Source organism: Mesorhizobium sp. CA14 (genome assembly GCF_020165195.1).
GTDB lineage: Bacteria > Pseudomonadota > Alphaproteobacteria > Rhizobiales > Rhizobiaceae > Mesorhizobium.
Genome location: NZ_JAIUHR010000025.1, coordinates 1 through 57,671, shown reverse-complemented (window position 1 = coordinate 57,671; position 57,671 = coordinate 1). Strand labels below are relative to the sequence as shown.

The following is a 57,671-nucleotide window of genomic DNA, read 5'->3' as shown; positions in this document are numbered from 1 at the left end:
GACGGCCGAGCTCAACCTCGGCTATGCCGAGATCAAGGCGCCCTTCTCCGGCCGCATCGGCCGCAACCAGGCTTCGGTCGGCACGCTGGTCAGCGTCGCCGGCACGGTGCTCAACACGCTGGTGCAGCTCGATCCGATCTATGTGACCTTCAATCCGAGCGAGACCGACCTCGTGCAGATCGAGCAGGCGAAGGCCAACGGCCCGATCGCCGTCGACGTGCTGTTGCCCGGCGAGACCCAGCCCAGCCAGAAGGGCGAGCTGACTTTCATCGACAACACGATCGACCATTCGACCGGCACGATCACCGCGCGCGCCACGATCGGCAATGCCAAGTTCACGCTGCTGCCCGGACAGTATGTGCGGGTGCGGCTGCATGTGAAGGAACAGCCCAACACGCTGATGGTGCCGCAGGTGGCGCTGGGCTCCAGCCAGCTCGGCAAATATCTCTATGTCATCGGCAAGGGCAACACCGTCGACCAGAAGCTGGTGTCGCTTGGGCCTACCGACGGCGACCTGATTTCCGTGACCTCCGGCATCTCCGAGACCGACCAGGTGATCACGGGCAATTTGCAGAAGATCGGACCCGGAATGCCGGTTTCTCCCTTGCCGCAACCGAAACCGGCCAGCTGATAACCCCCATCAGTTTCCGGTCCGACGGCGCCCTCGATACCCACGTCGAGGGCGCCGTTTCGTTATGCGGCGCTGTCCAAAAAAATCGGGCCCGCCGCCCTCTTGCTGGATTGTCGACAATCTGCTTGTCTTGCAGCTGTTCATCCGGAGTGGAACGCATGGCAAAGCTGGATTTCGGTCCGATCGCGGATACGACACGCAGGGCGGAGATCGTCGCCCTGCTGAGGCGCGCCATCCTGACCGGACAGCTGGAGCCGGGGCAGAAGCTCAACGAGCTCAGGATTTCCGAGCAGATGCGGGTGAGCCGCGCGCCGCTGCGCGAGGCGATGCGCGAGCTGGTGCAGGAAGGCATCCTGACCAGCATTCCTTATGCCGGGACCTTCGTCATCGACGTCACCGCCAAGGACATCATCGACGCCTATTCGCTCAACAAGGTGCTCGATGAATTCGCCATCGAACTCGCCTGGCCGCAGCGCGACCAGCGCTTCTTCGACGAGCTCGATCGCCGCCACGAGGCGGTGAAGCAGGCGACGCGCGCCGTCGATACCACGCGCCAGATCGAGACTGCGCTGCAACTGCATGGGCTGATCTACGAGTGGGCCGACAATTCGGTGCTGCTCGAAACCTGGCAGCGGCTGACCAGCCGGCTGCAGATGTATTTCGCCCTGCATCAGCGGGCGCTCAACGAGCCGGTTCCGGCCGAAGGCGTGCACGAGACCTATGTGGCGCTGCTCAAAGGCGCGGACATGCGAGCTGCCCAGCACCATGCGCGCGAGCATATCGACGTCGATTTCGAAGAGCTTCTTGCCTATGCACGCGGACTCGAAAAGCGCACGTCGAAGAACTGACACGCAAGGGACAACACCAAGTGAAGATCAAGAACATCAAGGCCTATCATGTCGTGCAACCCTTCGTGGACGGGCCCTACCGCATGTCGAAGGGACGCGTCGCCGACTGTTTCGACGCGGTGATCGTCGCCATCACGTCCGATAGCGGCGTGACCGGCTGGGGCGAGATGGCGCCGCTCGGCAATTTCTATTCGGCCGCCTTCCCGGCGGGAACGCGGGCGGGCGTGCCGGAAATCGCGCCGCATCTCATCGGCCAGGATCCGCGCGGGTTTGCCGGCATCGGCCGGCTGATGGACACGGTGTTCAAGGGCCATCCTTACATCAAATCGGCGCTCGACATGGCATGCTGGGATCTCGCCGCACGCGCGGCCAACGCGCCGCTGGTCACCATGCTCGGCGGCCGCGAGAGCGATATGGCCGAGACCTACCGGGTCGTCACCCATGGCACGCTCGATCAGATGGCGGCGCTGGCCAAGCGGATCATTTCCGAGGGTTGCCGCCGCCTGCAGGTCAAGGTCGGCGGCAATGTGCGCGACGACATCGAGCGCGTCACGACGGTCGCCGCCGCCGTGCCGAAGGGCACGGTGATCTTCTGCGATGCCAATGCCGGCTGGACACCCTACCAGGCGCGCCAGTTCGCCGACGCCACGCGCGGCATCGACTACACGTTCGAGCAGCCCTGCACGACGCTCGAGGAGAACATGTCGGTGCGCCGCATGCTCGACAAGCCGATGGTGCTGGACGAAGCGGTCACCTCGCTGGGCGAGATGCTGGAGATCCACCGCCTCGGCGCTGCCGACGGTTTGACACTGAAGATTTCGCGCTTGGGTGGCGTGACGCAGACACGGCTGATCCGCGACGTCGCCGTCGATCTCGGCTTCATGATCACGGTGGAAGACACCGGCGGCGCAGAGATCGATACCGCCGCGATGGCGCACCTGTCGCTGTCGACGCCGGCGGAGCGCCGGTTGCACGCGATCGCCTTCCACGCGTGGGTGACGGTGCGCACGGCCAGGAATGCACCGCCGGTGACCGGCAGCCATATGGGCATTCCCGACGGCCCCGGCCTCGGCATCGATGTGGATCCCGCCCTGCTCGGCGAACCCTTCTTCGAGATCGGCTGAGATGAAGATCAGGCGCGTCAAGGCGACACCGATCAACTACCGGCTGAAGACGCCTTATATCTGGGTCTTCGGCGAGCTCGACGGCTTCTCGCCGACTGCGTCAGCTGGCCGATGGACATCATCGAGGAAGGCCCGTTCGCGCCGAAGAACAACACCGTGCCGGTACCCGAAGGCTATGGTCTCGGGATCACGCTGTCGCAGGAGAGGCTTGCCGCCTGCCATCGCGACTTCGTCGAAAACGGCCTCTGCAACAAGTATCACGATCCGGAAAAACCCGGGACCTACCGCAGACTGCCGCTGAATTAGGAGGATGTCGAAAATCTAGCAGGACTTATCTGGAAAAAGGCGGCCACAAGTCGCCCGGCCGACAGACAATTCATCAAGAAAATCTGACTTTTCCGTCCCGACGAGCGGATGGACCGGTCGGAACCGCATGCTACAGTCCGTCGACGGATATTTATGGGTGCCGGGAACAGGAGAACTTCACGGAACCCGCAAATTGAATGCACTCGCCAACCACAACAAATGGGGAAAGGGCTTAGACCCATGAGCAAGAACCATCGCATTCTCGATCTCCTCCGGCGTAGCCGCACGCCGCTCGAAAACCACCTGATCGACGGCCTGATCGACGGCCGCATCAGCCGCCGCGAATTCGTGCGCCACGGCAGCCTGCTCGGCCTGTCGCTGCCGCTGCTCGGCCGCATCGGCATGGCGGCCGGCTTCGGCGCGGCGCCCTCGCTCGCTCGTGCCGCCGGCGCGCCCGGCGCCACCATCCGCGTCGGCAGCAGCGTGCCGGCCGCGGCGATCGACCCGGTCACCATCGCCGACGCCGGCGGCCTTTTGATCATGCAGCAGGTGGCCGAGTTCCTTTGCGTCGACGGTCCGGACCTCGTTTTGAAGCCGGCGCTGGCCGAGAGCTGGAAGCCGAATGCCGACGGCACTGTGTGGACCTTCAAGTTGCGCAAGGGCGTGAAATTCCATTCTGGCGGCGAGATGAAGGCCGAAGACGTGGTCGCCAGCATCGACCGGCTCGCAGACCCCGCCAATTCGTCCAACGCGCTATCGGTGTTCACCGGCATCCTGCAGAAGGGCGCGACCAAGAAGGTCGACGACTATACGGTCGAATTCCATCTCGATGCGCCGAACGGCAACTTCCCCTACATGGTCTCGTCGGACAACTACAACGCCGTCATCATCCCGGCGAGCTACAAGGGCGGCTACGAACAGAGCTTCGACGGCACCGGACCGTTCAAGCTCGAGAAATACACGCCCAAGGTCGGCGCCTCTTTCGTGCGCAACGACGACTACTGGGGCGACAAGGCCTTGCCGGACCGCACCGAATTCACCTTCTTCACCGACATCCAGCCGCAGATCCTGGCGCTGCAGGGCGGCCAGATCGACATCATCAACCAGATGCCGGTGCTGGCGGGCGTCGCCGTGCTCAATGATCCGAACGTCGACGTCATCAGCCTGAAGTCGTCCGCGCATCAGCAGCTGCATATGCATTGCGACGAAGGCCCGACCAAGGACGCCCGCGTGCGCCGCGCCATCGCGCTCTGCCTCGACCGCGAGAAACTCGCCGCCGGGCTGATGAAGGGGCGTTCGGCACTCGGCAACGACAGCCCGTTCGCCCCAGTCTACCCTTCGACGGACACCAGCGTGCCGCAGCGCAAGCAAGACATCGCCCAGGCCAAGCAACTGATGGAAGCGGCGGGCGCCGGCAAGGGCTTCAAGATGACGCTCACCACCGAGCGCTATCTGGAAATCCCGGAATACGCGCAGCTCATCCAGAACTGGGTCAAGGAAATCGGCATCGAGCTCGAGCTCAACATCCTCGACCAGAGCGCCTATTACGGCGATGCGGTGTTCGGCAAGTCGAATTGGCTGGATTCGGCGATGGGCATCACCGACTACGGCCACCGCGGCGTGCCCAATGTCTATCTCGCGGCGCCTTTGAAGAGCGACGGCACCTGGAATGCCGCCCACTTCAAGAACAAGGACTACGACCAGATGGCGGCGAGCTATATCGCGGCCCTCGACCTCGAGGCGCAGAAGGCCACCGCCGGCAAGATCCAGAAGCTGCTGCTCGAGGAAACGCCGGTGATCTTCGGCTATTTCTACGATTACCTGACGGCGACGGCGAAGGGCGTGACGGGCGTGCAGCCCACCGCCATGTCGCAGCTGTTCCTCGAGAAAGCGTCGAAGGCCTAGGCGGAGAAGAACAATCCTCCAAACAGCCGGCTCTTTTCCGAGGGCCGGCTCCAACAGGAGTATTCGCCATCCTTTCCTTCCTCGCCCGGCGCCTGGCTCTGTCGCTCGTCACGCTGTTTTTGCTCAGCGTCATGGTGTTCCTCGGCGGCCAGGTGCTGCCGGGCAATGTCGGACGGGCCATTCTGGGTCCATTCGCCGACCAGCGCGCGGTCGACGCGCTCAACCATTCGCTGGGAGTCGACCGGCCGCTGCTCGTTCAATACGGAAGCTGGATCTGGAATTTTCTCCACGGTGACATGGGCACGTCCTATGTGTTCCGCGCGCCGGTGGCCCCCTTCGTCATCGATGCCTTGGGCAATTCGATGAAGCTGGCGCTGGTCGCCTTCGTGCTGGTGGTGCCGATCGGCATCGTCGGCGGCGTGATGGCCGCGCTCAATTTCAACCGGCCGCTCGACCGCATCATCAGTCTCGGCGGCCTGTCGGTCACGGTGCTGCCGGAATTCGTCACCGGCATCATCCTGATCCTCATTTTCGGGGTGTGGCTGCGCTGGCTGCCGATCGCCGCCGCCTGGCCGAAGGGCGCCGGCGTCTTCACCCAGCTCTATTACCTAATCCTGCCCTCGCTGCCGCTGTTCCTGGTGCTGTTCGGCTATATCGCGCGCATGGCGCGTTCCGGCATGATCGAGGCGCTCGATTCCGACTATACGCGCACTGCCGTTTTGAAGGGCCTGCCCTGGCGCACGGTGATCTGGCGCCATGTGCTGCGCAACGCACTGTTGCCGACCATCACCGTGATCGCCACCCAGACCGGCTATCTCATCGGCGGGCTGGTCGTGATCGAGACGCTGTTCCGCTACCAGGGCATCGGCTCGCTGATCTTCACCGCCGCGCGCGGCAAGGATTTTCCGATGCTCGAAGCCGGCATTCTCACCATCGGCATCGTCTATGCGGTGGCCACGCTTATCGCCGATTTCCTCTATTCCGTGCTCAATCCGCGCATCCGGCTGGGAGCAGAGCAATGAGCGCGACAGACGCCCCCGTCAGGCTGCCGACGCCCGACACCGCACAGCGCAGCCCCTGGGGCGAGGTGCTGCATTCGCTCTCCAGGTCCGGCACTTTCCTCACCGGGCTTGCGATCGTCGTCTTCTGGATCGTTTGTGCCCTGTTCGGCCAGCACTTCGTTCCCTACGATCCGCTGGCAAGCGACATCATCAACGCGCTGACGCCGCCTGCGGCCGATCACTGGTTCGGCACCGACCAGCTCGGCCGCGACGTCTTCTCGCGCGTCATCGTCGGCTCGCGCGACATCCTCACCGTGGCGCCACTGGCAACCATTCTTGCCACCATTGCAGGTACGGCGCTTGGCCTCGTCATCGGCTATTTCCGCGGGATCGTCGACGACATCATCAGCCGTGTGCTCGAAGCCTTCATGGCGATCCCGGTGGTGATCATCGCGCTGCTCGCCATTGTCGCGCTCGGCACCTCGAAGATCACCGTCATCGTCGTCATCGGCCTGAGCTTCGCGCCGATCATCGCCAGGACAGTACGCTCGGCGGTGCTGGCTGAACGCGAGCTCGACTATGTCTCGGCGGCCAAGCTTCGCCACGAAGGCGCGCTGCACACGATGTTCGTCGAGATACTGCCCAACGTCATCCCGCCTATCCTGGTCGAGACGACGGTACGCCTCGGCTATGCCATCTTCGCCGTCGCCACGCTGTCCTTCATGGGCTTCGGCATCCAGCCGCCCTCGCCCGACTGGGGCCTGTCGATCTCCTCCAATTACGGCATGATCGGCGGCGGCTTCTGGTGGACGGTGCTGTTCGATGCCCTGGCCATCGCCTCGCTGGTGATCGGCGTCAACCTGGTGGCCGACGGCGTGCATGGAGCGTTCAATGACTGACAAGAACGCACTTGAGCTGAAAGACCTTTCGGTCGCCTATCGCGTCGGCCGCCGCAACCGCGCGGTGCTGCGCAATGTCAACCTCACCATCAAGGCCGGCGAGGCCTATGGACTGGTCGGCGAATCCGGCTGCGGCAAGTCGACGGTCGCGCTCTCGGTGGTGCGCTATCTGCCGCGCAACGGCTCGATCACCGGCGGCTCGATCGCGCTCGACGGCAAGGATGTGATGAAGCTAGACGCCGAAGCGCTCAGGCGGGCGCGGGCCGACAGCGTGTCCATGGTCTATCAGGACCCCGGCAAGGCGCTGAACCCGTCGCTGCGCATCGGCCGTCAGCTGACCGAGATTTTCGAGCTTGCCGGCATCACCGGACAGGCAGCGGAAGACAAGGCGCTCGCCATGCTGAACCGGGTGCGTATCTCCGACCCGGCGAGCGTCATGCAGCGCTATCCGCACCAGCTCTCCGGCGGGATGCAGCAGCGCGTGGCGATCGCCATGGCCTTGGCCAACGACCCCTCGATGCTGATCCTCGACGAGCCGACCACCGGCCTCGACGCCACCGTCGAAGCCGAGGTGCTCGACCTGATCGGGCAGTTGAGAAGAGAGCTGTCGGCCTCGATCTTGTTCATCAGCCACAACCTCGCCGTCGTCGCCAATATGTGCGACCGCGTCGGCGTGCTCTATGCCGGCATGCTGGTCGAGGAAGGCTCGACCAGGGACGTGTTCAACGATCCGCGCCATCCTTACACGGTCGCGTTGCTGCGCTGCCTGCCGCGCGGCGGCCAGCGCAAGGACCAGGGCCGGCTCGACACCATCCCCGGCTTCCTGCCCGGCATCGGCGCCAATATCGTCGGCTGCGCCTTCGCGGACCGCTGCGCGCTCGCCACCGAACGCTGCCGCGCCGAGCCGCCGCCGCTCTACGAGCTGGGCGACGGCCGTCTGTCGCGCTGCCACTATCACGACAACGCGCAGTCGCTGCCGCGCGCCACGCCAGCAGAAATCGCTGCCGCCCAGCCAAAGCAGACGCCGCCGGTGCTGCAGGTCGAAGGGCTGAACAAAACTTATGCCAGCCACGGTCGTCCGCTGCGGGCGGTGAAGGACGTCTCCGTGAGCCTCAAGCCCGGCGAGACGCTCGGGCTGGTCGGCGAATCCGGCAGCGGCAAGACGACCTTCGCCAGGCTGCTGCTTGGCCTCGTTGCGCCCGACGACGGCGGCTCGATCGAGCTCGAAGGCAAGAAGCTCGCGCCACGGCTCGCCAGCCGCTCGGAAGACCAGGTCAAGGCGGTGCAGATCGTCTTCCAGAACCCGGACTCGGCGCTCAACCGCTCGCATTCGATCCGGCATATCCTCAGCCGCGCCTTGAAGCGGCTGGGCGGGCTCACCGGCAAGACGCTGGACACACGGCTCGAAGAGCTCGTCCGCTCGGTGCGCCTCACCGACCGCCATCTCGCGGTCAAGCCGCGCCAGCTCTCGGGCGGACTGAAGCAGCGCGTGGCGATCGCGCGTGCCTTTGCCGGCGATCCGCGCATCGTCGTGTGCGACGAGCCGACCTCGGCGCTCGACGTCTCGGTGCAGGCGGCGATCCTCAACCTGCTCGCCGACCTGCAATCGAAGCAGGATGTCAGCTACATTTTCATCTCGCACGACCTCGGCGTGGTGCGTTACCTGTCCGACAAGATCGCTGTGCTTTATCTCGGCCGCATCATGGAGTTCGGGCCATCCGAGGCGGTCTTTTCCGGCCCGCATCATCCCTATACGGAAGCATTGTTGTCGGCGGTTCCAAAACTCGACCGGACGGAGAACTCGCGCATCCGCCTCGACGGCGAGATCCCAAGCGCGGCCAACCCGCCGACGGGCTGCGTCTTCCACACGCGCTGCCCACGCAAGATCGGCGCCATCTGCGAGACGCAGGAGCCTGACCTCACCGAAGCCCAGCCAGGTCACACGATCCGCTGCCATATTCCCTATGCGGAACTGGCAAGGCTGCAAAAACCAAAGGCGGTGGAGCCGGCGTGATCAGAACGCTGCCGCGCCCGCCATACTGAAGGCGCGGTCGCTTTCCGCGAAAGCCTGATCGCTGGATAGGTTTCGAGCGAGCATACGCAGCCCTCTCAAAGCAACGTCGAGCGCATCGGAAGATGCCGGGTTCTCCGGATAGGCAAGATAGATCGGGCGCTGGAACACCGGCGTGTCCTCCACGCGCCTCAGCTCGCCGCGCTCGATATGGGTGCTGACCGCGCTCAGCGGCAGATAGGCTGCCGCCTTCCGCGACAGGACGTGCTGCAAGCCGATGAACACGAGCCCGGCCGAGATCGCCGGCTTCACCATGCCGGCAAAGGCGCGGTCATGCTCGACGCGGAATTCCAGCCCCCAATCCATCAGGATGTAATTGTCGGTCCACGACCCGGGTTGCTTGGCGTGCTGAACGAGCACGACCTGGTCAACGGCTAGAGTCTCGTAGACGATGCCCGGATGCGGTTTGGGCAGATAGAGGATGCAGATGTCGAGCAGGCCTTCGGCGATCTGGTCAACCGCCAGATCCGGGAAACTGCCTTCCAGCCTGAGCGCCACATTCGGCCGCTTCGCGCGCATCCAGTCGATCCAGGGCGAGGTGATGCTGTCCCAGAGATAGGCGGGCGCGGTGAGCCTCAGCAAGGCGTCGTAGCCATCGGGAACGGCGATGTCCTGGCGCGACTGCTCCCAGGTGCGGGTGATGGTCGAGGCATGCGGCAGGAACTGCCGGCCGGCCGGCGTCAGCGTGACGCCGTCGCTGTCGCGGATGAACAGCTTGCGGCCCAGTTGCTCCTCAAGTCCGCGAATGCGGGCGCTGACGGTCGATTGGGCGAGGTTCAGCCGATGGGCCGCGACGGTGAAGCTGCCATGTGCCGCGACCTCCAGGAAACTGCGCAGATTCTCGGTGTCCATGGCTCCAGCCTTTCCGCGGTCCCATCGAAAATTCCGATGGCTGCAATCAAAAAATATCGCTTTGCGGTTGTGCCCAATGCGGACGGCAGCGTCTGGACCTTCAAGCTGCGCAAGGGCGTGAAATTCCACAATGGCGAGGATTTCAAGGCCGACGACGTGGTGGCGACCTTCGACCGGCTCGCCGATCCGAACGGCACGTCCAATGCGCTGTCGGTGTTCAAGGGCCTGCTGTCGAAGGGCGGGACGCGCAAGGTCGACGACCACACCGTCGAATTTCATCTCGACGCGCCGAACGGCAGCTTCCCGTATTCGGTGTCGATCGACAATTACAACGCCGTCATCCTGCCGGCGAGCTACAAGGACGACTACGAGAAGACGTTCGAAGGCACCGGGCCATTCCGGCTCGAAAGCTATACGCCGAAGGTCGGCGCGAGCTTTGTGCGCAATCCCGATTACTGGGGCGAGAGAGCCCTGCCCGACCGGCTCGAGTTCAAGTTCTATGCCGACGTGCAGCCGCGCATCCTGGCGCTGCAGGCGGGTGAGGTCGACGTGCTCGACGCCATTCCGCTCGACGTCAGCCAGGTGGTGCTCGGCAACCCCGACATCACGGTGCTGCGCGTCGCTTCGACGGCGCATCGGCAGCTCCACATGCGCTGCGACATGGCGCCCTTCACCGACAAGCGCGTGCGCCAGGCGCTGGCCTTGTGCATAGACCGTTCCCAACTGGTCGACGGGCTCTGCCGCGGCATGGCGGCGACCGGCAATGACAGCCCGTTCGCGCCTGCCTTCCCGGCCACGGACAAGTCGGTGCCGCAGCGCAGGCAGGACATCGCCAAGGCCAAGCAATTGATGGAGGCGGCGGGCCTCGCGAACGGCTTCGACATGACACTGACAACGCTGCGCTATTCCGACGTCCCGGGCTATGCGCAGTTGTTCCAGAACTTCGCCAAGGAGATCGGCGCCCGCATCTCGCTCAACATCGAGGACCAGGACAAGTATTACGGCAAGGCGGTGTTCGGCCAGTCGGACTGGCTGGACAGCCCGCTCGGCATCACCGATTACGCGCATCGCAGCGTGCCGAACGTATTCCTGAAAAGCCCGCTGGTGAGCGACGGTCCGTGGAACGCGGCGCATTTCAAGAACGCGACCTATGACGGGATGGTCAACAGCTATCTCAAGGCGCTCGACCTCGATGCCCAGCGCAAGGCCGCCTCCGATATCCAGAAGCTGCTGCTCGACGAGACGCCGGTGATCTTCAGCTATTTTCCGGACCTTCTGGTGCCGGTGCGCAAGAATGTCAGCGGCCTGCCGCTGATCGCCGCCGGGCTGCTGCTCGATCGTGTATCGGTGACGTCGTGACCATGACTGCGCGCAAGAATCCGGCGGCAAACGACGAGAAGAGGACGACGACCATTCGCAAGCCCCATCTTCGCGGCCGCGGGCCGCATTTCCCGGTGCTCGACAATATCGTGCAATACGAGTTCGAACCGGGCTATGTCGCCTTCACCATGCCCTCGCCCAAACGGATCAGGGTGCAGGTCGGGCCGATGATCGTCGCCGATACCACCAAGGCGCTGGTGTTCCAGGAAAGCGACCATCTGCCGGTCTATTACTTCCCGATGAGCGACGTGCGCGAAGAGTTCCTGCTGCCGAGCCGGACGACGACGGAAGACCCGTTCAAGGGGGTCGCCACGCATTACTCGCTCAACACCGGCATCACGCTGGTCGAGGATGGCGCCTGGCGCTACCTCGATCCGGTCAAGGGCTGCCCGCCGATCGCCGACTACATCTCCTTCTATTGGCCGAAGATGACCCATTGGTATGAAGAGGACGAAGAGATCTTCGTCCACGCCCGCGACCCGTTCCGCCGTGTCGACTGCCTGCCCTCCTCGCGGCGCGTGCAGGTGATCCTCGACGGAGAGCAGGTGGCCGATTCACGGCGCGGCGTGTTCCTGTTCGAGACCGGCCATCCGGTGCGCCACTACCTGCCGATCTCCGACACGCGGCTCGATATGTTCGCGCCCAGCCGCTACATCTCGCGCTGCCCCTATAAGGGCATCTCCAACTACTATCATGTGACGACGCCCAAGAAGCGACACGAGAACCTGGTCTGGTATTACCCCGAGCCGGTACACGAGGCCGAGCGGATCAAGGGGCTCGTGTGCTTCCATCACGAGCTGGTCGACAAGATCCTGGTCGACGGCGTCGAGATCCCCAAGGAAGCGACGGCGGCGTCGGACGGGTATTTCTGAGCTTCGAGGACCCCCGCCCAATGAGGGCCGCTTGATCGAGGCCCCATTCAGCGCATAGCTTCCTGCAGTCAGGGAGGGTGCGATGGATCTTTTCAAACTGGACGGCGGTGTGGCGTTGGTGACGGGCGCCGGCAGCGGCATTGGCCAGGCGATCGCCATCGGGCTTGCGGAAGCCGGCGCCGATGTCGCCTGCTTCGGTCATGCCTCGAACGGCGGACTCGAGCAGACGGCCGAGAAGGTCAGAGCGCTCGGCCGCAAGGCGCTGCTGCTGACGGGCAGTGTGACATCCGAGGCCGACCTGGCCATGGCGATCGGCCGGGTCGAAGCCGAACTCGGCGCGCTGACTGTCGCCGTCAACAATGCCGGCATTGCCGGCTCGGAAGCGGCTGAGACCATGTCGCTGGAAAAATGGCGCAAGGTGCACGAGGTCAATGTCGCAGGCGTATTTTTGTCCTGCCAGACAGAGGCACGCGTGATGCTGCCTCGGCGCACGGGCTCCATCATCAACATCGCCTCGATGTCTGGAACCATCGTCAACCGGGGGCTGACGCAGGCGCATTACAACTCCTCCAAGGCTGCCGTCATCCATATGTCGAAGAGCCTCGCCATGGAGTGGGCTGATCGCGGCCTGCGCGTCAATGTCATCAGTCCGGGCTACACGCTGACACCGATGAACAAACGGCCGGAGGTCGCGGAAGAAGTGAAGGTGTTCAAACGCGACACGCCGATGGGCCGCATGGCAGCGCCGGAGGAAATGGTCGGACCGGCCGTGTTCCTGGCCAGCCGCGCATCCAGTTTCGTGACCGGCCTCGACCTGATCGTCGACGGCGGCTACGTCTGCTGGTGACCGATGGGTGTCCCGCGGGACACCCCACACCTTGTTGATTTCACGACTGGAACGTTGGCAAAAGCATGCCGTACTACTCCGCCGCCATGCCCTTCACCTCGAGATAGCTCTCCATCGAATCGTCCAGCGCCTGGAGCCATGGCGTGTGGTGCAACGGCGCCATGGTGCCGGTCATCAGCGAGCGATAGGCATTGTCGCGGAAGGTCATGATGTTTTCCATCTTGTGGTGCTCCCACTCCATGAAGGTGCGGTTGACCGCCTCGACGTCGAAGCCCGGATAGTCGGTCTGATCCATCAGCTCCTTGGTGTAGTCGCCCTGGAACCAGATCATCTGCTCGGCGTCCTCGAGGGTCTCTTCGCGCGCACGCCACTTGGCGCTGTGCTCGGCCATCGCCTCGGCGGACGGCAGCTTGATGCGGCCAAGCATCACGTCGCGCGCATACCAGGCCTGCGCGTCGAACATATTGAAAGTGTAGAACTGGTCCTGCATGCCGATGTAGAAAAGCTTCGGGTTCTTCTCCCAGACCACGCCTTCATAGAGATCGAGCGGCCACATGCGGTTGGCGGTCTTGAGCTTGAGGTCGTCGGTGAGGAAGGGGAAGGAATGCAGGTAGCCGGTGCACAGGATAATGGCATCGACATCCTTGGTCGTGCCGTCCTTGAAATGCGCCGTCTTGCCGACGACCTTCTGCAGCAGCGGCACTTCCTTCCAGTTCTCCGGCCATTTGAAGCCCATAGGCTTGGAACGGTAGCTGGAGGTGATCGATTTGGCGCCGTATTTGTAGCATTGCGAACCGATATCCTCGGCCGAATAGGAGCGGCCGATGATCAAGATGTCCTTGCCCTTGAACTCCATCGCGTCGCGGAAATCATGGCTGTGCAGGATGCGGCCGTTGAAGGTGGGGAAGCCTTCGAAGAAAGGCACGTTGGGCACCGAGAAATGGCCGGACGCGACGACGACGTTGTCGAATTCCTCCGAATAGGTCACGTCGTTGGTGCGATCATGCGCGGCGACGGTGAATTTCTTCGTCTCGTCGGAATAGGTCACCATGCGCACCGGGCTGTTGAAGCGCACCCATTCGCGCAGGCCGGATTTCTCGACGCGGCCCTTGATGTAATCCCACAGCACGGCGCGCGGCGGATAGGAAGCGATCGGCCGGCCGAAATGTTCCTCGAAGGTGTAGTCGGCGAATTCGAGGCATTCCTTCGGGCCGTTCGACCAGAGATAGCGGTACATCGAGCCGTGCACCGGATCGCCATGCTCATCGAGGCCGGTACGCCAGGTGTAGTTCCACAGGCCGCCCCAGTCGCTCTGCTTCTCGAAGCAGACGATTTCCGGGATCTCGGCGCCCTTGTCGGCGGCCGACTTGAAGGCCCTCAACTGGGCCAGGCCCGACGGTCCGGCTCCGATGACGGCGACACGAGATTTCATTGCGGGCCTCCTCTTTTTGATTTCGACTTTTTTCTTGACGCAATTCCGGACGGAAAAGCGTTCGACACTTTTCCTGGAATTGCCCTCACGAAACAAATTTCACTGACAGTGACAGTAATTGGGTCTTTGGTGCTGTCAACAAACATCTGCGGCGACGGCGTTTGCGTGAAACGGTTTTTCTGCGCGAAGGCGGCGGCGTCGCGTTGAAGCAGGCGCGCCCTGCAAACATCCAGCGGCTTGCGTCGCGGTTGCGCTCTTGTATCGCCACCGAATATGTTCACCTTGAGTGAAATAAATCCGCGAGAGTCGGGGGCGACATGGCGAACAAGAAGTCTGGTACCAAGTCCGCCGATGCGGCAGCGAAGGGCAAGGCGCCGCCGAAGCGCGTTTCGGCCGACGGCCGCACGATCCGCACGCCGCTGACGCAGAATCCGCACGCCATCCGCGACACGCGCGAGAAAGTGCTGGAAGTGGCGATCGGCCATGAGGTGCGCGCGTTCCGCAAGAAGCTCGGCATCACCGTCGCCGATCTCGCCACTGCCACCGACATTTCGCTCGGCATGCTGTCGAAGATCGAGAACGGCATCACCTCGCCGTCGCTGACCACATTGCAGGCGCTGTCGCGAGCGCTGGGCGTTCCGGTGACCGCCTTCTTCCGGCGCTTCGAGGAAGAGCACAGCGCCGTCTTCGTCAAGGCCGGCGAAGGCGTCGATGTCGAGCGCCGCGGCACCCGCGCCGGCCATCAATACAACCTGCTCGGCCATATCGGCGCCAACACCAGCGGCGTCGTCGTCGAGCCTTATCTCATCACGCTGACCGAGAATTCGGACGTGTTCCCCACCTTCCAGCATGCGGGTATGGAGTTCCTCTACATGCTCGAGGGCGAGGTCGTTTACCGGCACGGCAACAACCTCTATCCGATGAAGCCGGGCGACAGCCTGTTCTTCGACGCCGATGCGCCGCACGGCCCGGAAGAGCTGACGCGGCTGCCGATGCGGTATCTGTCGATTATCTGCTACCCGCAAAACAGCGCCGGGTGAGTGGCTTGGTTCCTCGCCCCACGAAAGTGGGGAGAGGTGGGCTCGGCGAAGCCGAGACGGAGAAGGGGAGCGCCCTACGAAGGCCCCCTCTCCGTCGGCTTCGCGGACACCTCTCCCCCGCTTTGCGGGGCGAGGAACCCAAGTCTTCAATCCGGCCCGAATCCTGGTGAAGTCGGGCTGCCGTCGTCGAGCCCGGACAGCCACTCCACCAGCGTCGGCCTATATCGCGTCAAACCCTTATAGGCGGCGAGCTCTTCCGGCAGGTCGCGGATGACGCGGTGCAGGCGGCGCGCCCATTTCGGCTGCGTGACCAGCTCGTCCATCTTGATCAGGTAGCAGCGGATCGGGAAGACAATGGCGTTGGAACGCGGCAGCCGCCAGAAGCTTTGCAGCTCCACCCGCAAATGCACCTTCTGGCCGACATTCTCCGGCGTGACCGTGGCGCGGTCCGGGCCCCATTTGTGATAGTTCTCGGGGCTGGTGTCGAGGCGCGGATTGATGGTCATCGTCCAGTTGAGGCGCCGTGCCGGCTTGCCCTGCTGGATGTTGGTGAGGAATTTCAGCGCGCGGGTGAAAATGCCCTTCTCATGCGCCAGCGGCACCGGCGCATGCCATTCGAAGAAATTCATGCCGATGTCGAAGTCGAGCGACCAGTCGGCCTGGGTGGTGACCATGCCGGCATCCATCCACAGATTGCCGTCGCGCTGGTCGAGGATGCAGAAATCGCCCTGGCTCTGGCGGGTGATGTACTCCATCGGCCCGTAGGGCAGCGTCGAGGTGTCGCCGAAGGTGAAGGTGTCGTCGATGCCGAGCGGCCCGTTGATCCAGCGCCAGCGATCGCCACTTCGCTCCAGTGTGAAATGCTCGGGATAGCCGAGCGCCTGCTGCTCCATCAGAAGCTCGAGCAGGTCCCAGCCGGCAAGCGTCATATGCGGCAGCGACTGGCAGCGCAGCGGATCCTCGGCCAGCACCAGCGCGCGATCTTGCATCTCGGCGACATAGTGCTCGTCGACGTCGATCAGGTTCTCGAGCACGCTGCCTTTCGGCCCGACCACATGCGGCTCGATGTTGACCGCGTACATGTAGGAGTCTTCGTTGAACGGGAAGGGAAAGCGCCGGATGTGCTCCGGACTATTCCTGAAGGTGTAGTCGTCGCGAAACGTTTCCTTGCGAAAGGTGATGCCCATTGACGCCTCCTATCTTTCCAGGACCAGCGACTTGCCCTCGAAGCGCGAGACGCAAGGCATGATCTTGCAGCCGGAACGGTGGTCTTCCTCGCTCAGCCAGTGGTCGTTGTGGATGAACTTGCCGTCGGAGGAGATCACATTGGTCTCGCACTGGCCGCAAACGCCGCCGCGGCAGAGATAAGGCGGGTCGACGCCGGCGGCTTCGATCGCCTCGAGCAGGCTCTGCTGCTCGCCGACGCGGATCGTCTTGCCGCTGACGGCCAAGGTCACGTCGAACGGCGCGCCGGGCTGGGGCGCCGCGAAATGCTCGAAATGCACGGTTTCCGGCGGCCATCCGAGGCTAGCCGCGCGGTCGCGCACCCAATTGATCATGCCGGCCGGCCCGCAGACATAGAGATGCGTGCCGAGCGGCTGCGAGGACAAGAGCCGCTCGAGGTCGATGCGCTCCTCGCGGTCGTCGTGGTAGAGCCTGACCCGGTTGCCATAGCGCTGCTGCAAGACATCGGCATAGGTGCCGAGCGAAGCCGTGCGGCAGGTGTAATGCAATTCGAAATTGCCGCCGACGCCTGCCAGCTGCGACGTCTGCGCCATGAAAGGCGTGATGCCGATGCCGCCGGCCAGCATCAGGTGCTTCTTCGCCCTGAGATCCAGCGAGAACAGATTGACCGGATAGCTGATCACCATCTCCAGGCCGGGCTTGACCTGCCGGTGCATGAACAGCGAGCCGCCGCGGCCGGCATCGTCTCGGCGCACCGAGATTGTGTATTCGCGCGTGTCGAGCGGCGAGCCCATCAGCGAATAGGGATTGAGTCTGGTGCGGTCGCCGTCGCGCATCTCGACCACGACATGGGCGCCGCCGGAAAAGGTCGGCAGCAGCTCGCCGTCGCGACGGCGGAAATGGAAGCGGGTCACGAGATCGTTGACGGGAACGACGTCGCTGACGACGACGTCGAGCTTGGTGGTGCCGGTGCTCATGGGAAGGCCTCCTCGATCGGAGGACTCTCGGAGCGATCCTCGGCGTTGATGCACACGCCCTGGAAGGCGGCGAGGCGCCGCGAATAGTGATCGCGCACCAAAAGCAGCAGGCCGCAATGCGAGCAGGTGGCCGGCTGCGTCGTCACATTCTCGGTGATGCCCTTGCAGTGCACGCATTGCACGCGGCGCGCCAGCGAGCCGCGATGCTCGGTCTCAATGGAAGTGTTGTCGATGCCGGCTTCGAGCGCCACTTGCATCGCCTGGCCGATCAGGCCTTCGGTGCCGGCAAGATAAAGGCGCAGCCCCATATGGGCGTTGGTCAGCGTATGCTTGAGCCGCGGCAAGAGGCTGGCGAAAGAAGGCGCAATATGGAGTTGCGCGGGCTTCAGCGCTTCGAGAGCCACCGCGTGCTTGCCCTCGGGTCCCGGAATGAAGACGATTTCCGCGCCGTCGAAAAAGCCGGGCGGCGCCTTGCCGGCCATGTCGGTAATCGCCAGCGCGCCTTCCGCGTCGGCGATGAAGAGATGGTGCTTGCCGGGCTGCGGCGACAGCGTTCCGTAAATGGGCCGGCTGATGATCGTCTTGGCTGCCATTCTTTCTTAGATCAGGATGACGTTTCGTTGAAATGCAACCCTGATCTAACCCCTTGTTGGAGCATGATCTTTTCCAAAGACCGGTTCCCACTTTTCGGGATCATGCTCTAGTGCCTCGAAACCCCTCCCCGCTGATGATGCCTCAACCCTTGGCGGTGCGCTTGGTCTTCTTCGGATCATCGAACGGCAAGGGCTGCGCCGTCGCCTTGATCGACCCGCTCCTGTTGCGAATCTCGAGCTTGGTGTCCTTGACCGCGCAGTCGACGTCGAGACGGGCGATGCCCATCGATTTCTCGACCAGCGGCGAATACATGGCGCAGGTTACCACGCCGACTTGTCTGCCGTCGCGGTAGACGGGCGCGCCCTCGTCCGCCGGTTCCTTGCCGTCGAGCAGCACGCCATAGATCTTGAAGCGCTCCTTGCCCTTCAGCCGATAATGCTCCTCGGCGCCGCGGAAGCCGGTCTTGCCGGGACTGACGGTGAAGTCGAGGCCAAGCTCCCACAGCGTGTCGCCGGGACCTTCGTTCTCGAACGGATATTTCTGGGAATTGTCGTAGGGGTAGAAGAGCAGGTAGCTCTCGACGCGCAGCATGTCGAGCGTGGTGAAGCGGCAGGGAATGATGCCGGCGCTTTTGCCCTCCTCGAGGAGCCTGTCCCAGATCGTGCCGGCATCCTGGCCGCGGCAGAAGATCTCGTAGCCGCGCTCGCCGGTGTAGCCGGTGCGCGAGATCATCACCGGAAAGCCGAAGAGCTGCGTCTGCATGTGATGGAAATAGTTGAGGTCGCGGATGCCCGGCACATGCTTGGCCAGGTAATCAACGGCGGTCGGGCCTTGCAGCGAAAGGTCGTGCAGATTGTCGTCGAAGCGCAGCGAGACATCGCGGCCCATCGCCGCCCGCTGCAGCTCCTCATGGCCGGTGCCGGAGCCGTGCACGACCATCCACGAGTTCGGGCTGATGCGGTAGAGGATGCAGTCGTCGGTGAATTTGCCGGCCTCGTTCAGCATGCAGGCATAGGCCGACTTGCCGGGATAGATCTTTTCCACGTCGCGCGTCGTGGCGAGGTCGATCAGATGCGAGGCATGCGGCCCGGTGATGTGGACCTTCTTCAGGCCGGAGACGTCCATCAGCCCGGCCTTGGTGCGGATCGCGATATATTCCTCGTCGGCATTCTTGTCGTAGGTCCAGGCGGTGCCCATGCCGCTCCAGTCCTCGAGTTTCGAGCCGAGCGCGCGATGGCGATCCGCCAGGGTCGAGAATCTCCAGGATGCCGTCATCCGATCGTCCTCCGTGCGATTTAAGCCGTTGCTGTTCCCTGCTCCTGCTTGGTGGCGGAGCTTGGTCGAATATTGACCGCAAACGGCGAAGCCCTGCAATCCCCTTGAAGCAAATAATTTCATTGTCAGGCAAATTTCTTGCCCGGGGACAAACGGTTTACGATGCGTAAATCCGGCTTGACAATTTCGGGAATCGGGCAGAATTTATGAAAAAAATTTCACTCTGTTGAAAGAGTGGACGCCCGGTCATTTCAGGGCCGGACGTCGCCAGAAGGGGAAAAAACGATGTCCGACCTGCAGCAGCGCGTCGAAGCGCTGTACCGTTCCGACGTGCGCGGATCCGTGCTCCTGATCGTTTGCCTGTGGGCGACGATCCTCTTCGTCCTCCTGATGACATGGCCATACATTCCGCACAGCGGCATCAAGCTCGTGGTGGCGGTTGCAGCCGCCGCGGTGCTGATCTTCAACACCGCGGCGATCCTCGCCATGCTCAACCACTACAAGGAAGACAAGGACTTCATCTACGGGCTCGACATCAAGAACGCCGACGCGGCCCGCAACCGTCAATCCTGAAGGGAGAAACCATGGCCCGCTATATCCCGCCGGAGCAGAACAAGGCCGGACAGATCCTCGACATCGCGGTCGTGGTCGTCGCTATCTTCGTGGCGCTCTGGCTGCCGCTCAAGCTCGGCCTCGCCGGTGCGGCGAAGTCGATCGATCCGCTCGACGCCAAGACCTGGGACGCGCTCGGCCAGAACGCCACCATGGCCTCGATCTGGGAGAAGCTCGGCTACACGCCGGAGACGGCGCACGACATCATCCAGAACCGCTTCCACTACATCATCGACTGGCCGACGCTGATTATCATGGCGATCGTGCTGGTCGCCTATTTCGTCTTCCTGTTCCGCGCCTCCGATAAGGAATATCGCGACGTCATCAACGAGAAGTTCGACGACAAATAGGCTTCGGCGACAAAGAAGCTTTTGACGACCAAAGAGACTTTTGACGACAAGAGACCGGGGAAAGCATCATGTGGATGGGACTGTCTTACGTTTGCTGGGGCATCTCGGTCGTGCTTGCGGCGTGGATGCTCTACGACTGGTTCAATGTCGACACGACCTATTCCGAGGAGACTTTGACGTCTTCCCGTGAAGGTGAGCTTGAAGCCGTTTCCGAAAAACACCGGATCTGAGTGGGGACTGATATGACGGCTGCGGTTGAAACGGCACAAACGACGACAATCCACGGCGACAGGGTCTCGCTGCTTCGGGTGCTCGGCCCGGCGCATGTGTGGGCGCTCGGCGTCGGCATCGTGCTGGTCGGCGAGTTCACCGGCTGGAATTTCTCCGCCGACAAGGGCGGCGCGCTCGCCGCGCTGATCGTCTGCTGGGTGGTTGGACTGCTCTACACCTCGGTCGCCATGATCGATTCGGAGGTGACGTCCACCGTCGCCGCTGCCGGCGGCCAATACGCGCAGGCCAAGCATATCGTCGGGCCGCTGATGGCCTTCAACGTCGCGCTGTTCCTGGTGTTTGCCTACACCATGCTCGAAGTGTCGGACGCGATCCTGCTCGGCGACACGATCGTCGCCAAGGCCGGCATCGAGGGGCTGACGCACAATTCCTTCATCGCCGCCACCATCGTGGTGCTCGCCTGGCTCAATTATCGCGGCGTGCTGATGACGCTCAACGTCAATTTCGTCATCACCGCGATCGCCTATGTCTCGATCGTGATCCTGTTCTTTTCCGTCAGCCCGTGGACGCAAGGCGCGGTGCTGAAGCTCAACGAGCTGGTCACGCCCGGCAACGCGCTGCCCTATGGCTGGATCGGCGTCATCGCTGCCTTCCAGTTCGGCATCTGGTATTATCTCGGCATCGAGGGCACCACCCAGGCAGCCGAGGAAGTGCGCTCGCCGGCGCGTTCCCTGCCCTACGGCACCATGGCCGGTATGATCACGCTTCTGATCGCCGCGGCGATGACCTGGTATGTCTGCGCCTCGCTGATGCCCTGGGAATATCTCGGCATCACCTATTATCCGCTGTGGGACGCCGGCAAGCTGACCGGCAGCCCGCTGCTGGAAAACCTGCTCTTCATCGCGACGCTGCTGGCAGCGCTTGCCTCGGCCAATGGCTGCATCAACGACGCGGCGCGCGCCTGGTTCTCGCTCGGCCGCGACCGCTATCTGCCTAGCTGGTTCTCGGCGGTGCATCCGAAATACCGCACGCCCTATCGCTCGATCCTGTTCCTGCTGCCGATCGCGCTGGCCTTCGCCTTCATCGCCGACCTCAACCAGGCGATCACCTTCTCGATCCTGTCGGGCGTGCTGCAATACACCTTCATGAGCATCAACATCATGATGTTCCGCAAGAAGTGGCCACTGGGTTCGATTCGTCGCGGCTACACACACCCTTTCCATCCGCTGCCGGCGATAGTCCTGTTCTGCCTGTGCATGGTGACGTTTTTCGCCATCTTCCTCGGCTTCGGCTCGCAGTTGATCGCGATGACGGTGTTCTATTTCCTGATCTCGCTTTGGTTCCACTTCTACCGCTACAAGTTCGTGCGGCGCGGCGATCAGTTCTCCATGCCGTGGCCGAAGCCGCAGGGTTATTGAGTGGAGTAAAGGCCCGCCTGTTCACGGCGGGCCGTGGCGTATCGAAATGTCGGAGCTGACGTCAGTACTGCTTGCCGGGGCGATCGCATTGGCCGTCGCCGCCCATATTGCCTGGCTGGCGCGTGCCGGCCGCAACAGGGCGAAGGCGGCTTTGGCCGCCGATATGGCGAGCATCCGCAGCGTCGTTGCGGATGCCGCCGACATTTCCGACGGCACGGCCGGCGTCGTCACCTGGGCCGGTTCCTGGAACGGCCAGCGCGTTCAGCTGCGCACCATCGTCGACACGCTGGCGACACGAAAGCTGCCGACGCGCTGGCTCAGCGTTTCGATCACCGAGCCGGTCGCGGTGCCGGGTGTCTTCGACATGATGATGCGGCCGAATTCGGCGACGACATTCTCCAATTTCGACCATCTGCCGCACACGCTGCCGAAGGTGCTCGGCTTTCCCGCCGACGCGGTGCTCAGGACGGACCGCAGAGGCGTCGCCTTCCCGCAGGATCTGATCGCCGCGCATACAGACATCTTTGCAGAAGGGCGCGCCAAGGAATTGCTGATCACGCCGAAGGGCGTGCGCATCGTCTGGCTGCTGGCCGAGGCCGAGCGCGCACGCTACGGCGTGTTCCGGCAGGCCGCCTTCGGCGATGCCGGGATCGATCCGGCCTTGATTGAACGGCTGCTCGAGGCAGCCTCGACGCTTCGCCAAGCCATCAACCAGCGCGAAAAGCGGGCCGCATGAGCGACGAAACCGCCACCCCTGCTCCCGCGAATCCCTATCTCGTGCTCGGCGCCGCGATCGTCTTGCCGGCAAGCGGCCATGTCATGCTCGGCGTGCCGGCGCGCGGCCTGCAGTTCCTGTTCTTCATGGTGATCCTTGGCTGGATAACGATGAAGCTGGCGCCGGCCGACGCCAGCTTCATCGGCCGCCATGCCGGCGGCTTCCTGATCTATGCCTTCTCGATCCTCGACGCCTACCGGATTGCGCGCATCCGCCATGCCATCTGGGTTCACAAGGCGCGCCCGGACGGCGATAGTGCCGAGGGCAATGCGCCGTCCAATATGTAACCACAGGAAAATTTCTTTCATACCAATTGAATTCGGCCTACTCATTGGGTACATCATCTGAGAGCCAAAAAACGTTGGAGGCTGGCATGTGCGGAATCGTCGGACTTTTCTTGAAGGACAAGGCGCTGGAGCCGAAGCTCGGCGCCATGCTGTCGGAGATGCTGGTGTCGCTCAGCGACCGCGGACCGGACAGCGCCGGCATCGCTATCTACGGCGCGGCCACCGGCAATGAAGCCAAGATCACCGTGCAGTCGCCCAAGCCCGATCGCGATTTCCGCGGCCTCGACGCCGATCTCGCCAAGGCGATCAGCGCGCCGGTGAGCGTCGCCGTGAAATCGACGCATGCGGTGATCAGGACCACGCCGGACAAAGTCGACGCCGCCCGCGAGGCGCTGCAGACGCTCCGGCCCGACATCCGCATCATGGGCGCCGGCGAGGCGGTGGAGATCTATAAGGAAGTCGGCCTGCCCGAAGCCGTCGTCGATCGCTTCGACGTGCGCGCGATGACTGGCACGCATGGCATCGGCCACACCCGCATGGCTACCGAATCGGCGGTGACGACAATGGGCGCGCATCCGTTCTCGACCGGCGCGGACCAGTGCCTGGTGCATAACGGCTCGCTCTCCAACCACAACAATGTACGCCGCGAGCTGATCCGCGACGGCATGACCTTCGAGACCGAGAACGACACCGAGGTGGCGGCTGCCTATCTCTCCAACCGGATGGCGCATGGCAAGAATCTCGGCGAGGCGCTGGAAGGCACGCTCTCAGACCTCGACGGCTTCTTCACCTTCGTCGTCGGCACCAAGAACGGCTTCGGTGTGGTGCGCGATCCGATCGCCTGCAAGCCCGCCGTGATGGCCGAGACCGATCAGTATGTCGCCTTCGGCTCCGAATATCGCGCGCTGACCAAGCTTCCCGGCATCGACAATGCGCGGGTCTGGGAGCCCGAGCCCGCAACCGTTTATTTCTGGGAGCATTGAGCCCATGCCGGCAACCACAATGTCGAAGGCCGAGCGCGAGCAGAGCCATGCGAGGGTTTTCGACCTGTCGCAACATTCGTTGCGCGAGTTGAACCAGGCGCTGCATAAGCTGACACCCGGCTCGAACGAGACCGCCTGGGAAGTGCTCAATCCGAAGGGCAGCCATTCGGTGGCCGTCGGCGTCGATCAACCGATCACCATCGATGTGCGCGGCAGCGTCGGCTATTACTGCGCCGGCATGAATGATGGGGCCGCGATCACCGTGCATGGCTCGGCCGGCCCTGGCGTCGGCGAGAACATGATGTCGGGCTCGATCGTCATCAAGGGCGACGCCAGCCAGTATGCCGGCGCCACCGGCCGCGGCGGTTTGCTGGTCATCGAGGGCAACGCCTCGTCGCGCTGCGGCATTTCGATGAAAGGCATCGACATTGTCGTGCATGGCAATATCGGCCATATGTCGGCCTTCATGGCGCAATCCGGCAACCTTGTGGTGCTGGGAGACGCCGGCGACGCGCTGGGCGATTCCATCTACGAGGCGCGGCTCTTCGTGCGCGGCAAGGTGGAGAGCCTCGGCGCCGACTGCATCGCCAAGGAGATGCGGCCCGAGCATATCGAATTACTGCAGGCCCTGCTCGACAAGGCCGGCGTGACCGGCGTCAAGGCCTCGGAGTTCAAGCGCTACGGCTCGGCCCGCAAACTCTACAATTTCAACATCGATAACGCCGACGCGTATTGAGGCAAGATGACCTACCGCAACCCGCCGACGACGCCGCGCAAATCCGCGACCTTCGACGACTACACGCTTTCAGAAATCCGCCGCGCGGCCGCGACCGGCATCTATGACATTCGCGGCGCCGGCGCCAAGCGCAAGCTGCCGCATTTCGACGACCTGCTTTTCCTCGGTGCCTCGATCTCGCGCTATCCGCTCGAAGGCTATCGCGAGCGCTGCGACACATCGGTGGTGCTCGGCTCGCGCCATGCCAGGAAGCCGATCGAGCTGAAGATCCCGATCACCATCGCCGGCATGAGCTTTGGATCGCTCTCCGGCCCGGCCAAGGAAGCGCTCGGACGCGGCGCCACGCTCTCCGGCACCTCGACCACCACCGGCGACGGCGGCATGACCGAGGAAGAACGCGGGCATTCCAAGACGCTGGTCTATCAGTATCTGCCCTCGCGCTACGGCATGAATCCGCGCGACCTGCGCCGCGCCGACGCCATCGAAGTGGTCGTTGGCCAGGGCGCCAAGCCCGGCGGCGGCGGCATGCTGCTCGGACAGAAGATCTCCGACCGTGTCGCCGAGATGCGCACGCTGCCCAAGGGCATCGACCAGCGCTCGGCCTCGCGCCATCCCGACTGGACCGGGCCGGACGATCTCGAGATCAAAATCCTGGAGCTGCGCGAGATCACCGACTGGGAAAAGCCGATCTACGTCAAGGTCGGCGGCGCGCGCCCCTACTATGACACCGCGCTCGCGGTGAAGGCCGGCGCCGATGTCGTCGTGGTCGACGGCATGCAGGGCGGCACCGCTGCCACCCAGGAAGTGTTCATCGAGAATGTCGGTCAGCCGACACTTGCCTGCATCAGGCCGGCAGTGCAGGCGCTGCAGGACCTCGGCATGCACCGCAAGGTGCAGCTGATCGTCTCCGGTGGCATCCGCAACGGCGCCGATGTCGCCAAGGCGCTGGCGCTCGGCGTCGACGCCGTGTCGATCGGCACGGCGGCGCTCGTCGCGCTTGGCGACAACGATCCACGCTGGGAGGCGGAGTACAGCGCGCTCGGCACCACGGCCGGCGCCTATGACGACTGGCACGAAGGCCGCGACCCGGCCGGCATCACCACGCAGGATCCCGAATTGATGAAACGGGTCGACCCGATCGCGGCCGGACGGCGGCTGGCGAATTACCTCAAAGTGATGACGCTCGAAGCGCAGACAATTGCCCGCGCCTGCGGCAAGAACAGCCTGCACAATCTCGAGCCCGAGGATCTCGTCGCGCTCTCGATCGAAGCCGCCGCCATGGCCGGCGTGCCTTTGGCCGGCACCAACTGGATACCGGGGAAGAACGGCTTCTAGGACAAACTTTCAAGACACATAAGCGAGGAACTACATAATGGGGAACGATCTCGCCGCATTCGCCAAGGAGAACGGCGTCAAATATTTCATGATCTCCTACACCGACCTGTTCAGCGGGCAGCGTGCCAAGCTGGTCCCGGCGCAGGCGATCGCCGACATGCAGAAGGACGGTGCAGGATTTGCCGGCTTCGCCACATGGCTCGACCTGACGCCGGCGCATCCCGACATGCTGGCCGTGCCGGACCCCGATTCGGTCATCCAACTGCCGTGGAAGAAGGACGTCGCCTGGGTAGCCGCCAACTGCATCATGGACGACAAGGAGGTGAACCAGGCGCCGCGCAACACGCTGAAGCGGCTGATCGACGAAGCCGCCCGCGACGGCATGCATGTCAAGACCGGCGTCGAGGCCGAGTTCTTCCTGATCTCGCCCGATGGCAAGGCGATCTCCGACGAATACGATACAGCCTCAAAACCCTGCTACGACCAGCAGGCGGTGATGCGGCGCTACGACGTCATCGCCGAGATCTGCGACCATATGCTGGCGTTGGGCTGGGGCCCGTACCAGAACGACCATGAGGATGCCAACGGCCAGTTCGAGATGAACTGGACCTTCGATCACGCGCTGGCGACCGCCGACAAGCACTCCTTCTTCAAGTTCATGGTCAAGTCGATCGCTGAAAAGCATGGCCTGCGCGCGACGTTCATGCCCAAGCCCTTCCAGGGTCTGACCGGCAATGGCTGCCATGCGCACATCTCGGTGTGGGACGAGACCGGCAAGACCAATGTCTTTGCCGATAATTCGCAAGAGCTCGGCTTGTCCGCCAAGGGCAGGAACTTCCTCGGCGGCATCATGAAGCATGCCTCCGCGCTTGCCGCGATCACCAACCCGACGGTGAATTCCTACAAGCGCATCAACGCGCCGCGCACCATTTCGGGCGCGACCTGGGCGCCGAACACGGTGACCTGGACCGGCAACAACCGCACGCATATGGTGCGCGTGCCGGGGCCTGGCCGCTTCGAATTGCGCCTGCCGGACGGCGCCGCTAACCCGTATTTGCTGCAGGCTGTCATCATCGCCGCCGGCCTCGACGGCATCCGCTCGAAGGCCGACCCCGGCAAGCGCTACGACATCGACATGTACCAGTTCGGCCACACGGTGACGGATGCGCCGAAACTGCCGCTCAACTTGCTCGACGCGCTGCGCGAGTTCGACAAGGACAAATCGCTCAAGGCGGCGCTGGGTGAGGAATTCTCGTCGGCATATCTAAAGCTGAAGCAGCAGGAATGGAATTCCTATGCTTCGCACTTCACGCAGTGGGAGCGCGACCACACGCTGGATATCTGATCGTCCTGTAGTGGAGCATGATGTCGTCCGAAAACCGCTTCACACTTTTCGGCATCATGCTCTAGCGGTGCGAGCGACCTCGGAATGAACTGATGAAATATTCGATCTTCTCGCTCGCCCGCGCCGCCCTTTCCGGCCACAAGAATTGGAAGCCGACCTGGCGCGACGCAGCGCCCAAGGATCGCTATGACGTGATCATCATCGGCGGCGGCGGCCACGGTCTCGCCACCGCCTGGTTTCTCGCCAGCGAGTTCGGCATCCGCAATGTCGCGGTGCTGGAAAAAGGGTGGATCGGCTCCGGCAATGCCGGCCGCAACACGACCATCATCCGCTCCAACTACGGGCTGCCGGGCAACACCGGCTTCTACGAATTGTCGATGAAGCTGTGGGAGAGGATGGAGCAGGATCTCAACTACAACGCGATGGTCAGCCAGCGCGGCGTGCTCAACCTTTATCACTCCGACGCGCAGCGCGATGCTTTCGCCCGGCGCGGCAACACGATGCGCATCAACGGCATCGATGCGGAACTGCTCGACCAGGCGGCGCTCAGGAAAATGCTGCCGTTCCTGAATTTCGACAATGCGCGCTTCCCCGTGCAAGGCGGACTGCTGCAGCGGCGCGGCGGCACCGCACGGCACGACGCCGTGGTCTGGGGCTATGCGCACGCCGCGAGCGAGCTCGGCGTCGACATCATCCAGAATTGCGAAGTGACCGGCTTCACGCGCGACGCCAACGGCAAGGTGACCGGCGTCGAGACGTCGCGCGGCAAGATCGGCGCCGGCAAGGTCGGCATGGCGGTGGCGGGCTCCTCGTCACGCGTGGCGGCCATGGCAGGGCTGCGCCTGCCGATCGAAAGCCATGTGCTGCAGGCCTTCGTCTCCGAGGCGATCAAGCCGCTGATCCCCGGGGTCATGACCTTCGGCGCCGGACATTTCTATGTCAGCCAGTCGGACAAGGGCGGGTTGGTCTTCGGCGGCGACATCGACGGCTACAATTCCTATGCCCAGCGCGGCAATCTGCCGGTGGTCGAGGATGTCTGCGAGGGCGGCATGGCGCTGATCCCGATGATCGGCCGCGTGCGGCTTCTGCGCCAGTGGGGCGGCATCATGGACATGTCGATGGACGGCTCGCCGATCATCGACAAGAGCCCAGTCGACGGCCTCTACATCAATGCCGGCTGGTGCTATGGCGGCTTCAAGGCGACGCCCGGCTCAGGCTTCGTCTTCGCCCATCTCATCGCCCGCGATCAATCGCACAAGGAAGCAGCACTCTTCCGCCTCGACCGCTTCCAGCGCGGCGCCATGATCGACGAGAAGGGCCAGGGCGCCCAACCGAACCTGCATTAGGGATAGAGCATGATGTTATCCAAAAACCGCTTCACACTTTTTGGCATCATGCATTGAAGACCCAGCCATGCGCATAGTCTGTCCCTTCTGCGGTGAACGCGAACTCGGCGAGTTCACCTATCTCGGCGACGCCAAGCCGCAACGCCCCGCGGCCGATGCCGGCGAAGATGCGGTCTACGATTACGTCTATCTGCGCGACAATGTTGCCGGCCCGATGAGCGAGCACTGGTACCATGGCGGCGGCTGCCGCGCCTGGCTGAAGGTCACGCGCAACACGCTGACGCATGAGATTTCGGCCGTCGAGCCGGCGGCGGGCGCTGGCGCCGCCAAGGTTGGTGCGTAATGCGCGGCGATCAGGCAAACCGGCTGAACAATGGTGGTCTCATCGACCGCTCGGCAGCGCTCAACTTCCGCTTCGACGGCAAGACGTTCTCGGGCTTCAAGGGCGACACGCTGGCTTCCGCGCTGGTCGCCAACGGCGTCAAGCTCGTCGGGCGCTCGTTCAAATATCATCGCCCGCGCGGCATCCTGACCGCGGGCTCGGAAGAGCCGAACGCGCTGGTCGAATTGCGCAGCGGCGCAAGGCGCGAGCCAAACACAAAAGCGACAACGGCCGAGCTTTATGACGGTCTGGAAGCCGCCAGCCAGAACCGCTGGCCGTCGCTCAATTTCGACGTCATGTCGATCAACCAGCTGTTCGCCCCGATCTTCGTCGCCGGCTTCTACTACAAAACCTTCATGTGGCCGGCAAAGTTCTGGGAAGCGATCTACGAGCCGGCGATCCGCCGCGCCGCAGGTCTCGGACGCGCTGCAGGCGTTTCCGACCCCGACCACTATGACAAGGCCTGGGCGCATTGCGACGTGTTGATCGCCGGTTCCGGGCCGGCCGGTCTGGCCGCAGCCCTTGCCGCGGGCCGCAGCGGCGCGCGCGTCGTCTTGTGCGAGGAGGATTTCGTCCTCGGCGGTCGCCTGCTCGCCGATGGCGGCACGATCGACGGACTGCCGGCATCCGAATGGATCGCGCGCACGCTCGCCGAGCTTTCGGCGATGCCCGATGTGCGCATCATGACGCGCACGACTTTGTTCGGTGTCTATGACGGCGGCACCTATGGCGCGATCGAGCGTGTCAACGACCACCTGCCGGTGCCGCCGGAGCATCAGGTGCGCCAGCGGCTGTGGCGGATCGTGGCCAAGCGCTGCGTCGCCGCCGCCGGCGCGATCGAGCGTCCGATCGTCTTTGCCGGCAACGACACGCCGGGCGTGATGATGGCGTCGGCCATGCGCAGCTACATCAACCGCTACGCGGCCACGCCGGCGACACGCATCGCGCTCTTCACCAACAATGAGGATGGCTGGCGCACAGCGGAAACGGCAATCGCGTCGGGTCTTCAAGTGGCCGCCGTGATCGACGCGCGGCCGGACGTTTCGCCGGCGCATCGCGCGCTTGCGAGCAAGAGCGGCTTTCCGGTGCTGCACGGCGCTGTCGCCAGCGTCGATGGTGGCAAGGGCGGCGCGCGCAAGATTTCCGTCTCGCTGACCGGCGGCGCCCGCGCCGAGGTCGAGGCCGACGGGCTTGCCGTCTCCGGCGGCTGGAACCCGGCGGTCGGCCTCACCTCCTACCATCGCGGCCGGCCGAAATGGCGTGACGACATTGCCGCCTTCGTGCCGGACGGCGCGCCGCCTGGCATGGTGGCGGCGGGCGCAGCCAATGGCGCGTTCGGACTTGGCGCCTGCCTACGCGAAGGGTTTGAAGCCGGCGCTGCCGCGGCACGTGATGCCGGCTGCAGCGGCAATGTCGGGTCCGTGCCGGTCGCCGACGACGAGGCCTTTTCGCTGACGCCGCTCTGGCATGTCCCTGGCAAGGGCAAGGCCTTTGTCGACCAGCAGCACGACGTCACGGCGTCCGATGTCGAGCTGGCGCAGCGCGAAGGTTTTGAATCGGTCGAGCATCTGAAGCGCTACACCACGCTCGGCATGGCGACCGATCAGGGCAAAACCTCGAATGTCGCCGGCCTCGCCATCATGGCCGCCGTCAGCGGGAAATCCGTTCCCGAGACCGGCACGACGATTTATCGGCCGCCTTATGTGCCGGTCGCCATCGGCGCCTTCGCCGGCCATCATCGCGACGAGAATTTCCATGCGACCCGGCTGACGCCATCGCATCACTGGGCGGCCGAACAGGGCGCCATCTTCGTCGACACCGGCCTATGGAAGCGCGCGCAGTGGTACCCCCGCGCCGGCGAGAAGGACTGGCTGGAATCGGTGACCCGCGAGGTCAAGGCGGTGCGCAGCGGCGTCGGCTTCTGCGATGTCTCGACACTCGGCAAGATCGACGTGCACGGGCCTGATGCCGGCGCCTTCCTCGACCGCGTCTACATCAACGCCTTCTCCAGCCTTGCCGTGGGCAAGGCGCGCTACGGGCTGATGCTGCGCGAAGACGGCATCGTCTATGATGATGGCACGACCTCGCGGCTGGCCGAGGACCATTACTTCCTCACCACCACCACGGCCAAAGCCGGACTGGTGATGCAGCACCTGGAATTCTGCCGCCAAGTGCTGTTCCCCGAGCTCGACGTGCAGCTGACCTCGGTCTCCGACCAATGGGCGCAGTTCTCGATCGCCGGACCGAACACCCGCGATCTGCTGAAAGAGATCGTCGATCCGGCCGAGGATCTGTCGAACGAAGGTTTTCCGTTCATGGGCGCGCGTGAGGTCAGGCTGCGCGGCGGCCTGAAGGCAAGGCTGTTCCGCATCTCCTTCTCCGGCGAGATGGCGTTCGAGATTTCGGTGCCGGCGCGCTACGGCGAGGCGATGGCGCGCAATCTGATGGTTGCCGGCAAGCCGTTCGGCGTCACGCCTTACGGCACCGAGGCGCTCGGCGTGATGCGCATCGAAAAAGGCCATGTCGCCGGGCCGGAGCTCAACGGCACCACCACGGCGGGCGATCTCGGCCTCGGCAAGATGATGTCGACCAAGAAGGATTTCATCGGCCGCGTCATGGCCGGACGCGAGGCGCTCACCGCGCCGAACCGGCAGGTGGTCGTCGGCATCAAGCCGACCGACAAGGCGCACCGCCTGCGCTCCGGCGCGCATATCATCCCGAAGGGCGAGACACCTGGCCCCGGCAACGACCAGGGCTATGTCACTTCGGTCTGCTTCTCGCCGGTGCTCGACCAATGGATCGGGCTCGGCCTCGTCGAGCGCGGCCGCGAGCGCATCGGCGAGATCGTGCGCGCGCACGATCCGCTGCGCGGCGAGGACTACGATGTCGAGCTCTGCAATTCCGTCTTCTACGATCCGGATGGAGGGCGCCAGCGTGGCTGAGTTTTCCTGGGACGTCCGCAGCCCGCTGGACCGCGCGCTGATTGCCGGCTCCTACGGCGCGCAAGGCGACGCCGGCGTGGCGCTGACCGAGATCCGCGATTTCGATCTCGTGCAGGTGATGGCGCGGCGCGGCAAGGCGGCCGAAATGGTGAAGGCCGCGCAGGCGCGCTTCGGCATCGCCGCGCCGGAAACGCCCAAGGCGGTGGATACGGCGGACACGGCGCTGATCTGGTCGGGACCGGACCAGTTCCTCGTGCTGTCCAAAGGCGGCAAGCATACGATCGAAGCGCTTGCGGCGGCCTTCGTGGGTTCGGCTTCGCTTTCCGACCAGTCGCATGCGCGGGCGCTGATCAGCATCTCCGGCGACAAGGCGCGCGCGATGCTTGCGAAGCTGTCTTCGATCGACCTGCATCCCGATAAGTTTCGCGTGGGTGCGGCGGCTGCTACCTCGATGGATCATACCAGCATCACGCTCTGGCGCGGCAAGGATCGGGCGGATGGACAGCCGGTGTTCAACCTCCTGGTGTTCGCGACTTTCGCCGAGAGCCTGTGGCATACGATCTTGGACTCGGCCGCGGAATATGGCGTGACGATTACCCATTCCGAGAAGTTGGCGTAGCGGTGCGCAGGCTCCCCTTCTCCCCTTGTGGGAGAAGGTGGATCGGCGCGCAAGCGCCGAGACGGATGAGGGGTGTTCCAGCGGAGTGAGACGCTTGTTTTTCCCTGGAGCACCCCTCATCCGGCCGCTTCGCGGCTACCTTCTCCCACAAGGGGAGAAGGGAGAGCCGGTGCTTGCCAAACGGCATTGCCCTGCTATTCTTACAGCGAAAATAATTTTACACACAGGCAAACTTGTTTCTCGCTCGGAGGAGGGTTGAGATGAGCCAGTCGCCCTACCCTGCCGTCCTGTCCGGGCCGCCGCGTCCTAGCCTGATCCTGAGGCCCGGCGAGATCAGCCTGCCGCCGGGTGTGGAACGATATACTGTCCAGGGCCATGGCGCGGTGCTCATCGACGTCGAGGCCGGCGACAGCGTGAGCGTGAGCAATGTCGAGGGCGGGCAGCCCTGCGAGCTGCTGGCCTGGGACAAATCAGGCGCGACGGATCCCGGCATTTTCGGCGAGCGGTCGAACAGCAATGCCGCCGGCATCAAGGCGCTGCTTGCCGAAGGCGACGACAGCCTCGCGGCGCTGCGTCTCAGCCTCGAGCGCCGCAATGTGCAGCTCGACCAGCCGAAGGCCGTGCGTGTGTTCGGCGGCGCCACGCCCGCCGGCACCGAGCAGAGCTTTGCCGTCCAGCGCGACGGCGCGCTGCTGATCGCGGCGCCTGGCGGGCCGATGCTGGTCGACGGCCACAACACCGCGACGCCGCTGACCGTTCTGGTGCGCCGCGCCACGATCCGCCTGAAGACGAGATCGCAGCTTCCCGATCCGCTTGCCGATCCCGTGCTTGATCTTCGGGTGAAGTCGGCGACCGCCGAGGCCTATTTCGTCAAGGCCGGCGACTATCTGCAGATCATCGATGTCGATGGCCGGCAATGCACCGACTTCCAGTGTTTTTCCGCGCGCAAGCTGGACAAGGGCCGCGACCTGCCGCTCGACGTGACGACGACCCGCACGCTGATGGGTTCGGCCTATCCGATGCCTGGCCTGCATTCGAAATATTACGACCAGGACATGGAGCCGCTGGTCGAGGTGGTGCAGGACACTTGCGGCCGGCACGACGCCTTCGCGCTCGCCTGCGCCGCCAAATATTACGACGACATCGGCTATCCCGGACACACCAACTGCTCGGAGAATTTCAACAAGGCGCTGTCGGACAAGGGCGTAAATCCCCGCGCGGGCTGGATGGCGATCAACTTCTTCTTCAACACGGCGATCGACGCGCATGGCGTGATGGTGTCGGACGAGCCGTGGTCGCGACCCGGCGACTATGTGCTCTTGAGAGCCCTGACCGATATCGTCTGCGTCTCCTCGGCCTGCCCGGACGACACCACGCCCGCCAATGGCTGGGACCTCACCGACATCCATGTGCGCGCCTATTCCGGCCAGCACAAATTCTCGCGAGCGATCGCCAGACGCATGAAGCCCGACTCGGAACCGAAAATGACCCGCGAGACAGCCTTTCATTCGAGCTTTGCCAAGCACACGCGCGACTTCGTCGAATATCGCGGCTATTGGCTCGCCAATTCCTTCGCCAAGGGAGGCCCCATCGCCGAATACTGGGCCTGCCGGCAGGCCGCGGTGATCATGGACCTGTCGCCGCTGCGCAAGTTCGAGGTCACCGGTCCGGACTCCGAAGCGCTGCTGCAATACACGCTGACCCGAGACGTCAAGAAGCTCGGCGTCGGCCAGGTCGTCTATACGGCGATGTGCTACGAGCATGGCGGCATGATCGACGACGGGACGTTGCTCAGGCTCGGCAAGGATAATTTCCGCTGGGTCGGCGGCGACGATCTTTCCGGCGAGTGGCTGCGCGAGACTGCGAAAAAGCTCGGCCTCAACGTGCTGGTACGCTCCTCCACCGACCAGATGCACAACATCGCCGTACAGGGCCCGAAGAGCCGCGACATATTGAAGGAAGTGGTCTGGACCTCGCCGGTGCAGCCCTCGATCGGCGAGCTCGAATGGTTCCGCTTCGCCGTCGCGCGCATCGGCGGCGGCAATGGCGTGCCCGTCGTCGTCTCACGCACCGGCTATACGGGCGAGCTCGGTTACGAGATCTGGTGCCATCCGCGCGATGCCGAAAAAGTGTTCGACGCCGTCTGGGAGGCCGGCCAGCCGCACGGGCTGAAGCCGATGGGCCTGCAGGCGCTCGATATGGTGCGCATCGAGGCGGGACTGATCTTCGCCGGTTACGAATTCTCCGACCAGACCGATCCGTTCGAGGCCGGCATCGGCTTCACCGTGCCGCTCAAGACCAAGGCCGACGATTTCATCGGCCGCGACGCGCTGATCCGGCGCAAGGAGCATCCGCAACACAAGCTCGTCGGCCTCGATATCGATGCCAATGTCGCCGTCGGCCATGGCGACTGCGTCCATGTCGGCCGCGCCCAGATCGGCGTCGTCACCTCCGGCATGCGTTCGCCGGTGCTCGGCAAGACCATCGCGCTGGCACGGCTCGACGTCACTCACGCCGAGATCGGCACGGAGGTCGAGATCGGCAAGCTCGACGGTCAGGCCAAGCGGCTGCCCGCGCGGGTCGTGGGCTTCGCCCATTACGATCCGCAGAAGACCAGACCGCGTTCCTGAAAGCCCGTTCCTGACACGCCTCCCAACGCAAATCCAACTCCCGCCGGCCGCCACCGGCGGCAGACGGCCGACGTTTCGCAAGCGGGGTGTGCATGACTTTCACAAAACGCTTGACGCGAAAGCGCGCCGGATCAATCTTCACTCTTAAGAAAAAAATACGACTGAGTGGAAACACACCAGAGCGACCATAGTGGCCGGGGAGCAAGCTTCGCAAAAGCCGAAGCGTCGCCGGCGGGGAACAGAAAAAGGGGAAGACACAAGATATGAGCACGATAAGCACGGCCCTCGAGCAGCCTGCAGAAAGCAAGCTGCTCAGGCACATCGACTGGCGTGGGGCCTTCTGGGTGGCAAGCGGCGTTCCAGCGCTGGTCCTGTTCTCGATCGGCGGCATTGCCGGCACGACCGGAAAGCTCGCCTTCCTGATCTGGACGGTGTCCATGATTATGGGCTTCCTGCAGTCCTTCACCTATGCCGAAATCGCCGGCCTGTTCCCGAACAAGTCGGGGGGCGCGTCGATCTACGGCGCCACGGCCTGGTTGCGCTATTCCAAGTTCATCGCGCCGCTATCGGTGTGGTGCAACTGGTTCGCCTGGTCGCCGGTGCTGTCGCTCGGCTGCTCGATCGCCGCCGCCTACATCCTCAACGCGCTGGCGCCGATCCCGGCCTTCACCGAGACATCGCCGGAAGTGGTCGCCTACATCGCCGCGCATGCCGGAACGGCGCCTGCCGATGCCGTCGCCGCGGTGGCGGCTGCCGCCACGCCCGCGATCCGTACCTGGTCGCTGTTCAGCCATACGCTGGGTCCAGTGTCCTTCACCTTCAACGCCACCTTCTTCATCGGCGCGGTGCTGATGCTGATCATCTTCGCGATCCAGCATCGCGGCATCCTCGGCACGGCCAATGTGCAGAAATATATCGGCCTGCTGGTCATCATCCCGATGCTGATCGTCGGCGTCGTGCCGATCTTCACCGGCCAGATCGACTGGGCGAACTTCTCACCGCTGGTGCCGCTGGCGGCCGCCTATGCGCCTGATCCGGGCTCTTGGAACATCGCCGGCTGGACGCTGGCGCTCGGCGGCATGTTCATCGCCGCATGGTCGACCTACGGCTTCGAAACTGCGGTCTGCTACACATCGGAATTCAAGAACCCCGGCACCGACACCTTCAAGGCGATCTTCTATTCCGGCCTGCTCTGCATGCTTTTGTTCATCCTGGTGCCCTTCACCTTCCAGGGCGTGCTGGGGTTGAACGGAATGCTGGCGACGCCGATCGTCGACGGCTCGGGGGTCGCCGACGCGCTGGCCGGCATGGTCGGTGGCGGCAAGCTGATCCACAGCCTGCTGGTCATGCTGATGATCCTGGCGCTGGTGCTGTGCATCATGACGGCGATGGCCGGTTCCTCGCGCACGCTCTACCAGGGTTCGGTTGACGGCTGGCTGCCGCGCTATCTCAGCCACGTCAACGAGCATGGCGCGCCGACGCGGGCGATGTGGACCGACCTCTGCTTCAACCTGATCGTGCTGGCGATCGCCTCGGCCGACGCGACGAGTTTCTTCTTCATCCTCGCCGTGTCGAACTGCGGTTACATCATCTTCAACTTCCTCAACCTCAACGCCGGCTGGATCCATCGCATCGACAACGGCCACATCAATCGCCCCTGGAAGGCGCCGACCTGGCTGCTCGGCATCGGCGCCATCTTCGCCTATGTCAACGCGATCTTCATGGGCGCCGGCGCCAAGGTGTGGAACCCGATGGCGCTGTGGGCCGGCCTGATCACCGCTGCCTTGATCATCCCGGTGTTCTGCTTCCGCCACTACATCCAGGATAAAGGCAAATTCCCCGAACACATGCTGGCCGACCTCGGCATGGCAGGGGCCGACCTCTCGGTCAGGAAGGCGGGCATGCTGCCTTACCTGACGCTGATCGCCGGCGTGGCGGTGATGCTGATCGCCAACTGGGTGTTCGTCATCTGACACGGCAGCCTGAAAACAGACGAGCGCGCCTCGGCGCGCCCGTTATCTTTTGGGCAATCGTTTCAATCGCTGCGTCAACCTGGTTTGCGGCCGGCCGCTTCTTGGAAGAACCGATCCCGGAGCATTTTTCGCCCGGCGGACCTTGATGCAGATCATCCGCCACCGGCTTTCACCGATGGCGGATGATCCCAGGTTGCCACGTCTATTTCTATTCCGCAGCCAAGGCCAGCTGCGGTCTTTCGACGCCTTCGACCTTCTCCGGCTCGGGCGCCTGCTCGTCGGCCTTGGCCTTCTTGGGCGCGCGGCCGAAGAACAGGGCGTAGCCGGCCGGCAGCACCAGGATGGTCAGCACCGTGGCGACGAGTATGCCGCCCATCATGGCGTAGGCGAGCGGCCCCCAGAAGACGGCGCGCGAGATCGGGATCAGCGCCAGCACAGCGGTGAGCGCCGTCAGCATGATCGGCCGGAAACGGCGGACGGCCGCACCGACGATCGCTTCCGATCGCTCCATGCCGGCCGCGATATCCTGATCGATCTGGTCGACCAGGATGATCGAGTTGCGCATGATGATGCCGAGCAGCGCGATGACGCCGAGGATGGCGACGAAGCCGAACGGCGCGCCGCTGATCAAGAGCGCCGCGGCGGCGCCGATGATGCCGAGCGGACCGGTGGCCAGCACCAGCATCGACTTGCCGAAATGCTGCAGCTGGACCATCAGCAGCACCACGATGACGGCAAGCATGATCGGCGCCTTGGCCGCGATCGAGGCCTGGCTTTCGGCCGAATCCTCGGCGCCGCCCTGGATCTCGACCTTGTAGCCGGGGGCAAGGCCGGCGCGCAGGTCCTTCATGTCGTTATACATCTTGGTCACGACGTCGTTGGACTGCACGCCGTCCGGCAGCGTGGCGCGTACGCTGATCGTCGGCAGGCGGTCGCGCCGCCATTCGACACCCTGCTCCATCACCGGCACGACCTTGGCCACCTGCGAGAGCGGCACCGATCCGCCGAAGTCGGTCGGGATATAGACCGAGTCGACCGAAGAGAGCAGGTGGCGGGTCGCCTCCGGCTCGCGGGCGACGATCGAGACCGTCTCCTCGCCGTCGCGGAAGTCGTCGAGCGGCGCGCCGGACATGGTGGCCTGCAGCATCTGGCGGATGCGCTGCGAGGTGACGCCGAGCGCGCGGGCACGATCCTGGTCGATCACCAGCTTCATCGCCGGCACCGGTTCCAGCCAGTCGTCATGGATGGCGCCGAGCAGCGGATTGGCCTGGAACCTCGCCTTCACCTCGTCGGCGATGCGGCGCACCTCCTTGCGGTCCGGCCCCATGACGCGCATCTGCACCGGCCAGCCTGTCGGCGGACCGAGGAAGAGACGGTCGACCTTGCCGCGGATCGAGGGGAAGTCCTGCGCCAGGATCTTGCGCATCTTGACGATCAGCCGCTCGCGCGCCGGCTCGTCCTTGGCCATCACCAGGAGCTGGGCGAAGTTCGGATTGCGCAGCTGCTGGTCGAGCGGCAAGAAGAAGCGCGGCGCGCCCTCGCCGATATAGGTGGCGATGAAGCGCTTGTCCGGATCGTCCATCATCTTGGTTTCCAGTGCCTTGGCCTGGTTCTCGACCTCCTTGATCGAGGTGCCTTCCGGCAGCCACAGGTCAACCAGGATTTCCGGGCGCGAGGATTGCGGGAAGAAGTTCTGCGGGATGAACTGGAAGGCCCAGAGGCTGGTGGCGAAGGTGACCAGCGTCATCACCAAAACAATGATGCGGTGGCGCACGGCCCAGGCGACCGTCGCGCGCAGCCGGCGGTAGAAGGCGGTATCGAAGACATCGTGATGGGTGCCGGCATGCTTGCGCTGCTTGAGGATCATGTAGCCCAGCCACGGCGTGAAATAGACCGCGACGAACCACGACACGATCAATGCTATGCCGACGACGTAGAACAGCGTGCGCACATATTCGCCGGCGGTCGACGCGGCGAAGCCGACGGGGATGAAGCCGGCCGTGGTGATCAGCGTGCCGGTCAGCATCGGGAAAGCGGTCGAAGTATAGGCGAAGCTCGCCGCCTCGATCTTGACCAGCCCCTCCTCGAGCTTTCGCTCCATCATCTCGACGACGATCATGGCGTCGTCGACCAAAAGACCGAGCGCAATGATGAGCGCGCCGAGCGAGATGCGCTGCAGGTCAATGCCGATCTCGTACATGATGGCGAAGGTGGCGGCGAGCACGAGCGGGATGGCGATGGCGATCACCAGGCCCGAGCGCCAACCGATCGACAGCAGCGAGACTGCAAGCACGATGAGCAGCGCTTCGCCGAGCGCCTCCATGAACTCGTTTACGGCATCCTTCACGACCTCCGGCTGGTCGGAGATCTGGTCGACCGAAACGCCATATGGCAGTCCGGCCTCGAAGCGCTGATAGGTCGCCTCGACATCCTTGCCGACGTCCCTGACGTTGAAGCCCTTGGCCATGACGACGCCGACCTGAACGCTCTCATGGCCGTTGAAGCGGTATTTGCGCTCGTAAGGATCCTCAAGGCCGGAAGAGACGGTGGCGATGTCGCCGAGGCGCGTCACCTGGTTGCCGGAACGCAGCCTCAGCTCGCGGATGTCGGCGGCCTTGGTGACGTCGCCCTCGACCGAGATGCGCACCGAGCGCAGGCCGGTATCGACCGAGCCCGCCGGATCGACGGCATTCTGCCCCTTCACGGCGTTCTGCAGGTCAAGGATGGTCAGCCCGCGCTCGGCCAGCGCCTTCGACGAGACGTCGATATAGATCTTCTCCGGCTGGTCGCCGATGATGACGGCCTTTTCGACACCCGGCGTCGTCAACAGCATGTCGCGCGCCTGAATGGCGAATTTCTTCAGCTCCGGATAGGTGAAACCGTCGCCGCTGATCGAATGCAGCGTGATGAAAGTGTCGCCGAACTCGTCGTTGAAATAGGGACCGAGCAGGCCTTGCGGCAATTCATTGGAAATGTCGCCGACCTTCTTGCGCACCTGATAAAAGGCGTCCTTGACCTCTTCGGCATTGGTGTCGCCCTTGACCTGCAGCGTGATGATGGCGCTGCCGGCGCGGGTGTAGGAGCGCACGAAATCCAGATGCGGCGTCTCCTGCAGCTTGCGCTCGATCTTGTTGACGACCTGGTCCTCCATGTCCTGGATCGAGGCGCCCGGCCAGATCGCCTGCACCACCATGACGCGGAAGGTGAAGTCGGGATCTTCCTTCTGGCCCATGCGCATCAGGCCGAGCACGCCGGCCAGGATGATCAACCCGAACAGGAAGCGCGCGATGCTCGGATGTCCGATCGCCCAACGCGAAAGATTGAAGGGCCGCTTTTCAGTGCTGCTGTCGGTGGGGGTCATGGCACACGTCCAGTCCAATTGATCGGCAAGGCATGCTCGCTTGGCATGCCGCTTCTAGTTCGGTGGGCTTCCGGGCGGCGAGACCCCTCAAGCGGAGAGAGACTCGCAAATCGCGCTGGACGCGGCACTGCTGCGGGGGAGCCAACATGCCGGCATCTCACGATCGGGCGTTCGCCGCCCGGAACCCATGCCTCCCCCGGCTCGCGGCTGACACCGCGAGAGCGGGAAAGGCGTCTGTTGCGCCTGACTTCAGGTCTTAATTCGATGCATGTCGTTGTCCCAAAACCGCTTCGCACTTTTGGGCGACAAGCATCAGTGCAGGCTGCCGGTCGTAGCGACGTCGTTCTCCGCCGAGGCGGATTGCTGGGCGTCGCCGGAAAGCTTGACCTTCAGATTGTCGGTCATGAACTGGGTGCCGGCCGCAACCACGACGTCGCCCTGTTTCAGGCCGTCGGCAACGGCAACGCCGTCGGCGGTGAAGTTGGCGACCTTGATCGGACGCTGATGCACCGTGTCGGAGGCGCGGTCGACCGTCCAGACGATCTGCTTACCGTCCTTCTCGGCCATCGCCGTCAGCGGGATCGAGACGAGCTGCGTCTTGCTGCCGACGGTCGCCTGGACATTGGCAGTCATGCCGAGCAGCACGCGCGGGTGGTTGGGCAGCGAGACCCGGACAGCGAAGGTGCGCGACTGCGGATCGGCGCTGCCGGCGACCTCGCGGACCTTTCCGTCAAGCGTCAGCCCTTCCTCCGACCAGAAGCTCGCCTTGACCTCCTTGCCGGGCTTAAAGCCGGCGATGTCCATTTCCGGCACCGCGATCGATACTTCCTTCTCGCCGTCGACTGCGACCGTTATGACCGGGGTGCCGGCGGCGACCACCTGACCGACATCGGCGGAGATGGCGGTGACGATGCCATTCTTGCTGGCTTTCAGATCGGCGTATTGAACCTGGTTCTGCGCCTGGGCCAGCGCCGAGCGGGCGGCGTCGCGGGTTGCCACCGCCTGGTCGTAGGTCAGTCGCGCCTGGTCGAGCTGCGACTTCGGCGCGAAATTCTTGGCATAGAGCTGCTCGGCGCGCTTCCTGGCGAGGTCGACGGTCTCGACCTGGCGCTCGGCGGCGTCGAGGCTGGCCGCAGCGCTCTTGACCGACAGCTCGTAATCGGCAGGATCGACGCGGGCGAGCACATCGCCCTCATTCACATGCTGGCCGATATCGACCAGACGCTCAGTGACCTTGCCGGCGATACGGAAGCCGAGATTCATCTCGGTGCGGGCGCGCACCGAGCCGGAATAATCGAGCTGACGGGTGGTTTGCGCCTCGCCGATTTCGACCACTTTCACCGGCCGGAGGACTTCCTGGACGACCTCGGCCTTTTCCTGGCTGCAGCCGGCAAGGCCGAGCACTGCTGCGATGACGGCGGCGGTTGGGAGGCCTGCGGCCGGCAGCCTGCGGAGGATGGAACTGGACAAAGACACCTTAGCACTCCCGAACTGGAGATGATTTATCGACCGCACCTGGCGGACGGCTTCTATTTCAAGGCTCTGATGGCGAAGTCGATAAGTTCGTCGGGCATTGCCCGGTTGGTCTTGGCAAGACACTGCGCCACCATTTGCGGATGGCACAGAATGACGGTGGCGGCGCCGAAGCAGCGCGACGCCGTCTCCGGATCCTGCTCCCTGAACTCGCCGGCCTCGATGCCCTCGCGGATCACCTCGGCGAAGAGGTCGTGGATGCTGTTGACATGCTTGTCGATGACGGACCAGTCGCGCTCCAGCGCGACGATGACCATCTCATGCACCTTCTCCTGGTCCAGCATGACCTCCAGCGTCATCTTGTACTGGGCATGGATGTAGCGGCGCAGCCGTTCCTCGGCGCTGACCGGGAGGTGCATGATCTCGTAAGCCATGCTGTAGCTGGCGCCGAGCATGCGGCCGCATACGGCCTGGTGGATTTCGACCTTGGAAGCAAAGAAGCGGTAGATGTTGGCCGGCGACATGCCGAGCTCGCGGGCGATGTCGGCGACATTGGTCTTGCCATAGCCGTAGTGGCGAAACAGCCGCTCGGCGCAGTCGAGAATGCGGGTCACATTCTCCTGTCTGGCGGGGTCTGCCACGGTGTTGGCGGCTTCGGACATGGCACTTTCGTTTGATGAGTGACGAATTTCAATTTTCGTCAGTCGTAAAACGAAAGCGGGGCAGAGTCAACGCGGAATCGACGTACGCGTATAATTTGGTGACAGATGGTGACAGTAGCGAGGGCCGCGGTGTGATGAGAAGGAGAATGTTCCTAAACGCAGCGATCCTTCGCACCCCCCTCTGTCCTGCCGGACATCTCCCCCGCAAGGGGGGAGATTGGCAGCCTCAGCGACGGTGCTTCACCTTGCGGGGGAGATGGCTGGCGAAAGCAGTGACGAGATTGATCTCCCCACTTGCGGGGGAGATGGCCGGCAGGCCAGGGGGTTGGCGGGAACTCGGCCTCGCCTGTTTGAGGCTCACGCCCCCTTGGCCATTTCCCGCAACCGGAACTTCTGGATCTTCCCCGTCGAGGTCTTCGGGATTTCGGCGAACACCACCGCCTTCGGCACCTTGAAGCGGGCGAGCAGCCCTCGGCAGTGCTCGATGATCTCGGCCTCGGTCGCGGTCTTGCCGGGCTTCAGCTCGACATAGGCGACCGGCACCTCGCCCCATTTCTCGTCGGCGCGGGCAACCACACCGCAGGATGCGACCGAGGGATGCTTGTAGAGCGCGTCCTCGACCTCGATGGAGGAGATGTTCTCGCCGCCCGAGATGATGATATCCTTGGAGCGGTCCTTCAGCTGGATATAGCCGTCGGGATGCATGACGCCGAGATCGCCGGAGTGGAACCAGCCACCGGCGAAGGCTTCGTCGGTGGCCTTGCGGTTCTTCAGATAGCCCCTCATGACGATGTTGCCGCGGAACATGACCTCGCCGATGGTCTCGCCATCGGCCGGCGTTTCGACCATCGTCTCCGGGTTCATCACCGTGAGGCCCTCGAGCGCGGCATAGCGCACACCCTGGCGCGCTTTCTTTGCCGTCCTCGCTCCCTTCTCCAATGCGTCCCACTCGTTGTGCCATTCGTTGACGACGGCCGGGCCGTAGGTCTCGGTCAGGCCGTAGAGGTGGGTGACCGCGAAGCCGGCATCGGCCATGCCGGAAAGCACGGCCTCCGGCGGGGGTGCTGCGGCGGTATTGAAGGTGACGGTTTGCGCGAACTGCCGCTTGTCCTCCTCCTTCGCGTTGATCAGCACCGACATGACGATCGGCGCGCCGCACAGATGGGTGACGCCATGATCGGCGATCGCGTCATATATCGGCTTTGCCCGCACCCAGCGCAGGCAGACATGGGTGCCGGCCTGCACGGCCAAGGTCCAGGGGAAGCACCAGCCGTTGCAATGGAACATCGGCAGCGTCCAGAGATAGACCGCGTGCTTGGCCATGCCGGCATGGATGGTGTTGGTGTAGGCCATCAGCGCCGCGCCGCGATGGTGATAGACGACGCCCTTCGGATTGCCCGTCGTGCCGGAGGTGTAGTTGAGCGAGATGGCGTCCCATTCGTCATCGGGCATCGACCAGGCAAAAGCCTCATCGCCGCCGGCGAGAAAATCTTCGTAGTCGAGCGTGCCGATCCGATCGCCCTTTGGATAGGGAGCGTCGAGGGCATAGTCCGGATCGTCATAGTCGATGACCAACGGCCTGGCCTTGGCCAAGGCCAGCGCCTCTTTCACGACGCCCGAGAACTCGCGGTCGACGATCAGCACCTTTGTGTCGGCATGGTCGAGCTGGAAAGCGATAACGGCGGCGTCCAGGCGCGTGTTCAGCGAGTGCAGCACCGCCTTCACCATCGGCACGCCGAAATGCGCTTCCAGCATCGGCGGCGTGTTCGACAGCATCACCGTCACCGTATCGCCCTTGCCGATGCCACGTTTCTCAAGCGCCGAGGCGAGCTTCAGCGAGCGGCGCCAGAACTCGCGATAGGTGATGCGCTGGCTGCCATGAATGATGGCGATGTGGTCGGGATAGGTCTTGGCCGCGCGCTCAAGATAAGTGAGCGGCGTCAGCGGCTGGTGATTGGCGGCGTTCCTGTCGAGATCCTGTTCGTAGGGATTGGCCATCCCGTTCTCCCCGATGTTCTTTTCGAGCTTTCTAACCTTAGGCCCGCCGCCACGCTATCCCCCTTCCGCGGCTGAAAATGCTATGCAGCGCCGGCTTGGTAGAATGGTGATCCGGATTGAGTCGCGCCGCGAGGCGATTGCGACTCGCGCAAGCAAATTTGACTTTTGTCGAGAGCCGTGACTAATGTCAGCCAAGGAGGCGGCATGGCTATCAGACCGGCAGAACAGCTCATCCATAAGGCCGCCTGGCTTTACTATGCGCACGGCCTTCGCCAGGACGAAGTGGCGAGCCAGCTCAACATTTCACGCGCCTCGGTCGCCATGTATCTGCGCAAGGCGCGCGAGACCGGCATCGTCAACATCTCGACCTCGACGCAGCTCTTCACCGACGACGTGATGGCGCGCCGGCTGGAGGATGCCTTCGGCCTGGACGCCGTCTGGATCGCGCCGGAAAATGCCTATCTCGCCGACCCCTCGACCGACATCGCCGTGCTTGCGGCGAGCGTCTTTCTCGAGCTGGTGAAGAAGGGCGACCGCATCGGCGTCGCCTGGGGCCGCACCGTCTACACCATCGCCGACATCATGTCCTTTGCCGACCTGCAGGACGTCACCGTGGTGCAGCTCTGCGGCAATCTCGGCGCCCCTTATTCCTATCGGCCCGACCAGTGCACGATGGAGATAGCGCGACGGCTCAATGCCAAGGGCCTGAACTTCTACGCGCCGCTGGTGCTGTCGACGGAAGAGCTGGCAAAGAGCCTGCGCGCCGAGCCGGTGATCCGCGACCAGTTGGCCGGCATCGCCGATTGCGATCTGGCGCTCTATTCCGTCGGCGCGGTCGACGCCGACAGCCACCTGGTGAAATGCGGCGCGCTGTCGCCGGCCGAGATGGAAGCGCTGCGCAGCCAGGGCGCGGCCGGCGTCATCGCCGGGCAGATCATCGACGCCAGCGGCGAGGTTCTCGACTGCAGCTACAACCGGCGCGTCATCTCAGCCGAGCTCGCCTCGCTTCGCGCGATCGAGAAGCGGCTGATGGTGGTGCAGGAACACACCAAGTTCGAGCCGCTGCTTTCGGCCATCGCCGGCGAGCTCTGCACGCATCTGGTGATCGGCGCGCACATGGCCGAGCGCCTGCTCGAGCACGCCGGTGCGACAACCAGGAAGGCCTCTTAGAAACTCCACCCTCGCCGCTTCTGTCATAAAGGCGTCGCGGCTTTCTGTTCATGAGCAAAAAGACGAGTATCGGACGGATCGACATGAAGAACCTTTGGAATGACGCCGACGCGGAAAAGATGGTTGCCGACTATGCCAAGAAGGGCGTCGGTCGCGACCTTGCGCTGCGCGTCTATACGACCCGCCTGCTCGGCGGCGAGCCGCGCCTGGTGCTGCATGGCGGCGGCAACACCTCCTGCAAGACCAAAGCCACCGATCTCGTCGGCGACGAATGGGACGTGCTCTGCGTCAAGGGCAGCGGCTGGGACATGGCGGTCATCGAGCCGCAAGGTCTGCCGGCGGTGAAGATGGGCGCGCTGCTCAAGGCGCGCTCTCTGGACAAGCTCTCCGACGAGGACATGGTGGCGCTGCAGCGCTCCAACCTCATCGACCCGTCCTCGCCCAACCCCTCGGTCGAAACGCTGCTGCATGCCTTCCTGCCGCATAAGTTTGTCGACCACACGCATTCGACGGCGATCCTCGCCATCGTCGACCAGGAAGACAGCAAAGCGCTGATCAAGGCCGTGTTCGGCGACAGACTAGGCTACGTGCCCTACATCAAGCCGGGCTTCGACCTCGCCAAGGTCGCGGCCGAAGTCTTCGACGCCGACCGAAAAGTCGAGGGCCTGATCCTCGACAAGCACGGCATCTTCACCTTCGGCGACGATGCCAAGCAGGCCTATGACCGCATGATCCACTATGTGACCATGGCCGAGGATTATGTCGCCAAGAACGGCAAGCCGCAGGCGGCCAAGGCGGCGCTGCCGGCAAAGCTTGCGAAGCCCAGCGACATCGCACCGACGCTGCGCGGCGCCGTGGCCGTGGCGCGCGGCGAAGGCCGCTTCGACCGCATGATCAGCGACTTCCGCACCTCGGACGCCATCGTCGACTTCATCAATTCCGCCAAGATCGCCGAGTTGGCCGGGCGCGGCGTCTCGACGCCGGACCTGTCAATCCGCATCAAGACCGGCCCGATGGCGGTACCGGCGCCCGACGCCGACAAGCTCGGCGATTACAAGGCTGCCGTCCGCAGCCATGTCGATGCCTTCGTCAAGGACTATACCGCCTATTTCGAGACCAATGACGCGCTGGACGACGTAAAGCGCACCATGCTCGACCCGATGCCGCGCCTGACGCTGGTGCCGGGGCTAGGCATGTTTGGCCATGGCCGCACGCTGAAGGACGCGAAGATCGCGTCAGATGTCGGCGAGATGTGGATCGAGGCGGTGCGCGGCGCGGAAGCGATCGGCAATTTCCATCCGCTCTCCAAGGCCGACCTCTTCCCGCTCGAATACTGGTCTCTCGAGCAGGCCAAGCTCGCTTCCAACAAGCCAAAGCCGCTGACCGGCCAGGTCGTGCTGATCACCGGCGGTGCCGGCGCCATCGGCGCCGCGACGGCAAAACTGTTCGCGGCCAATGGCGCGCATGCCGTGATCGTCGATCTCGACCCGGCCAACGCAGCGGAGGCGGCGAAGGCGGCCGGCAACAACTCGATCGGCGTCGGCGCCGACATCACCAAGCCTGCCGAAATGCGCGCTGCCTTCGACAAGGCTGTCGCGGTCTATGGCGGCCTCGATATCCTGGTCTCTAATGCCGGCGCTGCCTGGGAAGGCCGCATCGGCGAATTGGACGACGCCACGTTGCGCAAGAGCTTCGAGCTCAACTTCTTCGCTCACCAGTCGGCGGCGCAGAACGCGGTGCGCATCATGCTGGAACAAGGCACGGGCGGCGTCCTCCTCTTCAACACCTCCAAGCAGGCGATCAATCCCGGCCCGAAATTCGGCGCCTACGGCATTCCGAAAGCCGCGACATTGTTCCTGTCGCGGCAGTATGCGCTTGACTACGGCGCCTATGGCATCCGCTCCAACGCGGTCAACGCCGACCGCATCCGTTCCGGGCTTCTTACCGACGCGATGATCGCCAGCCGTTCCGGGGCGCGCGGCGTGTCTGAAAAAGAATACATGTCCGGCAATCTGCTGGGACAGGAAGTGACGGCCGACGACGTCGCGCAGGCCTTCCTGCACCAGGCGCTGGCCGAGCGCACCACGGCGGATGTGACGACGGTGGACGGCGGCAACATCGCGGCAGCGTTGCGCTGAATATATAAGACATGCCTTGGGAGCGGTTCGTGAACGACGAGCCGCTCCATGTCCTTGTTTTGGCGTAGTTTGGGACCGAAGGCGTTTTCACGCTTCTGCTGAAGAACTGCTCGAACCCGTCAAAATCCGCACCAATCCTTCGCGTATTGCTCAGCCAGTTTAAGGGGCGCCTCGTGTTTCGCATGCGGCTCCAACCCTGATCATTGGTGGAGCTCCAGATGGCGGCGAAAAGACTTCGTATTGGCGTGCTCTTCGGCGGGCGCTCCGCCGAGCATGAAGTATCGCTGCTTTCAGCAACCAACGTCATGGCTGCCTTGGAGCCGGCGAAATACGATGCCGTTCCGATCTTCGTCACCCGCGAAGGGCAATGGCTGCTGAGCCGCTTCGAGGACGGCGCGCTGGCGACGCCGTCGGCCGGCACGCTGCTCTGCCTGGTGCCGGGCGGCCATGGACGGATGCTGGCGATTCCCGCCGGCGGCGTGCCTCGCGACCTGCCCGCCATCGATATCCTGTTTCCGGTCCTGCACGGCCTGCATGGCGAAGACGGCGCGGTGCAGGGCCTGGCCGAGGTGGCGCGCGTGCCGCTCGCCGGCTGCGGCATACTGGGTTCCGCCACGGCCCTCGACAAGGACATCGCCAAGCGGCTGCTGAAGGCGGCCGGGCTGCGTGTGGCGCGCTCGGTGACGATCGGCGAAGGTGCGGCGCCTTCGCTCACCGAACTGGAAGACCAGCTCGGCCTGCCGCTGTTCATCAAGCCGGCGCGGCAGGGCTCGTCGGTCGGGGTCGCAAAGGTCAATGCCAGCCAGGAATTCGATCGGGCGCTCGAGGAAGCCTTCCAGCACGACCGCAAGCTGCTGGCAGAGGAATTCGTCCGTGGCCGCGAGATCGAATACAGCGTGCTGGAGAGCCCGGCGGGCGAACTCTTCGTCTCGCGGCCGGGCGAGATCGTGCCTGCGGAGAGCCACGGTTTCTACAACTACAACGCCAAATACATCGACGAGAATGGTGCTGCCTTGGTCGTGCCAGCCGAGCTGCCGCAGGAGGTCGAGGATGCCATGCGCGATGCGGCTGCAAGGGCGTTCAGGGCGCTCGGTTGCGACGGCATGGCTCGCGTCGACTTCTTCCTGATGCCGGACATGAATTTCCTGATCAACGAGCTCAACACCATTCCGGGCTTCACCAACATCAGCATGTACGCCAAGGCCATGGCGGCTAGCGGCGTCAGCTATCCGGAGGTCATCGACCGTCTGGTGGCACATGGGCTGGCACGCGCCGGCCGGTGAAAAAGACCTGAGGATTCGAAATCTCGGCAGCGGCCAGTTGGCCGCGTCGCCGCATCAGTCCGGCAGCCCGGCCTTGCGGAAGCCATCGACGAAATGATCAAGCGTCGCGTCGTCACGGAACGGCTCCGTCTCGACCCAGCGCTGCGTGGAGAAATGCGGATTACCGACGAGGAACAGCGCGACCTCGGTGCGCGCCTCGTCGAGACGGCCGAGTTGCGCCAGGCTTGCCGCCAGAAAGCGGCGCGAGCTTGTGCGGTAGGTCTCGTCCCGGCGCAGCGTCTCGACGGCCGCTTCATAGTCACGGGCCGCATACTGTGCCTGGCCGAGCGTCAGATAATACCAGCTCGGCGGAAAGGGGTTGAGGCGGAAGGCCTTCCGGATGTGCTCCAGGCCCTCGTCTACCCGCCCGCCCAGCACGTCGATATCGGACAATGTTGCCCAGATATCCGCCTCGTTCAGATCGAGCTCGATCGCCTTGGCGAATTCCGCCTCGGACCGTTCGAAATCGCGTTCATAGGCAAGAAGGTTCGCCAGAACCCAGCGGCAACCGGCGTCGTTGGGATCGATCGCCACAGCCTTGCGCGCCAGTTCCAGGGCCGTGCTGCGGGCAGGCTCGAACGGCTCGCCCCAATGCACCCAGCCCATCCAATGGTTCATCGCGAGCCAACGATAAGCCTCCGCGTAGTCCGGGTCGAGCGAGACCGCGCGCGTCAGCATCAGATGCGCTTCGCGCGCCATCTGCGGCGACTCGTCGAACAGTTTTCGCGCCCGGACGACAAGATCATAGGCTTCGAGGCTCTTCGGCCGGTTGCGCTCCGGCAGCGCGCGCAGCCGCCCGAGCAGCGCCTCGACGATCTTGGCTGTCGCCTCGTCCTGAACGGCGAAAATGTCCTCAAGGCTGCGATCGAAACGCTCCGCCCAGAGATGCTCGCCGCTCAGCGCGTCGATCAGCTGCGCATTGATGCGCACGCGCCCCACGGCGCGCCTGGCGCTGCCTTCCAGCAGGTAGCGCACGCCAAGCTCCGCGGCGATGGCGCGCACGTCCATGGCCTTGTCCTTGTAGGCAAAGACCGAGTTGCGCGCGATGACGAAGAGGCCCGGGATCCGGGAGAGATCGGTGATCAGGTCTTCGGTCAGGCCATCGGCGAAAGAGTCCTGCTCGGGATCGCTGCTTAGATTGACGAAGGGCAGCACGGCGATCGACGGCTTGCCGGGCAGCGGCAAGGGTTTGCGCGTAGCGTCGGGCTGTTTGACCGTACCGGTGAAGCGATAGCCGACGCGCGGCACCGTGGCGATCCACTCGCCGCCACCTGTCGCCGGACCGAGCAGCTTCCTGAGCTGCGCGATCTGGACAGTGAGATTGCCTTCTTCGACCGCGGTGCCCGGCCAGGCTGCGTCCATCAGCTCGGCCTTGGCCAGGATTTCGCCCGGACGCGCGACGAGGGCCTCCAACAGCTTCAGCCCGCGGTGACTGGCGGCGACGGGAACATCGCCCCGGAGCAGCGTTCCCGCGCCCGGATCAAGCACGAACGGTCCAAAAGCGAAGCGCGATCCCTGCATGCGGCGATCTATAGAGCAATTCCAGGAAAAGTGTGAAGCAGTTAAGTTCGGCGACTTCGCCGTAACCCTCCGTCCGGAATTGCGTAAAAACAAAGGGATAGAGCGGTTCGCCGCTTCCGTGAAACGGTGAAACGCTCTAACGATTTGGAAGTTTTGAGAACTATTTGGGAGGGCTTAATTACGCCGCCGGCCGGCTGCGGCACACTGCAATCTCAATCAGGTCCAGGGTTTTCAGATCCCTCATTCGATGGAGGTTGCCATGAACGATACCTTCACGCTCTCTACGTGTCCGGCGGCGGCATCGGCCATGCACTCAAGGCGCGGGCGCTTCAGTCTGGCGGCCTTGCGCAGCCTTATCGCCGAGCGGCGCAAGCAGGCCTATTTCCGCTTCGAGCTCAAGCGCATGGCGATGGACAATCCGCATCTGATCGACGACATCGGACTGACGAGAAAAGAGGTCGAGGCGGAGATCGCCAAGCTGCCCTTCTGGCAGCGATAAAGCCGCCTCGGACCGGCTGAAAAGACAGAGAGCGGCCCGTTGGACCGCTCTCTTCATTTGCGACAGGCGGAACCCCTTACTTGGCGTTCGGGTTCGGCATCCAGGCCGGCATCGCGACATCGGCATGGGCGAACTGCGGCAGCTTGGCCGACAGGTCTTCCATGTTCTTGATGTCCTTGTCGATCAGCTCCTTCTGGGTGATCAGCGTCGGCGGCACGATGACATTGTGGCCGGGATCCTCGCCGGCAAGCAGCTGCGCCAGCGCGCGCACCGAGACCTGGCCGACCACGGCGGGATTGGTGGCGGCGGTCGCCGCCCAGGCGCTGTCCGGTTCGCGCATCGCGGCGATGTCCGAGGTCGAGATGTCGGCCGAATAGATCTTGATCTTCTTGTTCAGCCCGGCCTCATCGACGGCGATCTTCACACCCTTGGCAAACTCGTCATAGGGGGCGAACATCACGTTGATGTCGGGATGCGCCTGCAGCACCGAGCGCGCCTGATTGGCGACGGAGTTGGCGATCGGGTTGTCGAGCGTGCCGAATTGCGCGACCTCGCTGATGCCCGAATATTTCTTCTTCACATCCACCCAGGTCTCGTTGCGGCGGTCGAGCGGAGCGATGCCGGCAACATAGACATAACCAGCCTTCCAGCTCTCGCCATTGTCCTTGACCGCCTGCTCGAGCGCCAGCTTGGCGAGGTCTTTGTCCGACTGCTCGATCTGCGGGATCTTCGGGTTCTCGACATTGACGTCGAAGGCGACGACCTTGATGCCGGCATCGACCGCGCGCTGGGCGGCGTCCTTCATCGATTCCGTCAGGCCGTGCTGGATGATGATGCCCTGCACGCCGAGCGCGATCGCCTGGTCGACCATGTCGGCCTGGAGCGCGGCGTCCTGGCGGCTGTCCAGCACGCGCAGGTCGACGCCGAGCGCCTTGGCCTGCGCCTCGACGCCGGAGAGATAGGCCTGGAAGAAGTCGCCGGTCGACAGATAGCGCACCAGCGCGATCTTGACGCCCGGCTTATCGAACGGCGCCGGCTTGTCCGCCGCCAATGCCGTGCCCTGCACCAGCAGCGCCGCGCCAGCGAGGCCGAGTGCCGCCTTCCCCAAAAGTCTTCTTGTGATGCTCACTTCGTTTTCCTCCGTTTTGTCTCAATGCCCCGGTCGAAACTATCTCTTGCCCCTGCCGGAAAGGGCGAAGGTGAAGACAAGGGCGACGACAAGCACCGCGCCCTTGACGAAATCCTGCGTGTAGTAAGGGGCGTTCATCATCGTCAGGCCTTGCAGCAGGACGCCGACGAACACCGCGCCGACGGCCGTGCCGAAGGCGTTGGGCTTGGCGGCGCCGAGCACCGCGTAGCCGATCAGCGCCGCGGCGACAGCGTCGAGCAACAGATTATTACCCGAGGCGATGTCGCCGCGTCCAAGCCGGGCGGCAAGCAAAATCCCGCCGATCGAGGCGAAAACTCCCGAAATGACATAAGCCCAGATTTTGTATGCCTTGACAGGCGCGCCGGCGAGTTCAGCCGCCCTCTCATTGCTGCCGACCGCATACATCATGCGGCCGAAACGGGTGTATTCGAGGAAAAACCAGATCAGCGCTGCGAGCACGACGAGCACGACGACCGAGACCGGGATCAGGTTCGGGATGAAGAAGTCGATGCGGTGGCGCCCGAGCGCCAGGAAGGCTTCCGAAAACTTGCCGTTGGCGACCGAGCCGTCGGGCATGGTCATGCCGGTGGCGATCGAGCGGCCTTCCGTCGGAATGCGCTGCAGACCGAGCAGCAGGAACATCATGCCGAGCGTGGCCAGCAGGTCGGGCACGCGCATATAGACGATCAGCCAGCCATTGATCAGGCCGACGATGACGCCGATGACAAGGCAGGCGATGACGACGACGATCGCGTTCTGCTCCAGCACGACCATGGCGTAGGATGCCGCCATCATGGCGCTGGTGGCGACCGAGCCGATCGACAGGTCGAAGCCGCCGACGACGAGCGTCGCCGTGACGCCGAGCGCCAGCACGCCGGTGATGGCCACCGACTGAAAGATGAAGACGGCGCTCTGCGGCGAGGCGAACCCGTCGGCTGCAACAGCGAAATAGGCGATCAATCCGACCAGCAGGACGATGAAGCCGTAGCGGATGGCGTAGGCGCGCAGTGTCATCGAACGCTCCCGCGCCGTTGCCTTGCCCGCCAAACTGGAACTCATGCCTGCACTCCGGGTCTCGTCATCCTGCGATCTCACGCCGCGCTGTGGAGCGGTCCGCCGGCCACTTCCGCCAGCAGCCGGTCGAGATCGATATCATCGTTGCGGTGCTCGCCGACGATCGTGTGTTCCGACATCACCAGGATGCGGTCGGCGGTCTCCAGCGCCTCGTCGAGCTCGGTGACGAAGATCAGCGTCGCGCGGCCGTCGGCGCTTGCCCTCAACTTGGCGGCGATGTCGCGACGCGCCGAAATGTCGACGCCCTGGAACGGCTCGTCGAGGATGAAGAGGCGCGAGGCCTGCGACATCCAGCGCGCCACCATCACCTTCTGCTGGTTGCCCCCGGAAAGCGCGGAGAGTTCGTCCTTCTCCGAGCGGCAGACGATGCCGAGCTCGTCGATCTGGCGGCGGGCGGCGATGCGCTCAGCGCGCTTCTTCATGACGCCGAAACCCGACATGCGCTTGAGGAACGGCAGGCTGATGTTGCGTTCGATATTGAAGCCGCCGACGATGCCGCTCGCGGCGCGGTCCTTGGCGACCAAGAAGACGCCGGCGGCGATCGCCTCGCGCGCCGAGCCCGGCGCGTAGGGCTTGCCGTCCATGTGCATGGTGCCGGCAAGCGGCCTGCGCACGCCGAACAGCGTTTCCGCCAAAGCCGTCTTGCCGACGCCGACCAGGCCGGTGATCGCCACTACCTCCCCGGCGCCGAGCGTGATCGAGATCGGCCGCGAACCTTGCGCCAGCCGCAGGCCCTCGGCGGTGAAGACGGCTCGGGCCGAGCTTCTTGCAACCACCTTGTCGAGATGGATCTTGCGGCCGAGCATGGCGTTCACCGCGCCCTCATAGTCGAGCGGCTTCCGGTCGAAAACGCCGGAGACGACACCGTCGCGCATCGACACGATGCGGTCGGCCAGCCGCCTGATGTCGGACATGCGGTGCGAGATATAAAGGATGGCGACGCCCTGCCCGCGCAGCCGGTCGATCAGCGAGAACAGCCGGTCGGCTTCGGCGCTGGACAGCGAAGAGGTCGGCTCGTCGAGGATCAGGACCTTGGGCCGATGCGCCATGGCGCGGGCGATGGCCACCATCTGCCGATCCGCCAGCGACAAGTCGCTGACGCGCGCCTTGAGGTCGATGCCGAGCCCCATGCGGTCGGCGACGGCTCTCGCCTCGGCTCGGACATTGGCCGGCTTGAAAAGCAACGACGCGCCTTTGCCGCTCAGCCGGTCGAGCGTCAGATTGGTGGCGACGTCGAGGTCGGCGACGACGCCGTCATTGATGTTCTGGTGCACGGTGACGACGCCGGCGCGAATGGCTTCGGCGGGGGTTTGCGGGTCGAAGGCCTTGCCGGCGAGCCGCATCGTGCCGCCACCGCGCGCATAGACGCCGCTGACGATCTTGACCAGGGTGGATTTGCCGGCGCCGTTGGCGCCCATCAGCACGGTCACCTCGCCCGCAAAGAGGTCGAGCGAGATGCCGCCAAGCACCTCGTTCTGGCCGAAGGATTTCCTCAGGCCCTCCACATGGAACACGGCATCTGCGCCCATTCGTTCCTCCCGGATCGCGACGCTATGGGCTCATTCGGCAATTGTCAACACGATTGACATTTGCCAGAGCGCTTCCTAGCTTGGCCCCGCCGCTGTGGCTCCGCTATCGTCGGAAACCACGCGCAGGAGGGAGAGAATGACCGGGAAGTTCGAAGCATTATCCGTGGAAACGCTGCCGAAGCGCCTTGGCGACACCGCGGCCCTGACCGAGCGCATCGGTAAGGACACCAGTCGCTGGAAGGTACAGGAGGTCGGCGACGGCAATCTCAACCTCGTCTTCATCGTCGAAGGCGACATGGGTGCCGCGGTGGTCAAGCAGGCGCTGCCCTATGTGCGGCTGGTCGGCGACAGCTGGCCGCTGCCGCTCAAACGCTCCTTCTTCGAATATCATGCGCTGACCAGGCAGGAGCGCCGTGCGCCCGGCTCGGTGCCGGCGATCTTCCATTTCGACGAGACCCAGGCGCTGATCGTGATGGAGTATCTGGCGCCGCCGCACGTCATCCTCAGGCGGGCGCTGATCGACGGCCGCGAACTGCCGAACATCGCACGCGACATCGGCCTGTTCATGGCCCGTACGCTCTTCCGCGGCTCGGATCTGTCGATGGTGACAAGAGAGCGCAAGGCCGACCTGGCGCTGTTCGCCGACAATGTCGAGCTCTGCGACATCACCGAGAACCTGGTGTTTTCTGATCCCTATTTCGACGCCAATATGAACCGGCATACTTCGCCGCAGCTCGACGGCCTGGTCGCCGAACTGCGCGCAGACCGCGATCTCAAGGTCGAGTCCCAGCGGCTGAAGCATCTCTTCACCGCCAATGCCGAGACGCTGCTGCATGGCGACCTGCATTCAGGCTCGATCATGGTGACCGACAGTGAGACCCGGATGATCGATCCGGAATTCGCTTTCTACGGCCCGATCGCCTTCGACGTCGGGATGCTGCTCGCCAATTTCTGGATGGCGTTCTTCTCGCAGCGCGGCCACGAGGAGAAGGGCAGCCGCGACTCGATGCGCGCCTATCTGCTCGGTGTCACGGCCGAGACCTGGGCGACCTTCCGCGCCGAGTTCTCGCATCTGTGGCGAACCGAGCGCAGCGGCATCCTCTACCAGAGGAGCCTGTTCGAGGATCAGGGCGACCTGCTCGGCTCCGAACAGGCGCTCGACCACATGCTGCACTCCATCTGGACCGACCTGCTCGGCTTTGCCGGCATCGAGGTGCACCGACGCATCCTTGGGCTGGCCCACAATGCCGATTTCGAGACCATTGCCAATGCCGATCTGCGCGCCAGATGTGAGGCCAAGGCTTTGCGCTTCGGACGCCATATCGCCGTCAACCGGCGCCAGATCCACAGCATCGACGAGGTCAACAATTTGGCCGCGCGGATCGAACAGGAGAAGAGCCTTTGAACGTGGGCGAACGCCACTATCGCACCATCTGGCTCAGCGACGACAAGCGCTCGGTCGAGATCATCGACCAGCGCTGGCTGCCGCATGAGTTCCGCATCGAAACGATCGGAAGCGTCGCCGGCATCGCCGCCGCGATCCGCGACATGTGGGTGCGCGGCGCGCCGCTGATCGGCGTCACCGCGGCCTATGGTGTCGCCATCCAGATGATGGACGATCCGTCGAACGAAGCGCTCGACGCGGTCTGGGAGACGCTTCATAAGACGCGGCCGACGGCGATCAATCTGCGCTGGGCGTTGGACGAGATGCGCCGGCATCTGAAGCCGCTCGCGCCGGAGGAACGCGCGGAGGCTGCCTACAAGCGCGCCGCAGAGATCGCCGATGAGGATGTCGGGCTGAACCGCGCCATCGGCGAAAACGGACTTGCGATCATCAGGCAGATCGCGGCGAAGAAGAAGCCGGGCGAGAGCGTCAACATCCTCACCCATTGCAATGCGGGCTGGCTGGCGACGGTCGACTACGGTACCGCCACCGCGCCGATCTACCTGGCGACGGAAGCCGGCATTCCAGTGCATGTCTATGTCGACGAGACGAGGCCGCGTAACCAAGGCGCCCAGCTGACCGCCTGGGAGATGGCCGGGCACGGCGTGCCGCACACACTTATCGTCGACAATGCCGGCGGCCATCTGATGCAGCATGGCGACATCGACATGGTGATCGTCGGCACCGACCGCACCACCGCCAATGGCGATGTGTGCAACAAGATCGGTACTTATCTGAAGGCGCTGGCCGCCGCCGACAACGACGTGCCTTTCTATGTCGCGCTGCCCTCGCCCACCATCGACTGGACGGTGGCCGACGGGCTGAAGGAAATCCCGATCGAGCAGCGCTCCGGCGACGAGGTTTCGCTGGTGTGGGGCAAGACGGCCGACGGAAAGGTCGCGCAGGTGCGCGTCTCGCCGGATGCGACGCCAGCGGCCAACCCGGCCTTCGACGTGACGCCGGCGCGGCTGGTCACCGGGCTCATCACCGAGCGCGGCGTGGCGAAGGCCTCGCGCGAGGGGCTGAAGGCGATGTTTCCCGAGCGCAGCTAATCTCCCCCTTGAGGGCATAGGCGCTAAGATAGGGTATTGCGGCGCGGAATCGGTTGTGATTCTACGCTGGGGATG

General features: G+C 63.9%; 47 protein-coding genes and 1 pseudogene (1 of these 48 running past the window's edge). 34 read left to right on the top strand and 14 right to left on the bottom strand.

Annotated elements, in window-relative coordinates; all coding sequences use genetic code 11:
- The 8 genes from LB565_RS22655 to LB565_RS22620 form a co-directional block, all read left to right on the top strand.
- A protein-coding gene (locus tag LB565_RS22655) for an efflux RND transporter periplasmic adaptor subunit (protein ID WP_224587961.1) crosses the window boundary here: on the top strand, positions 1 to 631 show its 3' portion. It extends 518 nt beyond the left edge of the window; 631 of the gene's 1,149 nt are visible here — the last part of the coding sequence; the start codon falls outside the window, past its left edge; it ends in the stop codon at positions 629 to 631.
- A 158-nt stretch (positions 632 to 789) separates the two neighbouring features.
- On the top strand, positions 790 to 1,479 hold the full coding sequence (locus tag LB565_RS22650) for a GntR family transcriptional regulator (RefSeq protein WP_224587958.1): 690 nt from the start codon (positions 790 to 792) through the stop codon (positions 1,477 to 1,479).
- Positions 1,480 to 1,499: 20 nt separating this feature from the next.
- The gene (locus LB565_RS22645; RefSeq protein WP_224587956.1) at positions 1,500 to 2,603 is read left to right on the top strand and encodes a mandelate racemase/muconate lactonizing enzyme family protein; all 1,104 of its coding nucleotides are present in this window, start codon (positions 1,500 to 1,502) and stop codon (positions 2,601 to 2,603) included.
- A 111-nt stretch (positions 2,604 to 2,714) separates the two neighbouring features.
- Entirely contained in the window at positions 2,715 to 2,909 is a 195-nt protein-coding gene (locus LB565_RS22640; RefSeq protein ID WP_224587954.1) for a hypothetical protein, read from the top strand.
- A gap of 240 nt (positions 2,910 to 3,149) precedes the next feature.
- Positions 3,150 to 4,814, top strand: a complete 1,665-nt coding sequence (locus LB565_RS22635; protein ID WP_224587953.1) for an ABC transporter substrate-binding protein — start codon at positions 3,150 to 3,152, stop codon at positions 4,812 to 4,814.
- 68 nt (positions 4,815 to 4,882) lie between these two features.
- Positions 4,883 to 5,836 (top strand): ABC transporter permease, encoded by a 954-nt coding sequence (locus LB565_RS22630; protein WP_224588038.1) that lies wholly within the window; start codon positions 4,883 to 4,885, stop codon positions 5,834 to 5,836.
- The gene (locus LB565_RS22625; protein WP_224587950.1) at positions 5,833 to 6,714 is read left to right on the top strand and encodes an ABC transporter permease; all 882 of its coding nucleotides are present in this window, start codon (positions 5,833 to 5,835) and stop codon (positions 6,712 to 6,714) included. Before LB565_RS22630 ends, LB565_RS22625 begins: the two co-directional genes overlap by 4 nt.
- The gene (locus tag LB565_RS22620) at positions 6,707 to 8,728 is read left to right on the top strand and encodes an ABC transporter ATP-binding protein (RefSeq protein ID WP_224587949.1); all 2,022 of its coding nucleotides are present in this window, start codon (positions 6,707 to 6,709) and stop codon (positions 8,726 to 8,728) included. Before LB565_RS22625 ends, LB565_RS22620 begins: the two co-directional genes overlap by 8 nt.
- Here the strand turns inward: LB565_RS22620 and LB565_RS22615 are convergent, their stop codons facing one another.
- Positions 8,729 to 9,637, bottom strand: coding sequence for a LysR family transcriptional regulator (locus LB565_RS22615; protein ID WP_224587947.1), 909 nt, complete (start codon positions 9,635 to 9,637; stop codon positions 8,729 to 8,731). It abuts the gene before it with no gap.
- A gap of 72 nt (positions 9,638 to 9,709) precedes the next feature.
- On the opposite strand from LB565_RS22615, the pseudogene LB565_RS22610 reads away from it, so the two are divergent.
- From LB565_RS22610 to LB565_RS22600, 3 genes and pseudogenes are all read left to right on the top strand, one after another.
- Positions 9,710 to 10,996: pseudogene (locus tag LB565_RS22610) on the top strand (ABC transporter substrate-binding protein); the annotation flags it as partial.
- Positions 10,997 to 10,998: 2 nt separating this feature from the next.
- A complete protein-coding gene (locus LB565_RS22605) occupies positions 10,999 to 11,889 on the top strand; it encodes a DUF427 domain-containing protein (protein ID WP_224588036.1) in 891 nt (296 codons plus the stop codon).
- 82 nt (positions 11,890 to 11,971) lie between these two features.
- Positions 11,972 to 12,736 (top strand): SDR family oxidoreductase, encoded by a 765-nt coding sequence (locus LB565_RS22600; RefSeq protein ID WP_224587943.1) that lies wholly within the window; start codon positions 11,972 to 11,974, stop codon positions 12,734 to 12,736.
- A 73-nt stretch (positions 12,737 to 12,809) separates the two neighbouring features.
- On the opposite strand, the gene LB565_RS22595 is transcribed toward LB565_RS22600, so the two are convergent.
- Entirely contained in the window at positions 12,810 to 14,168 is a 1,359-nt protein-coding gene (locus tag LB565_RS22595; RefSeq protein WP_224587942.1) for an NAD(P)-binding domain-containing protein, read from the bottom strand.
- A gap of 317 nt (positions 14,169 to 14,485) precedes the next feature.
- Between LB565_RS22595 and LB565_RS22590 the strand changes: the two genes are divergently transcribed.
- Positions 14,486 to 15,208: a helix-turn-helix domain-containing protein gene (locus LB565_RS22590; RefSeq protein ID WP_224587939.1), complete on the top strand. Its 723-nt coding sequence runs from the start codon at positions 14,486 to 14,488 to the stop codon at positions 15,206 to 15,208.
- Between the two features lie 146 nt (positions 15,209 to 15,354).
- Here the strand turns inward: LB565_RS22590 and LB565_RS22585 are convergent, their stop codons facing one another.
- From LB565_RS22585 to LB565_RS22570, 4 genes are all read right to left on the bottom strand, one after another.
- Complete coding sequence (locus LB565_RS22585) at positions 15,355 to 16,395, bottom strand: heme-dependent oxidative N-demethylase family protein (protein ID WP_224587937.1); 1,041 nt, start codon at positions 16,393 to 16,395, stop codon at positions 15,355 to 15,357.
- Between the two features lie 9 nt (positions 16,396 to 16,404).
- The gene (locus tag LB565_RS22580; protein WP_224587935.1) at positions 16,405 to 17,370 is read right to left on the bottom strand and encodes a PDR/VanB family oxidoreductase; all 966 of its coding nucleotides are present in this window, start codon (positions 17,368 to 17,370) and stop codon (positions 16,405 to 16,407) included.
- Positions 17,367 to 17,963 (bottom strand): dimethylamine monooxygenase subunit DmmA family protein, encoded by a 597-nt coding sequence (locus LB565_RS22575; protein WP_224587934.1) that lies wholly within the window; start codon positions 17,961 to 17,963, stop codon positions 17,367 to 17,369. The genes LB565_RS22580 and LB565_RS22575 overlap by 4 nt, the downstream gene beginning before the upstream one ends.
- Positions 17,964 to 18,105: 142 nt before the next feature.
- Complete coding sequence (locus LB565_RS22570) at positions 18,106 to 19,239, bottom strand: aminomethyltransferase family protein (protein ID WP_224587933.1); 1,134 nt, start codon at positions 19,237 to 19,239, stop codon at positions 18,106 to 18,108.
- A gap of 285 nt (positions 19,240 to 19,524) precedes the next feature.
- Here LB565_RS22570 and LB565_RS22565 point away from each other — a divergent pair, with 285 nt between their 5' ends.
- The 16 genes from LB565_RS22565 to LB565_RS22490 all read left to right on the top strand — a co-directional run bounded on the left by LB565_RS22565 (position 19,525) and on the right by LB565_RS22490 (position 37,203).
- Positions 19,525 to 19,812, top strand: coding sequence for a hypothetical protein (locus tag LB565_RS22565; RefSeq protein WP_224587931.1), 288 nt, complete (start codon positions 19,525 to 19,527; stop codon positions 19,810 to 19,812).
- Between the two features lie 11 nt (positions 19,813 to 19,823).
- Positions 19,824 to 20,201: a hypothetical protein gene (locus LB565_RS22560; protein WP_224587929.1), complete on the top strand. Its 378-nt coding sequence runs from the start codon at positions 19,824 to 19,826 to the stop codon at positions 20,199 to 20,201.
- Between the two features lie 68 nt (positions 20,202 to 20,269).
- Complete coding sequence (locus tag LB565_RS22555; RefSeq protein ID WP_224587928.1) at positions 20,270 to 20,431, top strand: hypothetical protein; 162 nt, start codon at positions 20,270 to 20,272, stop codon at positions 20,429 to 20,431.
- A 12-nt stretch (positions 20,432 to 20,443) separates the two neighbouring features.
- Complete coding sequence (locus LB565_RS22550) at positions 20,444 to 21,850, top strand: APC family permease (RefSeq protein ID WP_224587927.1); 1,407 nt, start codon at positions 20,444 to 20,446, stop codon at positions 21,848 to 21,850.
- A gap of 46 nt (positions 21,851 to 21,896) precedes the next feature.
- A complete protein-coding gene (locus tag LB565_RS22545; RefSeq protein ID WP_224587923.1) occupies positions 21,897 to 22,586 on the top strand; it encodes a hypothetical protein in 690 nt (229 codons plus the stop codon).
- Entirely contained in the window at positions 22,583 to 22,912 is a 330-nt protein-coding gene (locus tag LB565_RS22540) for a hypothetical protein (protein WP_224587921.1), read from the top strand. Before LB565_RS22545 ends, LB565_RS22540 begins: the two co-directional genes overlap by 4 nt.
- 86 nt (positions 22,913 to 22,998) lie before the next feature.
- A complete protein-coding gene (locus tag LB565_RS22535; RefSeq protein WP_224587920.1) occupies positions 22,999 to 23,895 on the top strand; it encodes a class II glutamine amidotransferase in 897 nt (298 codons plus the stop codon).
- 4 nt (positions 23,896 to 23,899) lie between these two features.
- Positions 23,900 to 24,631, top strand: a complete 732-nt coding sequence (locus LB565_RS22530) for a GXGXG domain-containing protein (RefSeq protein ID WP_224587919.1) — start codon at positions 23,900 to 23,902, stop codon at positions 24,629 to 24,631.
- 6 nt (positions 24,632 to 24,637) lie between these two features.
- Positions 24,638 to 25,966, top strand: coding sequence for an FMN-binding glutamate synthase family protein (locus tag LB565_RS22525; RefSeq protein ID WP_140544190.1), 1,329 nt, complete (start codon positions 24,638 to 24,640; stop codon positions 25,964 to 25,966).
- A gap of 37 nt (positions 25,967 to 26,003) precedes the next feature.
- Positions 26,004 to 27,311 (top strand): type III glutamate--ammonia ligase, encoded by a 1,308-nt coding sequence (gene glnT / locus LB565_RS22520; RefSeq protein WP_224587913.1) that lies wholly within the window; start codon positions 26,004 to 26,006, stop codon positions 27,309 to 27,311.
- Between the two features lie 92 nt (positions 27,312 to 27,403).
- On the top strand, positions 27,404 to 28,657 hold the full coding sequence (locus LB565_RS22515) for a sarcosine oxidase subunit beta family protein (protein ID WP_224587911.1): 1,254 nt from the start codon (positions 27,404 to 27,406) through the stop codon (positions 28,655 to 28,657).
- A 67-nt stretch (positions 28,658 to 28,724) separates the two neighbouring features.
- The gene (locus LB565_RS22510; RefSeq protein ID WP_041009024.1) at positions 28,725 to 29,000 is read left to right on the top strand and encodes a sarcosine oxidase subunit delta; all 276 of its coding nucleotides are present in this window, start codon (positions 28,725 to 28,727) and stop codon (positions 28,998 to 29,000) included.
- A complete protein-coding gene (locus LB565_RS22505; protein ID WP_224587910.1) occupies positions 29,000 to 31,981 on the top strand; it encodes a sarcosine oxidase subunit alpha in 2,982 nt (993 codons plus the stop codon). Before LB565_RS22510 ends, LB565_RS22505 begins: the two co-directional genes overlap by 1 nt.
- Positions 31,974 to 32,600, top strand: coding sequence for a sarcosine oxidase subunit gamma (locus tag LB565_RS22500; protein WP_224587908.1), 627 nt, complete (start codon positions 31,974 to 31,976; stop codon positions 32,598 to 32,600). Before LB565_RS22505 ends, LB565_RS22500 begins: the two co-directional genes overlap by 8 nt.
- Positions 32,601 to 32,860: 260 nt before the next feature.
- Positions 32,861 to 35,230, top strand: coding sequence for a DUF1989 domain-containing protein (locus tag LB565_RS22495; RefSeq protein WP_224587906.1), 2,370 nt, complete (start codon positions 32,861 to 32,863; stop codon positions 35,228 to 35,230).
- Positions 35,231 to 35,493: 263 nt separating this feature from the next.
- Entirely contained in the window at positions 35,494 to 37,203 is a 1,710-nt protein-coding gene (locus LB565_RS22490; RefSeq protein ID WP_224587904.1) for an APC family permease, read from the top strand.
- A 208-nt stretch (positions 37,204 to 37,411) separates the two neighbouring features.
- Here LB565_RS22490 and LB565_RS22485 read toward each other — a convergent pair whose 3' ends face one another.
- From LB565_RS22485 to LB565_RS22470, 4 genes are all read right to left on the bottom strand, one after another.
- Positions 37,412 to 40,564, bottom strand: coding sequence for an efflux RND transporter permease subunit (locus LB565_RS22485; protein WP_224587902.1), 3,153 nt, complete (start codon positions 40,562 to 40,564; stop codon positions 37,412 to 37,414).
- Between the two features lie 312 nt (positions 40,565 to 40,876).
- Positions 40,877 to 42,010 carry an efflux RND transporter periplasmic adaptor subunit gene (locus LB565_RS22480; protein ID WP_411970686.1) on the bottom strand — a complete coding sequence of 378 codons (1,134 nt, stop codon included), beginning with the start codon at positions 42,008 to 42,010 and terminating at the stop codon, positions 40,877 to 40,879.
- 83 nt (positions 42,011 to 42,093) lie between these two features.
- Positions 42,094 to 42,699, bottom strand: a complete 606-nt coding sequence (locus LB565_RS22475; protein WP_224587898.1) for a TetR family transcriptional regulator — start codon at positions 42,697 to 42,699, stop codon at positions 42,094 to 42,096.
- A 357-nt stretch (positions 42,700 to 43,056) separates the two neighbouring features.
- The gene (locus LB565_RS22470) at positions 43,057 to 44,697 is read right to left on the bottom strand and encodes an acyl-CoA synthetase (protein WP_224587896.1); all 1,641 of its coding nucleotides are present in this window, start codon (positions 44,695 to 44,697) and stop codon (positions 43,057 to 43,059) included.
- A 204-nt stretch (positions 44,698 to 44,901) separates the two neighbouring features.
- Here LB565_RS22470 and LB565_RS22465 point away from each other — a divergent pair, with 204 nt between their 5' ends.
- The 3 genes from LB565_RS22465 (at position 44,902) to LB565_RS22455 (ending at position 49,288) form a co-directional block, all read left to right on the top strand.
- The gene (locus LB565_RS22465) at positions 44,902 to 45,867 is read left to right on the top strand and encodes a sugar-binding transcriptional regulator (RefSeq protein WP_224587894.1); all 966 of its coding nucleotides are present in this window, start codon (positions 44,902 to 44,904) and stop codon (positions 45,865 to 45,867) included.
- A gap of 83 nt (positions 45,868 to 45,950) precedes the next feature.
- The gene (locus LB565_RS22460) at positions 45,951 to 48,005 is read left to right on the top strand and encodes a bifunctional aldolase/short-chain dehydrogenase (protein ID WP_224587891.1); all 2,055 of its coding nucleotides are present in this window, start codon (positions 45,951 to 45,953) and stop codon (positions 48,003 to 48,005) included.
- Positions 48,006 to 48,223: 218 nt separating this feature from the next.
- The gene (locus LB565_RS22455) at positions 48,224 to 49,288 is read left to right on the top strand and encodes a D-alanine--D-alanine ligase family protein (RefSeq protein WP_224587890.1); all 1,065 of its coding nucleotides are present in this window, start codon (positions 48,224 to 48,226) and stop codon (positions 49,286 to 49,288) included.
- A 54-nt stretch (positions 49,289 to 49,342) separates the two neighbouring features.
- On the opposite strand, the gene LB565_RS22450 is transcribed toward LB565_RS22455, so the two are convergent.
- Positions 49,343 to 50,848 (bottom strand): winged helix-turn-helix domain-containing tetratricopeptide repeat protein, encoded by a 1,506-nt coding sequence (locus LB565_RS22450; RefSeq protein WP_224587888.1) that lies wholly within the window; start codon positions 50,846 to 50,848, stop codon positions 49,343 to 49,345.
- A 259-nt stretch (positions 50,849 to 51,107) separates the two neighbouring features.
- Here LB565_RS22450 and LB565_RS22445 point away from each other — a divergent pair, with 259 nt between their 5' ends.
- Positions 51,108 to 51,347: a DUF1127 domain-containing protein gene (locus LB565_RS22445; RefSeq protein WP_224587886.1), complete on the top strand. Its 240-nt coding sequence runs from the start codon at positions 51,108 to 51,110 to the stop codon at positions 51,345 to 51,347.
- A 76-nt stretch (positions 51,348 to 51,423) separates the two neighbouring features.
- Here the strand turns inward: LB565_RS22445 and LB565_RS22440 are convergent, their stop codons facing one another.
- From LB565_RS22440 to LB565_RS22430, 3 genes are all read right to left on the bottom strand, one after another.
- On the bottom strand, positions 51,424 to 52,476 hold the full coding sequence (locus LB565_RS22440) for a substrate-binding domain-containing protein (RefSeq protein WP_224587885.1): 1,053 nt from the start codon (positions 52,474 to 52,476) through the stop codon (positions 51,424 to 51,426).
- A 39-nt stretch (positions 52,477 to 52,515) separates the two neighbouring features.
- Entirely contained in the window at positions 52,516 to 53,511 is a 996-nt protein-coding gene (locus LB565_RS22435) for an ABC transporter permease (RefSeq protein WP_224588034.1), read from the bottom strand.
- A gap of 77 nt (positions 53,512 to 53,588) precedes the next feature.
- Positions 53,589 to 55,100 (bottom strand): sugar ABC transporter ATP-binding protein, encoded by a 1,512-nt coding sequence (locus LB565_RS22430; protein ID WP_224587875.1) that lies wholly within the window; start codon positions 55,098 to 55,100, stop codon positions 53,589 to 53,591.
- A 136-nt stretch (positions 55,101 to 55,236) separates the two neighbouring features.
- Between LB565_RS22430 and mtnK the strand changes: the two genes are divergently transcribed.
- Positions 55,237 to 56,505 carry an S-methyl-5-thioribose kinase gene (mtnK, locus tag LB565_RS22425; RefSeq protein ID WP_224587872.1) on the top strand — a complete coding sequence of 423 codons (1,269 nt, stop codon included), beginning with the start codon at positions 55,237 to 55,239 and terminating at the stop codon, positions 56,503 to 56,505.
- Positions 56,502 to 57,596: an S-methyl-5-thioribose-1-phosphate isomerase gene (gene mtnA / locus LB565_RS22420; protein WP_224587871.1), complete on the top strand. Its 1,095-nt coding sequence runs from the start codon at positions 56,502 to 56,504 to the stop codon at positions 57,594 to 57,596. Before mtnK ends, mtnA begins: the two co-directional genes overlap by 4 nt.
- Positions 57,597 to 57,671: the final 75 nt, after the last annotated feature.

Bases quoted from the DNA above. Each gene is read 5' to 3' on its own strand.
- LB565_RS22590 (WP_224587939.1), top strand. From the start codon at position 14,486: ATGGCGAACAAGAAGTCTGGTACCAAGTCCGCCGATGCGGCAGCGAAG.
- LB565_RS22595 (WP_224587942.1), bottom strand. From the start codon at position 14,168: ATGAAATCTCGTGTCGCCGTCATCGGAGCCGGACCGTCGGGCCTGGCC.
- LB565_RS22550 (WP_224587927.1), top strand. From the start codon at position 20,444: ATGACGGCTGCGGTTGAAACGGCACAAACGACGACAATCCACGGCGAC.
- LB565_RS22530 (WP_224587919.1), top strand. From the start codon at position 23,900: ATGCCGGCAACCACAATGTCGAAGGCCGAGCGCGAGCAGAGCCATGCG.
- LB565_RS22455 (WP_224587890.1), top strand. From the start codon at position 48,224: ATGGCGGCGAAAAGACTTCGTATTGGCGTGCTCTTCGGCGGGCGCTCC.
- LB565_RS22485 (WP_224587902.1), bottom strand. From the start codon at position 40,564: ATGACCCCCACCGACAGCAGCACTGAAAAGCGGCCCTTCAATCTTTCG.
- LB565_RS22625 (WP_224587950.1), top strand. From the start codon at position 5,833: ATGAGCGCGACAGACGCCCCCGTCAGGCTGCCGACGCCCGACACCGCA.
- LB565_RS22640 (WP_224587954.1), top strand. From the start codon at position 2,715: ATGGACATCATCGAGGAAGGCCCGTTCGCGCCGAAGAACAACACCGTG.
- LB565_RS22540 (WP_224587921.1), top strand. From the start codon at position 22,583: ATGAGCGACGAAACCGCCACCCCTGCTCCCGCGAATCCCTATCTCGTG.
- LB565_RS22620 (WP_224587949.1), top strand. From the start codon at position 6,707: ATGACTGACAAGAACGCACTTGAGCTGAAAGACCTTTCGGTCGCCTAT.
- LB565_RS22430 (WP_224587875.1), bottom strand. From the start codon at position 55,100: ATGGGCGCAGATGCCGTGTTCCATGTGGAGGGCCTGAGGAAATCCTTC.
- glnT (WP_224587913.1), top strand. From the start codon at position 26,004: ATGGGGAACGATCTCGCCGCATTCGCCAAGGAGAACGGCGTCAAATAT.
- LB565_RS22445 (WP_224587886.1), top strand. From the start codon at position 51,108: ATGAACGATACCTTCACGCTCTCTACGTGTCCGGCGGCGGCATCGGCC.
- LB565_RS22570 (WP_224587933.1), bottom strand. From the start codon at position 19,239: ATGACGGCATCCTGGAGATTCTCGACCCTGGCGGATCGCCATCGCGCG.
- LB565_RS22600 (WP_224587943.1), top strand. From the start codon at position 11,972: ATGGATCTTTTCAAACTGGACGGCGGTGTGGCGTTGGTGACGGGCGCC.
- LB565_RS22605 (WP_224588036.1), top strand. From the start codon at position 10,999: ATGACTGCGCGCAAGAATCCGGCGGCAAACGACGAGAAGAGGACGACG.
- LB565_RS22525 (WP_140544190.1), top strand. From the start codon at position 24,638: ATGACCTACCGCAACCCGCCGACGACGCCGCGCAAATCCGCGACCTTC.
- LB565_RS22460 (WP_224587891.1), top strand. From the start codon at position 45,951: ATGAAGAACCTTTGGAATGACGCCGACGCGGAAAAGATGGTTGCCGAC.
- LB565_RS22515 (WP_224587911.1), top strand. From the start codon at position 27,404: ATGAAATATTCGATCTTCTCGCTCGCCCGCGCCGCCCTTTCCGGCCAC.
- LB565_RS22565 (WP_224587931.1), top strand. From the start codon at position 19,525: ATGTCCGACCTGCAGCAGCGCGTCGAAGCGCTGTACCGTTCCGACGTG.
- LB565_RS22470 (WP_224587896.1), bottom strand. From the start codon at position 44,697: ATGGCCAATCCCTACGAACAGGATCTCGACAGGAACGCCGCCAATCAC.
- LB565_RS22450 (WP_224587888.1), bottom strand. From the start codon at position 50,848: ATGCAGGGATCGCGCTTCGCTTTTGGACCGTTCGTGCTTGATCCGGGC.
- LB565_RS22495 (WP_224587906.1), top strand. From the start codon at position 32,861: ATGAGCCAGTCGCCCTACCCTGCCGTCCTGTCCGGGCCGCCGCGTCCT.
- LB565_RS22490 (WP_224587904.1), top strand. From the start codon at position 35,494: ATGAGCACGATAAGCACGGCCCTCGAGCAGCCTGCAGAAAGCAAGCTG.
- LB565_RS22555 (WP_224587928.1), top strand. From the start codon at position 20,270: ATGTGGATGGGACTGTCTTACGTTTGCTGGGGCATCTCGGTCGTGCTT.
- LB565_RS22585 (WP_224587937.1), bottom strand. From the start codon at position 16,395: ATGGGCATCACCTTTCGCAAGGAAACGTTTCGCGACGACTACACCTTC.
- mtnK (WP_224587872.1), top strand. From the start codon at position 55,237: ATGACCGGGAAGTTCGAAGCATTATCCGTGGAAACGCTGCCGAAGCGC.
- LB565_RS22535 (WP_224587920.1), top strand. From the start codon at position 22,999: ATGTGCGGAATCGTCGGACTTTTCTTGAAGGACAAGGCGCTGGAGCCG.
- LB565_RS22465 (WP_224587894.1), top strand. From the start codon at position 44,902: ATGGCTATCAGACCGGCAGAACAGCTCATCCATAAGGCCGCCTGGCTT.
- LB565_RS22650 (WP_224587958.1), top strand. From the start codon at position 790: ATGGCAAAGCTGGATTTCGGTCCGATCGCGGATACGACACGCAGGGCG.
- LB565_RS22615 (WP_224587947.1), bottom strand. From the start codon at position 9,637: ATGGACACCGAGAATCTGCGCAGTTTCCTGGAGGTCGCGGCACATGGC.
- LB565_RS22635 (WP_224587953.1), top strand. From the start codon at position 3,150: ATGAGCAAGAACCATCGCATTCTCGATCTCCTCCGGCGTAGCCGCACG.
- LB565_RS22435 (WP_224588034.1), bottom strand. From the start codon at position 53,511: ATGACACTGCGCGCCTACGCCATCCGCTACGGCTTCATCGTCCTGCTG.
- LB565_RS22580 (WP_224587935.1), bottom strand. From the start codon at position 17,370: ATGAGCACCGGCACCACCAAGCTCGACGTCGTCGTCAGCGACGTCGTT.
- LB565_RS22545 (WP_224587923.1), top strand. From the start codon at position 21,897: ATGTCGGAGCTGACGTCAGTACTGCTTGCCGGGGCGATCGCATTGGCC.
- LB565_RS22575 (WP_224587934.1), bottom strand. From the start codon at position 17,963: ATGGCAGCCAAGACGATCATCAGCCGGCCCATTTACGGAACGCTGTCG.
- LB565_RS22510 (WP_041009024.1), top strand. From the start codon at position 28,725: ATGCGCATAGTCTGTCCCTTCTGCGGTGAACGCGAACTCGGCGAGTTC.
- LB565_RS22475 (WP_224587898.1), bottom strand. From the start codon at position 42,699: ATGTCCGAAGCCGCCAACACCGTGGCAGACCCCGCCAGACAGGAGAAT.
- LB565_RS22505 (WP_224587910.1), top strand. From the start codon at position 29,000: ATGCGCGGCGATCAGGCAAACCGGCTGAACAATGGTGGTCTCATCGAC.
- LB565_RS22560 (WP_224587929.1), top strand. From the start codon at position 19,824: ATGGCCCGCTATATCCCGCCGGAGCAGAACAAGGCCGGACAGATCCTC.